The sequence below is a fragment of the Frondihabitans sp. 4ASC-45 genome, assembly GCF_049472575.1.
In the GTDB taxonomy this organism is placed as follows: domain Bacteria; phylum Actinomycetota; class Actinomycetes; order Actinomycetales; family Microbacteriaceae; genus Frondihabitans.
On the sequence record NZ_JBCEBN010000010.1, the window covers coordinates 57,115 to 114,785 of the forward strand.

41 protein-coding genes (2 of these 41 only partly in view) are annotated in these 57,671 nt (G+C 67.2%); 15 read left to right on the plus strand and 26 right to left on the minus strand.

What is annotated here, in order from left to right:
- The 3 genes from VH571_RS14705 to VH571_RS14715 form a co-directional block, all read right to left on the minus strand.
- Positions 1-520, minus strand: partial view of a glycosyltransferase family 4 protein gene (locus VH571_RS14705; protein ID WP_423265161.1) — the 5' portion only. The gene continues 626 nt to the left of window position 1, outside the view; only the first 520 of its 1,146 coding nucleotides appear in the window; its start codon is at positions 518-520; its stop codon lies beyond the left edge, outside the window.
- 115 nt (positions 521-635) lie between these two features.
- Complete coding sequence (locus VH571_RS14710) at positions 636-2,096, minus strand: glycosyltransferase family 2 protein (RefSeq protein WP_423265162.1); 1,461 nt, start codon at positions 2,094-2,096, stop codon at positions 636-638.
- The gene (locus VH571_RS14715; RefSeq protein WP_423265163.1) at positions 2,093-3,463 is read right to left on the minus strand and encodes a glycosyltransferase; all 1,371 of its coding nucleotides are present in this window, start codon (positions 3,461-3,463) and stop codon (positions 2,093-2,095) included. The genes VH571_RS14710 and VH571_RS14715 overlap by 4 nt, the downstream gene beginning before the upstream one ends.
- Before the next feature lie 191 nt (positions 3,464-3,654).
- On the opposite strand from VH571_RS14715, the gene VH571_RS14720 reads away from it, so the two are divergent.
- Genes VH571_RS14720 through VH571_RS14730 form a run of 3 tightly spaced genes read left to right on the plus strand, consistent with a single transcriptional unit; the run spans position 3,655 to position 7,890 of the window.
- A complete protein-coding gene (locus VH571_RS14720; RefSeq protein ID WP_123942066.1) occupies positions 3,655-4,476 on the plus strand; it encodes an ABC transporter permease in 822 nt (273 codons plus the stop codon).
- Positions 4,473-5,201: an ABC transporter ATP-binding protein gene (locus VH571_RS14725; protein ID WP_194603219.1), complete on the plus strand. Its 729-nt coding sequence runs from the start codon at positions 4,473-4,475 to the stop codon at positions 5,199-5,201. The genes VH571_RS14720 and VH571_RS14725 overlap by 4 nt, the downstream gene beginning before the upstream one ends.
- A gap of 46 nt (positions 5,202-5,247) precedes the next feature.
- Positions 5,248-7,890 (plus strand): CDP-glycerol glycerophosphotransferase family protein, encoded by a 2,643-nt coding sequence (locus VH571_RS14730; protein ID WP_423265164.1) that lies wholly within the window; start codon positions 5,248-5,250, stop codon positions 7,888-7,890.
- A gap of 79 nt (positions 7,891-7,969) precedes the next feature.
- Here the strand turns inward: VH571_RS14730 and VH571_RS14735 are convergent, their stop codons facing one another.
- The 5 genes from VH571_RS14735 to VH571_RS14755 form a co-directional block, all read right to left on the minus strand.
- Positions 7,970-8,821: a DUF6270 domain-containing protein gene (locus tag VH571_RS14735; RefSeq protein ID WP_423265165.1), complete on the minus strand. Its 852-nt coding sequence runs from the start codon at positions 8,819-8,821 to the stop codon at positions 7,970-7,972.
- A gap of 28 nt (positions 8,822-8,849) precedes the next feature.
- Positions 8,850-9,563: an acyltransferase gene (locus tag VH571_RS14740; protein WP_055959434.1), complete on the minus strand. Its 714-nt coding sequence runs from the start codon at positions 9,561-9,563 to the stop codon at positions 8,850-8,852.
- A 51-nt stretch (positions 9,564-9,614) separates the two neighbouring features.
- Entirely contained in the window at positions 9,615-12,218 is a 2,604-nt protein-coding gene (locus tag VH571_RS14745) for a bifunctional glycosyltransferase/CDP-glycerol:glycerophosphate glycerophosphotransferase (protein WP_423265166.1), read from the minus strand.
- A 50-nt stretch (positions 12,219-12,268) separates the two neighbouring features.
- On the minus strand, positions 12,269-13,936 hold the full coding sequence (locus tag VH571_RS14750) for a glycosyltransferase family 61 protein (RefSeq protein ID WP_423265167.1): 1,668 nt from the start codon (positions 13,934-13,936) through the stop codon (positions 12,269-12,271).
- 101 nt (positions 13,937-14,037) lie between these two features.
- Complete coding sequence (locus tag VH571_RS14755) at positions 14,038-15,636, minus strand: endonuclease/exonuclease/phosphatase family protein (RefSeq protein WP_423265168.1); 1,599 nt, start codon at positions 15,634-15,636, stop codon at positions 14,038-14,040.
- Positions 15,637-15,763: 127 nt separating this feature from the next.
- On the opposite strand from VH571_RS14755, the gene VH571_RS14760 reads away from it, so the two are divergent.
- On the plus strand, positions 15,764-17,533 hold the full coding sequence (locus VH571_RS14760; protein WP_423265169.1) for a glycosyltransferase: 1,770 nt from the start codon (positions 15,764-15,766) through the stop codon (positions 17,531-17,533).
- Positions 17,534-17,560: 27 nt separating this feature from the next.
- Here the strand turns inward: VH571_RS14760 and VH571_RS14765 are convergent, their stop codons facing one another.
- From VH571_RS14765 to rfbB, 6 genes are all read right to left on the minus strand, one after another.
- Positions 17,561-18,637 carry a glycosyltransferase gene (locus tag VH571_RS14765; RefSeq protein ID WP_423265170.1) on the minus strand — a complete coding sequence of 359 codons (1,077 nt, stop codon included), beginning with the start codon at positions 18,635-18,637 and terminating at the stop codon, positions 17,561-17,563.
- Between the two features lie 13 nt (positions 18,638-18,650).
- Positions 18,651-21,359: a glycosyltransferase gene (locus tag VH571_RS14770; protein ID WP_423265171.1), complete on the minus strand. Its 2,709-nt coding sequence runs from the start codon at positions 21,357-21,359 to the stop codon at positions 18,651-18,653.
- Entirely contained in the window at positions 21,356-22,870 is a 1,515-nt protein-coding gene (locus VH571_RS14775; protein ID WP_423265172.1) for a glycosyltransferase family 2 protein, read from the minus strand. The genes VH571_RS14770 and VH571_RS14775 overlap by 4 nt, the downstream gene beginning before the upstream one ends.
- Complete coding sequence (locus tag VH571_RS14780) at positions 22,867-24,225, minus strand: hypothetical protein (protein ID WP_423265173.1); 1,359 nt, start codon at positions 24,223-24,225, stop codon at positions 22,867-22,869. The genes VH571_RS14775 and VH571_RS14780 overlap by 4 nt, the downstream gene beginning before the upstream one ends.
- Positions 24,226-24,588: 363 nt before the next feature.
- Positions 24,589-25,452: a dTDP-4-dehydrorhamnose reductase gene (rfbD, locus tag VH571_RS14785; RefSeq protein ID WP_423265174.1), complete on the minus strand. Its 864-nt coding sequence runs from the start codon at positions 25,450-25,452 to the stop codon at positions 24,589-24,591.
- On the minus strand, positions 25,449-26,435 hold the full coding sequence (gene rfbB / locus VH571_RS14790; protein ID WP_055959418.1) for a dTDP-glucose 4,6-dehydratase: 987 nt from the start codon (positions 26,433-26,435) through the stop codon (positions 25,449-25,451). Before rfbB ends, rfbD begins: the two co-directional genes overlap by 4 nt.
- A 100-nt stretch (positions 26,436-26,535) precedes the next feature.
- Between rfbB and VH571_RS14795 the strand changes: the two genes are divergently transcribed.
- From VH571_RS14795 to rfbA, 3 genes are read left to right on the plus strand one after another with little or no spacing between them, the layout of a single operon-like run.
- A complete protein-coding gene (locus VH571_RS14795; RefSeq protein ID WP_423265175.1) occupies positions 26,536-27,465 on the plus strand; it encodes an aldo/keto reductase in 930 nt (309 codons plus the stop codon).
- 58 nt (positions 27,466-27,523) lie between these two features.
- A complete protein-coding gene (locus VH571_RS14800; RefSeq protein ID WP_423265176.1) occupies positions 27,524-28,147 on the plus strand; it encodes a dTDP-4-dehydrorhamnose 3,5-epimerase family protein in 624 nt (207 codons plus the stop codon).
- Between the two features lie 3 nt (positions 28,148-28,150).
- Positions 28,151-29,014 carry a glucose-1-phosphate thymidylyltransferase RfbA gene (gene rfbA, locus VH571_RS14805; protein ID WP_055959413.1) on the plus strand — a complete coding sequence of 288 codons (864 nt, stop codon included), beginning with the start codon at positions 28,151-28,153 and terminating at the stop codon, positions 29,012-29,014.
- Positions 29,015-29,024: 10 nt separating this feature from the next.
- Here the strand turns inward: rfbA and VH571_RS14810 are convergent, their stop codons facing one another.
- Positions 29,025-29,990 carry a hypothetical protein gene (locus VH571_RS14810; RefSeq protein ID WP_423265177.1) on the minus strand — a complete coding sequence of 322 codons (966 nt, stop codon included), beginning with the start codon at positions 29,988-29,990 and terminating at the stop codon, positions 29,025-29,027.
- 115 nt (positions 29,991-30,105) lie between these two features.
- Here VH571_RS14810 and VH571_RS14815 point away from each other — a divergent pair, with 115 nt between their 5' ends.
- The 4 genes from VH571_RS14815 to VH571_RS14830 are packed head-to-tail and all read left to right on the plus strand — an operon-like array spanning position 30,106 to position 35,178.
- Positions 30,106-31,194: a nitroreductase family protein gene (locus VH571_RS14815; RefSeq protein WP_123942095.1), complete on the plus strand. Its 1,089-nt coding sequence runs from the start codon at positions 30,106-30,108 to the stop codon at positions 31,192-31,194.
- Entirely contained in the window at positions 31,191-32,207 is a 1,017-nt protein-coding gene (locus VH571_RS14820; protein ID WP_423265178.1) for a lysylphosphatidylglycerol synthase domain-containing protein, read from the plus strand. The genes VH571_RS14815 and VH571_RS14820 overlap by 4 nt, the downstream gene beginning before the upstream one ends.
- Entirely contained in the window at positions 32,204-33,436 is a 1,233-nt protein-coding gene (locus tag VH571_RS14825) for a polysaccharide pyruvyl transferase family protein (protein ID WP_055959406.1), read from the plus strand. Before VH571_RS14820 ends, VH571_RS14825 begins: the two co-directional genes overlap by 4 nt.
- A 59-nt stretch (positions 33,437-33,495) precedes the next feature.
- Complete coding sequence (locus VH571_RS14830) at positions 33,496-35,178, plus strand: hypothetical protein (RefSeq protein ID WP_423265179.1); 1,683 nt, start codon at positions 33,496-33,498, stop codon at positions 35,176-35,178.
- A 257-nt stretch (positions 35,179-35,435) separates the two neighbouring features.
- On the opposite strand, the gene VH571_RS14835 is transcribed toward VH571_RS14830, so the two are convergent.
- The 9 genes from VH571_RS14835 to VH571_RS14875 all read right to left on the minus strand — a co-directional run bounded on the left by VH571_RS14835 (position 35,436) and on the right by VH571_RS14875 (position 48,221).
- Complete coding sequence (locus tag VH571_RS14835) at positions 35,436-37,454, minus strand: acyltransferase family protein (RefSeq protein WP_423265180.1); 2,019 nt, start codon at positions 37,452-37,454, stop codon at positions 35,436-35,438.
- Positions 37,451-39,040, minus strand: a complete 1,590-nt coding sequence (locus VH571_RS14840) for a DUF2142 domain-containing protein (protein WP_423265181.1) — start codon at positions 39,038-39,040, stop codon at positions 37,451-37,453. Before VH571_RS14840 ends, VH571_RS14835 begins: the two co-directional genes overlap by 4 nt.
- The gene (locus tag VH571_RS14845; protein WP_055959399.1) at positions 39,030-39,971 is read right to left on the minus strand and encodes a glycosyltransferase family 2 protein; all 942 of its coding nucleotides are present in this window, start codon (positions 39,969-39,971) and stop codon (positions 39,030-39,032) included. The genes VH571_RS14840 and VH571_RS14845 overlap by 11 nt, the downstream gene beginning before the upstream one ends.
- 117 nt (positions 39,972-40,088) lie before the next feature.
- The gene (locus tag VH571_RS14850) at positions 40,089-41,213 is read right to left on the minus strand and encodes a glycosyltransferase family 2 protein (RefSeq protein ID WP_423265182.1); all 1,125 of its coding nucleotides are present in this window, start codon (positions 41,211-41,213) and stop codon (positions 40,089-40,091) included.
- 51 nt (positions 41,214-41,264) lie between these two features.
- A complete protein-coding gene (locus tag VH571_RS14855; RefSeq protein ID WP_423265183.1) occupies positions 41,265-42,146 on the minus strand; it encodes a glycosyltransferase family 2 protein in 882 nt (293 codons plus the stop codon).
- Positions 42,143-43,312, minus strand: a complete 1,170-nt coding sequence (locus tag VH571_RS14860) for a glycosyltransferase family 4 protein (protein ID WP_423265184.1) — start codon at positions 43,310-43,312, stop codon at positions 42,143-42,145. The genes VH571_RS14855 and VH571_RS14860 overlap by 4 nt, the downstream gene beginning before the upstream one ends.
- A gap of 4 nt (positions 43,313-43,316) precedes the next feature.
- Positions 43,317-44,564 (minus strand): ABC transporter ATP-binding protein, encoded by a 1,248-nt coding sequence (locus tag VH571_RS14865; RefSeq protein WP_423265185.1) that lies wholly within the window; start codon positions 44,562-44,564, stop codon positions 43,317-43,319.
- Positions 44,565-44,579: 15 nt separating this feature from the next.
- The gene (locus tag VH571_RS14870; RefSeq protein WP_228514183.1) at positions 44,580-45,536 is read right to left on the minus strand and encodes an ABC transporter permease; all 957 of its coding nucleotides are present in this window, start codon (positions 45,534-45,536) and stop codon (positions 44,580-44,582) included.
- Between the two features lie 114 nt (positions 45,537-45,650).
- Positions 45,651-48,221: a glycosyltransferase gene (locus VH571_RS14875; RefSeq protein ID WP_423265186.1), complete on the minus strand. Its 2,571-nt coding sequence runs from the start codon at positions 48,219-48,221 to the stop codon at positions 45,651-45,653.
- 152 nt (positions 48,222-48,373) lie between these two features.
- On the opposite strand from VH571_RS14875, the gene VH571_RS14880 reads away from it, so the two are divergent.
- The 3 genes from VH571_RS14880 to VH571_RS14890 all read left to right on the plus strand — a co-directional run bounded on the left by VH571_RS14880 (position 48,374) and on the right by VH571_RS14890 (position 53,851).
- The gene (locus VH571_RS14880) at positions 48,374-49,396 is read left to right on the plus strand and encodes a glycosyltransferase family 2 protein (protein WP_423265187.1); all 1,023 of its coding nucleotides are present in this window, start codon (positions 48,374-48,376) and stop codon (positions 49,394-49,396) included.
- A gap of 265 nt (positions 49,397-49,661) precedes the next feature.
- Positions 49,662-51,743, plus strand: a complete 2,082-nt coding sequence (locus VH571_RS14885; RefSeq protein ID WP_423265188.1) for a GH25 family lysozyme — start codon at positions 49,662-49,664, stop codon at positions 51,741-51,743.
- A complete protein-coding gene (locus VH571_RS14890; protein WP_423265189.1) occupies positions 51,740-53,851 on the plus strand; it encodes a hypothetical protein in 2,112 nt (703 codons plus the stop codon). The genes VH571_RS14885 and VH571_RS14890 overlap by 4 nt, the downstream gene beginning before the upstream one ends.
- A gap of 173 nt (positions 53,852-54,024) precedes the next feature.
- On the opposite strand, the gene VH571_RS14895 is transcribed toward VH571_RS14890, so the two are convergent.
- Entirely contained in the window at positions 54,025-55,341 is a 1,317-nt protein-coding gene (locus VH571_RS14895) for a hypothetical protein (protein ID WP_055959382.1), read from the minus strand.
- A gap of 146 nt (positions 55,342-55,487) precedes the next feature.
- Positions 55,488-56,864: an O-antigen ligase family protein gene (locus VH571_RS14900; RefSeq protein WP_423265191.1), complete on the minus strand. Its 1,377-nt coding sequence runs from the start codon at positions 56,862-56,864 to the stop codon at positions 55,488-55,490.
- Between the two features lie 135 nt (positions 56,865-56,999).
- On the opposite strand from VH571_RS14900, the gene manA reads away from it, so the two are divergent.
- On the plus strand, positions 57,000-57,671 hold the 5' portion of the coding sequence (manA, locus tag VH571_RS14905) for a mannose-6-phosphate isomerase, class I (protein ID WP_423265192.1). The gene runs 540 nt beyond the window's last position; only the first 672 of its 1,212 coding nucleotides appear in the window; the start codon lies at positions 57,000-57,002; its stop codon lies beyond the right edge, outside the window.

Here is a 57,671-nt window from a genome sequence, read left to right on the forward strand (position 1 = left end):
GGATCCGGTCGCCGAAGGGGAAGATCTCGTTGAGCTCGGCGGCGACGGCGTGCGTCGGCACGACGACCGCGTCGGCGAACCGGTAGGCGCGCTTGGTCATCGCTCGATGCCAGCGGACGCCCTGGGCGGTGAGGGTCGACGGGTGGGTCCACGGCACGGTGTCGTGGATCGTTACGGCGGTCTGGGTCGCCGCGTCGAGCGAGCGGTCGTGCTTGTAGAGCGGGGTCATCAGGCTGGTGCCGTGCACCATGCCGCGGCCCGGAAGGCCGATCACGCCGGTCTGCCAGGCGACCGAGAGCTCGCGGCGGCCGAGCACCGAACGGTAGAGGCCGGCCAGCCCGGGAAGCTTGTCTTCGAGGCGGTCGTACGCCTCCTGCGGGTGAGCGGCGACGACGCCCTCGACGTCGCAGCCCCGCGGGGCGACCTGGATCAGCTGGCGCGTGAGCTCTTCGGTGTAGCGGCCGATGCCACCGGGAACCGGGGCGAGGATCTGATCGACCACGACGCGAAGTGTCAGCATGCTTCGATCACTCCTCCGCAGGTACGCGCAGTCGAAGCGCAGTCGGTCGGGAAGACAGTATCAGTGTCCGGGGTCACCGCCTGAGAGACCGCCCGGACGGCGAGGCAGCGGGCCGTCACCGGTTGAGAACGCCCCTCAGGAACCGCGACGCTCGCGGCGACTTGGCGCCGATCCACAGCGCGAGACGTCGTCCGCGCGAGGGCCGGAGCGGGTAGCCGAGGATCCCGGAGGCGAGCCCCGCATCGACGAGCCACGTCCAGCGCAGCCGGAGGTGCGCGGGGTCGATCTCGCGCTCCGCCACCTCGATCACGGCTCGAGCGGCCGCCTCGTTGTCGTCGATCACGATCCACCGGTCGGCGAATCGTTGCGCGATGCGCTCGACCGCTTCGATGCGGTGGTAGTCGACCCGCTGCGACCAGGTGCTGTTCCGGGCCGGGCCGTCATCGATCAGGATCCAGCGGGGCGCGAGTTCATTGAGCCGTACGAGGCGCGCCAGATCGTAGATCGGGCCGAGCGCCAGGGCGACGTCGTACAGCGAGTCGACGCGGCTCTGCGCGGTGATGAGGGCGGATGGCACGAGCTCCCGCGCCTGCGCCAGCACCTCTTTCGGCGTGATGAGCGTCACGACGACCCCGCGCCCGAGGCGGTGTACGAAGTCTTCGATGTCGCGGAGAACGGCGTCGGTGCTCTCTTGCACGAGGTCGATGGCCAACCGGATCACGTCGTCACCGCGGTCGAACGCGTCGGCGAAGGTGTCGACGGGGTCGCGTCCGCGCTGATAGAAGTAGCCGAGCGCGCCGACGTAGAAGGGGTAGCGCTCGATGAGCAGCTTCTCGTGCCCGAACCGCAGGCGCGGTCCGCGGTCGCCCGAAAAGCTCGTCGATCCCGTGTGGAACACGAGGGCACGATTGGCGAGAACCGAGGCGTAACCGCGCTGGTTCACGCGGAGGCAGAAGTCGTTCTCCTCGCCGTAGCCGGGCGCGAAGGCTTCGTCGAAGAGACCGTACCGGTCGATCAGATCGCGGCGGATGAGGAAGCAGAAGCCCATCGCGACCGGAGCGATCGTATAGCGGGGGAGCAGGTCGACGACCGCGGCGTGCACCCGAGCCGAGTGGTCGATCGTGCGGGGCTGGCGCGGCAGCCGTCGTCGGTCGGGGATCGATGCCAGCGTGGCGTTGTTGCTCCGGGCGGTGATCACACCGTTTGAGGGCGAGAGGGCGAGCACCTCGGCCATCTCGTCGAGGAATCCCGCCGTGACGATCGTGTCGCTGTTGAGCAGCAACACGTCGTTTCCGGTGGTGTCGTACTCGAGCACGACGCGGTTGCAGTTGCCGACGAAGCCGAGATTCACCTCGTTGCTGAGGTAGGTCACTTCGGGGTGGCTCTTGATGAGCCGGAGCACCAGCGCTTCGACCTCGTCGTGCCGCGGGCCGCGGTCGTTGCTCAGGATGATGCGGTCGAAATCGAGATCGACGTGATGGAGCACCGACTCGACGCACTGCTGGATCCCCTTGAGGTCGTCGTACAGCGGCACGACGACGGTGACCGGCCTGCGTGTTCCCCCCACGGCGCTCATCGCCCGGTGATCCTTCGAGCGACGACCCGCGGACTCCGAAGGACCCGCCCGATCAGGCCGCTCCGCGTGACCAGACGGTGCTTGACGAGGCCGGCGAAAGCACGGGCCGACGTGCCGCCGATCGACGAGTAGGCGGCGGGGAGCTCGAACCAGTAGCGGGCGATAGCGGGGAGCCGGTAGGCGGGTGCCCCGACGAGCGATTCAAGGCGGTCGATGGCGGCGTCGAGGCCGGTGTCGCCGGATCCTACGTGCTCGATGCTCTGACGCGCCGCCTCACCGTGCGCTCGGATCGACTCCGGCGTCGTGGCGTAGCTCTCGAGGGCGTCGGCGAGACCCGTGGTCGACTCGAGGTCGAACAGCTGGCCGTTGACGCCCGGCTGGATCAGTTCGGCGCTGCCGCCGGTGTTCGAGGCGACGACGGGCTTGCCGAGGGTCAGGTATTCGAGGGTGGTGCGGCCGAACGCCTCGATAGTGGAGGCGGTGAGGCACACGTCCGCCCGGGCCACGAAGGCGAACGGGTTGTCCTGTTCGCCGGCGAAGACGATGCGGTCATCGACACCGAGCGCACGGGCGCGGTCGCGGAGCTCGAGGTCGTAGCCGGGGTGCTTCCACGACCCGACCAAGCAGAGCGACGCCGACACGCCGCGTCGCGCCAGCTCACCGAGAGCGTCGATGGCCCGGAACTGACCCTTGCTCTCTTCGACGCGACCGACGAGAACGAGGCGGAGACCCGGATCCTTCTGGGGGAACGGCTCCACCGCCGGCGTCTCGCCCGCGAGAGCGGCGAGCTTCTCGGCGTCGACGCTCGGATAGACGACGGAGAGAAGCGCAGGATCCATGTGGCCGGCCAGGTGCGCCTCGACGGCTCGCGAGTTCGTGAACACCGCCTCCGACAGCAGCCCGATGTCGCTGAGAGTGGCGTCGCGCCCCTCCTGAAACTGCAGACCGTGGTCGAGATCGCCGTACTCGCGCACGAACCAGGCGTGGGGGATGCCGAGGGTCTTCGCCGCGAAGGCGGCCCAGGGCGCGACGATCGTGTTCGTGACGACGAGGTCGGGCTTGGCCTTCTCCATCTCGCGGATCATCGCGGTGACGGCTGCGTAGTCGGCGGTCGCGAACGATGCGACCTCGGCAGCGGGCGCCGGCTGATCGCTCGGCAGAGCCCAGCCGCGGAACCGGTAGGCGGTGAAGGGGAGGTTCTTGGCTCGCAGAGCCTTGATGAACTGGCCCTCGGGCGCCTTCGTCAGAAAGTGCGGTTCGAGATCGGGGCGACGTGACTGCCAGTGCTCGACGAGGTGGAGGAGCGAGCGTTCGGCCCCGCCCAGGTTCACAGGCGCAGTGCTGTGATTGCTGAAGAAGACTCGCACTGCGTCAGGCTACTCGGTGTCTGTGCTTTATCATGAATCGGTAAGGACACAATGGCCCCCAGGTGAACTCGAAACCGCCAGGGGGTGAGATCCAAGGCTCGGCCGGATGTCGCGACGTCAAAGTCGCTACGGGGGGCAGTCTTGACAAGCTTCGACCTCAACGGGGTCGGCATCCGGAGCCACTAAGACCTATGACCTATTTGAACGACCTCATCTCGTCGCGCGAACTTCTCGTCAACCTGACGGCGCGTGAGGTAAAGGGTAAATATCGGCGCACTGTCTTCGGGCAGCTGTGGTCGTTGATCAACCCCCTGGCGACGATGGTGATCTACACGATCGTCTACTCCTTCATCTTCAAAGCCCGAATCGAAGTCGGTAACCCGAGCGGCCTCAACGTCTACCCGTTGTGGCTCATGTGCGGTCTCCTGCCCTGGATGTTCTTCCGCCACGTTCTCAACGCGGGGATGACGTCGATCGTCTCGAACGGCTCGCTGATCAAGAAGGTCTACTTCCCCCGGATGAACCTGCCGCTCGCCGCGGTCGGCTCGTTCGGCTTCACGTTCCTCATCGAGATGGGCGTGCTCCTCATCGCGCTCGCGGCGTTCGGTTCGTTCATCTGGCCCTGGTTGCCGCTCGTGGCCGTCTCGATCGTGCTTCTCGCGATGTTCGCCACCGGTCTCGGCCTCATGCTGGCTATCGTCAACGTTCACTTCCGCGACATGCAGCACCTCGTCAGCATCGCGCTGCAGATGTGGATGTATCTGACGCCCATCATCTATCCGCTGACCCTGGTCGAAGAGGCCGCCCAGAAGGTCAACAAGCCGTGGATTCTCGACCTCTACAAGGTCAACCCCATGGAGCGGTTCACCACGGTGTTCCGCAACTTCCTGTACGACAACACCTGGCCTGACTGGACAGACATGCTCTATATCGTTGTGGCCGCGTTCGCGTCGCTCGCTCTTGGTTACTTCATCTTCTCGCGCAACGAGAAGCGTCTGGCGGAACTGCTGTGAGCGACGCTGCTGTCACCGTCGAGCATGTGTCGAAGAAGTTCCGGATGTACCAGGAGCGCAACGACTCGCTGAAGAGCGCGGTGATGAACCGGAAGAAGTCGGTGCACGAAGACTTCTGGGCGCTCAAAGACGTCTCGTTCGAGGTGCCCCACGGTCAGACCTTCGGCCTCATCGGCAAGAACGGGTCGGGCAAGTCGACCCTCCTCAAGTGCCTCGCCAAGATCCTCTGGCCCGAGTCGGGCGAGATCACCGCCCGCGGCAAGCAGGCGTCGCTGCTCGAAGTCGGCTCGGGATTCCACCCCGAGCTCACGGGCCGCGAGAACGTCTTCTTGAACGGCTCAATCCTCGGCATGTCGCGCAAAGAGGTCACGCGCAAGTTCGACGACATCGTCTCGTTCTCGGGCGTCGGGCACTTCATCGACCAGCCCGTCAAGAACTATTCGTCGGGCATGTATGTGCGCCTGGGCTTCTCCGTCGCCATCGCCGTGACACCCGACATCCTCGTCGTCGACGAGGTCCTGTCGGTCGGAGACGCGACGTTCCAGAAGCGCTGCCGAGACAAGTTCGCCGAGATGAAGGCCGATGGCCGCACGGTCATCCTCGTGTCGCACTCGATGGGCACCGTTCGCGACATGTGCGATCAGGTGGCGTGGCTCGACCGCGGAGAACTCCAGGTCGTAGGGCCCGCCAAGCGCGTCATCGACGCCTACACCTCGACCGTTTGACCCGGGGAGGGCTTCGTGCTCGCTCCCGGACGCTAAGGAGATTCGTGTGACCGAGTCGAAGAATTCCGGAGAGCCGACGCTCGCCCTGGTCGTTGCTTTCGGGGGACCGGACGAAGACGTCTCTGCGTTCCTGGCCTCTCTCGTCGACTCGGATGTGGCGGCCGGCGAGACCGAGCTCGTCTTCGTCGGAACCACGTCGGCCGACTCCACCTGGCCGATCGTCGAGGAGTGGGCTCGCACGCGACGCACACCGGTCGGGCTCTATCGCGTCGACTCCGAGTCGGCCAGCGAGGCTCGCAACCTCGGCCTGGAGCGAACGACGGCAACGTGGGTCTCGTTCCCGTCTCCCCGCGACGTGCTGGGCGAGGGCTACCTGGCTGCCGTCCACAAATTCGTCACCGTTCACGACGACCCATCGCTCGGCTTGGTCACGGCGCACGTGCTGGAGAACGTCGACGGCACGGTCGTCGACAGCCACCCGTCCCGCGCTCGCTACGAGCGAGGCTCGCGAGTAGCCGACCTGCGGTGGGAGCCGGTGGTGAACATGTCGGTCACGGCCGCGTTCTTCCGCCGAGCCGCGCTGGTCAGTGGCGGCAACGCGTTCGACACGCGCGTGGGCGACTCGTTCGTCGAAGCCGAGTTCGCCGCCCGGTTCCTGGCAACCCACGGCTTCCGTCGAGTCGGGCTCATGGCCTCGGCCAAGTACATCGCCCGGCAGTTCACCGACGCGTCACCGCTGATCCAGAATCGCTATGCCGAGCCCAGGGCGTACACGGACACGCTGCGGTACGGGCATCTGGCACTCCTCACCGATTTCGACGACGTGACCGAGCGGTGGCTCGAAAACGTCGTGCTTCACGATCTCGCGGGCTACTTTCGGCGAGAGCGCTTCATCCGGTCGCCCACGGCGCAGGCGTCGCCCGCCGATTTCGACGAGTTCCATGCACTCGCCGGGGAGATCCTGCATCGCCTCGGCGACGACGCCATCCGCTCCTACTCGCTGGAGCGCCTCGACGTCAGCGTTCGCCAGGCTCTCCGTAGCGGGTATGCCGACGAACCGCTGAAGCCAGACGTGGCTGTCCTGGGCCGTGTCGACGAGATCCTCCAGCTGGTCGAGCTCTCGTGGTGGTTCACGGGTGAGATGCCGGCCGAGGCGTTCCTCGTGGATGGCGAGCAGGCACAACCGGTCTTCGAGACGATTCAAGACTTCGAGTTCTTCGGCCGCACGCTCGTCCGATCTCGACGCGTCTGGCTTCCGCGAGGCCAAGCCACTCGCGTGTTCCTCGATGGCAGGCCCGTCCCCGTCGGACGCAGTCGAAACCTCGTGCCGGGTGAGATCCTCACCAGCGCCAGCATCGAGCCCCAGATCCTCGCTCAGCGGCGTCGCCTGGTCGACCCTCTCGCCATCTCGGAACGCGCGGCGCCCCACCTTAAGCGGGTCGTCAAAGAGCGAGTCAGCGGCGCACGGGACTGGGTCACCTCGCGTCAGCCGAAGGCCGCGGCCGTCTCGCTCGCGATCCGCTCCCGACGTTCTCGAGAGCGATTCGCGCACGCCTGGGTTTTCATGGACCGAGACACGGATGCGAACGACAACGGCGAACACATGTACCGCCACGTGTGGAAGAACCACCCCGAGGTCAACTCGTGGTTCGTCCTCAGGCGTGACTCCAAAGACTGGGCACGGCTCGAGGCCGAGGGATTCCGGCTGGTGGACTACGGATCGTTCGAGTGGCGTCTGCTCATCCTGCAGGCCGACCATCTCGCGTCCTCGCACATCGCCGACTACGTCGTAAAGCCGTTACCGCAGTCGGTCTTCGGTGCCCCCCGCTTCTACTTCACCTTTCTCCAGCACGGCGTCATCAACTACGACCTCTCTCGCTGGCTGAACTCCAAGAGGCCCGACCTGTTCGTGGTGTCGACCCCGCAGGAGAAGGCGGCCATCGGGGGCCATGGCCCGTACTTCTTCACCCAGAAAGAGGTGGTCCTCACCGGACTGCCTCGCTTCGACTCGCTTCTGCGGAAGCGCGCCTCGCTGTCGGACGACGAGAGGGATCTCATCGTCATCATGCCGACGTGGCGGCAGTATCTCGTCGGCCCGCCCATCCCCGGTTCAGGCCGCTGGGCGCGCAACCCCGACTTTGCCGCGAGCACCTTCGCGAAGAAGTACACCGAGCTGCTGACGTCGAAAAGGATCCGCGACCTCGCCGCTCGCACCGGCAAGAAGATCGCTTTCATGCCGCATCCGCTCCTCGGCGAATATCTCGACGAGTTCGTGCTTCCGAGCGACGTCGTCGTGCTCGACTTCGCCGTCGACGGAGTTCAGGATGTTCTCGCGCGGGCGGCGGCGTTCGTCACCGACTACTCATCCCTCGGCTTCGAGGCGGGTCTTCTCGACATCCCCCTGGTCTACTTCCACTTCGACTTCTCGCAGTTCTTCAGCGGGTCGCACAGTGGGCGCCAGGGCTACTTCAACTACGAGCGAGACGGCTTCGGCGCCGTCGTCGAGACGGTCGATGGCATGTATTCGGCGCTCTCTGGCATCGCCGACCGGCAGTACCGATCGGAAGACACCTACGTCGCGCGCACTGCTGCGACCTTCCCCGTGCGCGACGGGCAGTCCGCGGAGCGCGTCCTCGGAGCGATGAAGGCTCTCGAGGGAAGCCCGCGCATCGTCGAGCCCACTGTGTGAGAAGACGATCTGGCCGGCGCCGGTCGAGCGACGTGACTCCGTCGCATCGACCGGCAGCCGGCGGATGATTCGAGCCTGACTACTGGGCCAGGGTCGCCGAGGGCTTGTGCTCGGGCTCGGCGGCGCCTGTCTTGTCTTCGAGCACGATCCGGTCGAGATCGGCCATGAAGTCGGTGAAGAACGGCCGTCCGAAGTGCCACGGAGTTCGGCCGTAGGGGTGCTCCGCGTCGCCGTAGTACGACTTATCTCTGTTGTCGATCGTCAGAGGCGCGAATTTCTCCTGGATGTAGCTGTAAAGCTCGTCGTACTTGCCGTTCTCCTGGAGTAGGCGGCGGTACACGTTGTCACGAGACGTGTCACCGTGCGACTTGATGAAGTTGAGGTCGACGCCGCCCTCGCGGTAGTACGAGGTGTAGTGGAACGCATGCATGACAATACGCGTGTGCGGAAGATGCTCCTTCGTCCAGGCGAAGAAGGCGTCGAGTGCATCCTTCATGATCTGCATGTACGCCTCGGTGTCACCCATCATGTGCAGGGTCGTGAAACCCTTACCGGCCGTGTAGTAATCCGTCTTGCGGAAGCCGTTCGAATTGTTGGTGATGTACGAGTCGAGAAGCTGCGCGATTCCGTAGCGAACGTCGGCGTAGAGATCGAAGACGAGGTAGTCGGGCTTCAGAGCCTCGATTTCAGCCCGGTCCGTCTTTTCGAGGTCACGAGTCATCGTGCTCGTGTTGTTCTCGTTCATTCTCGCGCTCGGCACAATAGCCCGTGCCATTGCGGGGACGACGGGAGCGGACATGAAGCTGACGAGACTGGTCTGCCACGAGAGGGCTCCCACCTCGTAGGAGTCCTTGTATTCCGGGTTGTTGCGGGTGATGAAAGCTTCGCGCGTTACGCACGAGCCGATTATTGCGAGTGTGGTCTTGGTCACTTCGGGCCTTTCGTCTTTACAGCTCTGTTCAATCCTGCTCGGAAGAGTCGTCTTCCGGATCCTCTGTCATGTGCCAGTAGCTCGACTTTTCGACGGTCGAGGCGTCCGGCTTGTAGAACGGTTTCGAGAGCGAAAGGTGAGCTCGCTCCCACGCCACGTTGCGGCGGATCACTTTTGCCGGCGTTCCCACGGCAACACAGTTGTTGGGGAGCGCGCGAGTCACTAGCGAGCCGTATCCGATGACGGTGCCGTCACCGATGGAGGCACCTCCGAGCACCGCGGCTCCCATCCCCAGCCAGACGTGGTTACCGATGGAGATCGATCGAGACACGTTGACACGATCACCGGTCTCGACGTCGAAGATCGCGTGGCCGTCGTCGGCTCGAATTTGATTCTGGCTGGCGAGCATGACGTCGTTGCCGATCGTCACGCTCGTGCCCTCGGTCGCACTGATCACGCAGGTGTTGGTCGATGAGACGTTGTCGCCGATGGTGACCGTCGAATCCTGGCCGATACGGATCGTTGCATTGAGAGGAGGCGCACCCTGGCCCGCTCCGATGGTGAGCGACCCGTTGTCGCAGTCCATATCGACGACGAAGCGGCCCAGTCGGGCCGTCGAGTCGATCGCGATTCGGTTGTTCTCTCCGCGAATCGTGATTTTGACTTCGCGCGCGTGCTCGCCGGTGTACTCGATCCGATTGCCGCGGTCGTCTTCGAACGCTTTGAGTTCCCGAATGATCACGGTTCGAGCCTACCTATCTCTCCGCACATTGCGGCATCGCCACCGACGGTGTCACCGAGGGTCGCGCTGATCGAGCTCGAGCATCCGGTCGACGACACGACCCGCGTTATTGCCGTCTCGGAAGACCAGCTGGGTGGTCATCCGAGTCTCGTACAGGGGCGAAGGGTCACCCGATCCGCTGTCGACCGAGGTCGCGGCATCCACGACCTGGTCGACCGTCGTCGCCACCGGCCCGAAGCCGTCGTCGAGATACGAGAAGTACCCGCGACGGGCATGGCTGCCGTCGAAGAAGGCGTCAGCGTCGAAGTGGAAGTAGATCATCGGAATGGAGAGGAGGGCTGCGTCGAAAGCGAGAGACGAGTAGTCGGTCACGAAGACGGCTGTCCGAGCCAGGACGTCTTGGATGTCGCTCGTCGCATAGTCGAGGACTGTCACGTCAGGGCCGAGGCCGAACGACTCGAGATACGGCCGGATGTTGGGATGAGGCATGAACGCGAGCTCGAGCCCCCGGCTTCGGAGCTCGCTCTTGAGGCGGGGGTCGCCGAGGAGCTCGGCATAGTGGGTGGCGTAGCTGCTCGATGAGAAGTCCTCCAATCGAGAGCGCTCGTTCGAGCCCGCGCGCTGCTCACCGAGGAGGTCTTTACGCCATGTCGGGGCGACGAGAAAGAGACGTCGGTCGTTCGGCGGGACGGCACTTCGCTTGGCCAGAAGAGTGTCGTGTCGAGGCAACCCCGTCAGACGCACCTCGCGCGAGGAGAACCGGTACGGGCCGTGGCCGGCGATCGCGGCATGCTCGGCGGGAGTGGTCACCACGAAGAGATCGGGTTTCTTCGTGTTCAGCCAGCGCGACATGTCGTAGTTGATCACGCCGTGCTGGAGGAACGTGAAGCGGTAGTGCGGACGCCCGTACCGTCGTTCGTCGAGGGGATCGACGACATAGCTGTCGATGTGGGACGACGCGAGGTGATCAGCCCGCAGCAGCAGGATCCGCCAGTCGTCGGACTGGTACTCCACGAGGCGGAAGCCCTCGGCGGCCAGTCGAGACCAATCCCGTGAATCGCGCCTCAAGACGAACCAGGCGTTGATCTCGGGGTGCTCTTGGCGAACGTACCGGTACAGATGCTCCGCATTGTCACCCGCGTCGGTATCCCTGTCCATGAAGACCCACGCGTGGTCGTACAGGGCTCGTCGTTTGGACGAGCGAGCCTCGAGGGCCAACCGGCGGTCCTGGATCGACGCTCGAGAGAGCGTCTGTCGAACCGATCGCGCGACCCCACGCACCGTCGACGACAGGTGCCTCGAGATCGTGGTCTCCAGGTCGACAAATGGTTCCACACCGACGGGTCGCTGCCGGAGGATGGCGGGTCGGAGCCGGGCTTCGGTGAGGACGGATTCGGGGGCGAGATCGTCGTCGGCCTGGAAGTCGAGAAAGCGTCCGGCGACGGCGAGCCGGAGCCCGCCGCCCCGGGCGACCCAGAGCACCCGCTTGCGTAGCAGCACGCGGCCGTAGAACGTGAAGTCCTGCACCGTCTCGTGCTCGGCGACTATCTCTGCTCCGTCGGCCGAGATCCGCTCGTGCGGGAGCTCTCCGACGAACCAGTAGCTGAGACAGATCAGTTGCTTCGTCTCGTCGACGGGGCCGAAGACGACGTGGTGGGGGTGCTCGAGCCAGTCCGTGTAGCCGGCCAGGAGCGCCCGCCGATAGAGGTCGTCGACGCCCATGACGGCGAAGGAGGCAATGGACTCCGCGCTGAGGCGCTGCACGATCTCCCGCATCAGCCCGTGGAATTCGTCGAACACCTCCGGGGGAGCGGCGGCGCTCCGGGAAGCGGTGTCTTGCTCGTTACGGAGATACCAGAAGAGGTCGTAGAGAACCATGTTCTCCAGCCACCGGGGAATCGGACCCTGCTCCGCCGCCTCGGTCAGGAGTTCCAGGTGACCGTGCCGCAGGACGCTCGTGTACTTCTCCGGCTTGTCGAAGTGCGTCTGCATGAGCGAAGTGCCGTCGTTGCGGGTGCGGTAGTGGTATTTCGCCGATGCCGCGAGGCCCACCTTGGGCGACGTCGACGCCAGGAGGTACCTCGCGACGAAGTGCGCGTCCTCGAAGACCGGTTTGATGCGGAGATCGAATGCGATCCCGTTCTCGTCGAGAACGTGTCGGAGAAAGAAGGCGGAGTTGACGCTCATCTGGACGAGGGGTTCGCGCCGGATGTCGACCACTCGCGAGCCACGGCTGAATTTCAAGCGGAGGCTGTGGCTGTCGGTGAGCCGGCCGGAATCGTCCATTCGCAGCTGGTGGGCGATGACCAGAGCGAGGTCACCGTCATCGTGCGCGGCGAGCATCTTCGCTATCTCGGCGAGATAGCTGTCGCCCAATTCGTCGTCCGCGTCGACGAAGGTGACCCAGCGACCGGTCGCGACCGCGAGGCCCGCATTACGGGCGGCCGACACCCATGCGTTCTCCTGCTCGACCACGATGCGAGATCCGCCTGGCCTCTCGGCCCACCGCGTCACGATCGCCAGGCTGTCGTCGGTCGAGCCGTCGTCGACGAAGACGACCTGCACGGAGGCGATGTCCACGGTCTGCCGTGAGAGCGACGAGAGCAGACGAGGAAGGTATCTCGCGACGTTGTAGACCGGCACGATGATGGTCATGCCCGAGGGAGGTGCGGTGTCTGATCCGAATCGGCGGGTGTGGGGCTGCGTCACTGGGCGTCTCGATCGATTTGCTGGAGAAGGTCGGTGAGGCACGTCTCGTGGAGGGCGAGGTCGAACTCCCAGGGTGAGTGGAAGGCTTCCTCCGAGAACCTCGTGCCGTGGGCGATGTCCGCTTTCGACCAGAAGTAGTCGACCCGATCGGCCAGAGCAGTCGCGTAGAGGAATTCGTTGCGCGCGGTGTAGGAGTCCTGCGAGAGCACGAGAACGTTCGTGAGATGCTCCGCGTAGAGCAGGCTGAACATGCCCGACCCGGCGAACCCGGCGACCACGTCGGCGTTTCCGAAGAGGCTTGCCTGCTCGCTGACGGAGAGGGTCTCCGGGTTCACGACCACGAAGCCGTTGCGTTCGAAGAGGGCTTCGACCTCGGCCGCGTTCCGACAGGATCTGTTGGTGCTCGAGAGGGTCCGTGAGACAAAGATTCTCTGCGGGGCGTTCTCATCCGTGACCACGAGCTCCCGTCTCAGGCGGTTCCAGGTCTCGCGAATCGCCGGGTGGAAGTGGTGGGTGGCGAAGTTCTGCCAGAGGAGCGAGCCGGAGACGAACGAGTCGACGACCACATCGGAGTCGACCCACTCGATGTCTGCCTCGTCGATGCCGAATGCGGTGAACAGGGTGCGTTCGACGACCGGGTCGTGGTCGGCGGCGGGTACTCGGCAGATCGCCCGGAGACGAGGATCCCTCTTCCGGGCTTCGTCCCATCCCCAGAGCTTGGCAACGGACTCCGTCATGATGTGCCCGAAGTGCCCCGGTACGGAAGGGCTCAGACCGTAGAAAGCACCCGGGAGAGACACGGCGTCGGGAGCCGGTGACTGCCGAGTCGCGAACTCTTTGGTGACGTTGACGAGCGCGCCGTTGACGTCACTGCCCGACCAGGGAAACCGGAACGACGAGGGGAGGACTGTGTTGTCGATGGTCGCCAGCATGGTGTCGCCGAGGCTGACCTCGGTGTCGTACCGGCGGAGGGTCCGATTCGAGTACGCGAACGTCGTGTCGGGCATCGTCTGCCCGGTGCCGTGCTGGACGACGATCGTTGACGACGTGTGCTCGCCGTGGGGGAGCTTCGTGATGATCGTGGGGGCTTTAGAGCCGAGGCGGAGGGGGAGAAGTGCGTTCGCTCGAGCCTCGCGGACTTTGAAGAGATGCTCGCCTTTTTTGATCAGGACGACGTAGCCCGATCGAATCGTCCTGCTCCCGAGCGCGTCGCCGAGCAGACGCAATTCGCGAACGGGGCGATGCCGTCCGACGAGAGCATCGAGGGACGCCACCCAGTCGGGCTCGCCGACCTCGACGGGGGAGATGTACGAGCCCCCTTCGATCACGTGCAGGAAAGCCCATTCCCAGAGCAGGATTCGCTCGAGTGACGTCGCGACTCGCAGATCGAGAATGCACTGCACGGCACCGATTTCGGCGAGGCGCTGCGACAGCTCTTCAGCCACGGAGGCGGGCTCGTCGAGGGGCTTGGCGCCGTCCTCGACCTGCAAGAGCGAAAGGCGATCTCCGAGCAGCGACTTGAGCGCGGACAGCAACTCCGGTGCGGTGTCTGCAGTTGCGACCGCGACGACGGCGCCCTCTCCCGACAGTTCCGGAAAGTCGACGAGCTCCCTTGATGAGCCCCCTGAGGCGATATCAGGAGATCGCCGACGATCGAAGATCATGTGGACATCATATGGCCGCAACGATGCCGACCATTTGTATCTCTCACTAGTGCACCATGTTTCATATAAGCAATGTGAGGAGCGCCGCAGCCTTTCCTTTGCTATCTACGTGGAACGCGAAGCACAGCGGTGATGAGATTGTGATCCGACGGAACCAGCGACAGCGATTTACCGGCCGCGGTCTTCGGGTTCCAGACGTTCGTGAAGGACTGACTGCCCCGCATTCCCTGCGTGAGGATGTAATCGATTCGTTGGCCGTCGCCGTTACGGTCTGAGATCTGCTTCGAAGGTGACTGCGAGTTGTTGTACGTCGACTTGTAGGTGCCGTAACGATGGAGCGACGCTGACGAGTCGTAGAAGCCGCCGCGGATCAGGGTGGGCTGAGCGCCGTCGATACGGCCCTCCGGGTACCTGTTGTCGTTGAAGTCGCCACCGAGGATCACGGGGAGATGGGTCGTGTTCTTGGCATTGAGCGCCTTGAGCAACTGTGCGGAGTTCTTGCCGAGAAGCGTCTTGCGTTCGTTCTTGCTCGACGTCGTGGGAATGCTGAAGTGGGCCGCGACGACGAAGAACTGCGTTTTCGGATCGGATTTCGATTGCAGCTTCGCCCACGGGGTGTTCGTGGAGTGCGTGTCAGCCTTGCTGTAGTCGCGGATACCCGAGAGCCAGCCCTTCGACACGAGTGTGAATTTCGAGGGGTTGTAGTAGAGCCGGTTGCCCTGGTTCGAAGTACTCGGGGCCGGGTCGCTGTCGGTGAGCTTCAGGGCGGAGAGGCGCGAATCGAGATCGAGGTAGACCTGGCGCTGCGGGTTCGAGGGGTTGCCGTCGGAGTCTCCACTGGCCTCGACCGCTGCCAACACGTCGGGAGCCTGCGCACTGATGTTCTGCGCGATGACTCGCCCACGAGTCGGCCACTTCGCCGTGCCCGATTTCTCGCAGCCCGAGCACTCCACGTTGTAACTGGCGAATTTCACGCCGAGCCCGGAGGAGTCCGGCTTGGTCGGAGCGGGCCAGGCCACGACCTGAGCCGAGTCGCGCAGGTGGGCCGACGGCTTGATGGTGCTGCGTGCCTGGACCTGGGCGTAGATCGGATTGCCATAGGGCGTCGAGGTGAGCTGACTCGCCTTGCCGGTGATCTTCCGGGCCTTGGTGACGGGATTGAACGCCGAGAACCAGGCTGTGGTGCTCGGTACCCAGTAGTCGGGCCTCCGGCTCCTGTCCGGCCCGGCCGACGACGTGACGCGATAGTCGGTGGCGTAGGGCGCGGCTCCCCACTTGATGGTGATGCCGCCCGTCGCGGCCTTGGCCGAGACGGAGGAGAACAGGCCGGTGTAGCCGGGCTTGAGGGTCAGAGTGACCCGAGCCGAGTAGGCCCCCGATTTGCCCGCCTTGATCGCTCGAACGACCGCGTAGTAGGTCTTGCCGGGGCTGAGCGGCCCCACCGAGACCTTGGCGGCGGTCGACTTTTTCGACTTTGCCGACGAGAAGGAGGTCGATGTCGACCACTTCGTCGAGTAGGTCGCCCCGGGGACGGCCTTCCAGTACAGCGCGACCGTCCGATTCGCCCAGGACTGGCTGTTCACGTGGGCGCCCGTGACACGAGCCGGCGCTGAAGCCGCCTGCGCGGGTGCGACGGCCGAGACGACGAGTGCCGCGGCAAGGGCTACCGCGACTGAGCCGCGACGAAGAGCGAGAGACATCTATGAACCCGATTTCAGTAGATGAGAAGAATGATCGCGGTCAGCTTAGGCACCCGCGCGGGGGTACACCAGAACCTCGAAAGGGGTACACCGAAGCCGAACGGGGTGCTATGCAGCACAATCGAGAGTGAACCGTGATTCTGAACCCCAGGAGATCCTCATTCCCCCCGCACCTCTGCTCTCCGTCGTCATCCCCGCCCGCGATGTCGCGCCGTGGATCGACGAATTGCTCGACAGCGTGCTCGGAGCAGGAGTCGACTCGCTCGAGGTGATTGTGGTCGACGACCGGTCGACCGACGAGACGGGCGACCGGATCGCGGCCGCCGCCGAGCGCGACGGGCGCGTTCGACACCACCGTGCTTCCGGTATCGGGGCCGCGGCGGCTCGCAACGAGGGCGCGCTCCTCGCGTCGGGTCGGTACCTGGTCTTCGCCGACGCCGACGACCTCATTCCGCAGGGCGCCTACTCGGCCCTGGTCGACAGCCTGGAGAGCAGCGGCTCCGACTTCGCGATCGGCGACCACCTCAAGTTCTCACCCGGCTCGACCTGGAGCCCCACTGCTCGATGGCATCCGTTCGACACCGACCTGCAGGGCGTCACCCCGTCGACAGTGCCCGCTCTCGTGAGCGGCCGCGCCGCCTGGAACCGGGTCTTCCGCCGCTCGTTCTGGGAGGGCAACGCGCTCGCGTTCCCCGAGATACCGCGGAACGACGACATGGTGCCGATGACGAGGTCGTTCGTTCTGGCCACATCGATGGATGTCGTCGCGTCGTGCGTCTACCTGTACCGTGACCGGCCCGGAACGACGTCGATGACGGCCGGAACCCCCGCCGACGTCGCCGCGCGTCTCTACTTCGAACAGGAAGCGATCTGCGCCGAGATCGTCGCCGACTTCTCTGACCCGTCCGTGACCGCCTCGTATTCGCGCCTCGTCTTCGACGCCGACGGCTGGGTCCACCTCTCGACCTACCTCCGTCAGCTCGAGGAGGGGGCGGGTCTGAGCCCCGAGGTCGCCGAGGCGTTGACCGCGATGCTCGCTGTGGTTCCGCGCGACGCGTTCGAGAGCGCGACGGCCGATCGGCGTGCCCTTTTCGCCCTGGTCGAGGCGGGGGAGATCGGGCGTGCGCGATCCTTCGCCCGCTCTTCGGCCCGTGCGCGTGACGAGCGTTTTCACGATTCCGCGGCTCTAGAGGAGTGGAGCCGCACGCTCGTGGCGCTGGAGCACGAGCCGGCCGCGTCAATCGACCTGGAACGCCTCGCAGTTGACGGGCCCCTCACCGCTCTCGCGAATGACGCGGCGCTGGCGGCCGTGGAAGACCTCGTGCCAGTTGTCAGCGTGCTGGCAGGCACGACAGCGATTTCAACGCTCGATCCGGGCGGCGTCGAGTCGGAGATCCTCCGCTGGATGCTCGAGGCCGTCCGGGCCGGCGACGCCGATGCCGTGCGGCGGGTGTCGCTCGTGCGTCGAGCGGCGCCTCTCGTCGTGGAGCGTGTTGAGGTGCAGCCGGACCGGCTGCTGCTCGCAGGGCCCGCCCCGTGGCCCGAAGCGCTCCTGGGCGCCGTGCTCGTGCTGCGGCCCGACGCCGGTGACGATATCCCTCTCACCCTCGCGCTGGAGGAGGGCCGCTGGTCGGCCGAGGTCCGTGCCCAGGAGCTGCCGACGCCCGGGCGCTATCGGGTGCTCGTGCGGTTCACCGCCGGCGATTCGGGGAGCGCGCAGGAGCACGCGGTGGTCACGGCTCGCATGCCGTTGCCGCCGGTTCCCGAGGGGTCGGCCCTGCAGCCGCTGAGCGACCGCAAGAACGGCTGGGTGTTTCTGCTGGACTACCGAGACGCATCGCGCGGCGGGGTGCTGTCGGGTCTCCGAGCGAAGGCACGGGCTCGGCTCCGCCGCTGAGCAGCGCATGAGCAGCGCGGCCGTCGCTCAGGCGGAGTCGGTCGCGCGCAGCCGGTCGAGCAGATCCGCGTAGCGGGTCGAGATCGTGAAGGGCGAGAGCCGGTGGGAGAAGTCGCGGGTCGCCGCACTGTCGACGGCGTACGTCGCCTCGTCGTCGAGCAGACCCGCGATCGAGGTGACCGGGTCTTCGGTATCGAACCATCGGATCCACGTCTCGCCGCCGAAGGCCGCCCGAAGGTGGGGCTCGTCGGGCAGCACGACGGGCAGATCGAACGTCGCGGCCAGGTGCAGAGTGCCCGAGTTCAGGATCCGACGGTACGGCAGCACCAGCACGTCGGCTGCTCGAAGCCACTTCTCGACGTCGGCATCGGCCACGTGCCCCGGGTGCCAGACGACTCGCACACCGGCGGGCAGAATCGCCTCCAGCGTGAGCCGATCGGCGTCCGTCACGCTGCCGGCGAGCAGCAGCACCGGCCGGACGGCCGTCGCCTTGAGGCGCCCGAGAGCCGCGAACAGGGTGTCGAGGCCCTTGTAGGGCCGCATCTGCCCGAAGAACAGCACTCCTCGCTCGTCGGCATCCAGCCCGATGCTCGCCCGGGCGTCGTGCCGAGACAGCTGTGACGGGTACACGCCCTGGTAGCTCGGATGCGGAATCACCACCACCTTGGCGGGATCGAGCGTGTACAAGGGGGCGGCGGCCTCGACGGCGTCGGCCGTCATGACGTGGACGACGTCGGCGCGGTCGGCCAAGTACCGGCACAGCGCGAGCTCGAGTTCGTCGTGGCGGACGTCATGGGGCACGACGTTATGGAGCGTCCAGACGATCCTGGCACCGCGAGCGGCCGCCGCATCGACGGCGGTTCGGAAGCGATCCAGACGCTCAGACGCCTCCTCGACCGTCTCGGCCCGCTGCACGACCGGTGTGGTCCAGTGCAGGTGCACCACGTCGCCAGAGGTGAGGCTCGCGGCCGTCCGCTCGAGCTCTTCGAGTCGGGTCTCGTCGATCAGGGCGTACCCGCGACCTCTCGCCGCGAGCCCGAGCAGGTTGATGTACGGGTTGTCACGGTAGGCGGGAAAGACGAGAACGCGAGCAACGGTCTTCATCGGACGGCGGCCTTCATCGATCGAGCCCGTCGCCCGCCCCGAGGGCCTCGAAGATCAGCCGCTCTCGGTCGTCCAGTGCTTGCGCCGACACCGGTGCCCCGGCGCCGATCTGCAGGCGGAACGCCGGCGCGACGAGCGGGTTGGACGCGAGGGCCGGGTCGACGAGCACGTTGACCGCCCCCGGCTGCGGCACGAACCGGCCGTCGCGGAGCAGAGCCACCGCCACGTCGTCGAGCGAGGCGGACGAGCGATACCAGGCGTCCGGGGCGTCGAGCACGACCTCCTGGCCGAGGTCGCGGAGTCGGGACGCGAGGGCGTCAGCCTCGGCGAACGTCGAGGCCTCGTGCTTCAGTGACCAACGGAGCGAAGGGCGACCGGCCCAGGATCCTTCGCTCACGTCCCGTGGCGGCCGCACGATCAGCGGGCGCGACGACCGAACCAACACGTCGTGCCCCTTCGGCTCGCCCGCCTCGATACCGGCCAGCACCAGCCCCGCGGCGGCGTAGCGCGACGCCTCGATGCGCGGGTACCGGCCCTGCCAGCGCTCGTCGAAGTGTCGGCGGTTCGCGATCTGCGCGTCGGAACGCCCGGGCGCGACGCTCTCGTGGTGCACGACGACCGAGTCGGGCACAACCGAGAACCGACCGCCCGGCCGCTCGTCGAGGGCGCGCAGGCACAGGTCGACGTCTTCGAGTCCGTTGGCGAAGATCGGGTCGAAGCCCCGCCAGCGAATCAGGTCGCCGGCGCGGAAGATCGCCGCCGCCGCCGTGATCGCCGAGAACGAGCGCTGGTCGGCCCGCGCGGCATCGCTGCGGGGGTGCGCGGCCAGGAAGTGCCACGGCAGCACCTTGTCGCCGCCGAAGACGGTGCCGGCGGCCTGCACAGTGCCGTTCGGGTAGAGCAACAGGGGCTGCGCCCCGAGAACCGCAGGATCCGACAGCTCGTCGACCAGAGGCGCGAGCCACCCCGGCTGCACCTCTGTGTCGTTGTTGAGCATGACCACGTGGGCACCAGTCGACTCGGCGAGGCCGAGGTCACTGCCGAGCGCGAAGTTCCGGTTGCGATCCTGGCGGAGGATGCGCACGCGGGGCTCGGCGGCGAACCAGCCGGCGAGGGTCGCGGAGACGCTCCGCTGGGAGGCGTTGTCGATCACGACGACCTCGACCCGGAGCGGGGCACGGTGGTCGGACGCGCTGTCGCTGTCGGAGGCGCCTTCTCGGTCGGAGGCACCGCCGCGGTCGGCGTCGGCGAGGACCGCGTCGATCGCCCGACGCGTCATCCGCCACTCCCGGTAGACGGGGATCACGATCGACACCAGGTCGGCCGGGCGGTCGGGCGCCGCATCGGCGAGGGCCGCCCAGTCGATCACGTTCGGTGCGAGCGCGACCTCCTGCCACGACGCGCCCTCGCGCGACGAGAGACGAGACGGATCGAAGGTGTTGTCGTAGTCGACGCTGAGGTGATCGACGTAGCGAGGCACCCCGAAGTCGCGGGAGAGGCGGAGCACGTAGTCGTAGTCGATCCAGCGCTTCAGGGTCGTGTCGAAGCCGCCGAGCGATCGCGCGGCCGACGCCTCGACGACGAGCGCGTTCAGATCGATGAAGTTGCCCGCGACCAGGTCGTTCCAGTCGCCCTCCTCGCCACGGAAGGTCTCTTTCGACTCGTCGGCCGCATCGCCCGTGTTGTTGAGACCGATCATGCGGAGGCCGGTGTGGACGGCGCTCGCACCCTCCTGGAGCAGGGCCGCCAGCGCCAGCTCGAGGTGCGTGGAACGCCAGGCGTTGTCGGAGTCGAGAAACGCGATGTGCGTGCCCGTCGCGGCGGCGAGCCCGGTGTTTCGGGCGGCCGACGCTCCCGCGGGCGCCTGCGCCACGGGGGTCATGCGGGGATCGCGGGCCGACAGCCGCTCGACGACGGCGGGGGTCTCGTCGGTCGAGCCGTCGTCGACGACGATGAGCTGCCAGTTGTCGTACGTCTGATCGGACACCGACAGCATCGCGCGCTCGAGCTGCGCCGCCCGGTTGTGGGTCGGGAGCACGATCGAGACGAGTGGCCGCTCGGCCTGCAGGCGAGCGAGCCCCGCCGCGTAGCGCGTGCGCGCCTCGGCCGTGTCGGCGCCGCCCCACTCGGGACGGTAGCGCCGCCGCGTGCGGTGCTGCGAATCGGCGAACGCACGGGCGACGGCGAGGGAGCGGGCGCGCTCCTGGCCCCAGGTGGGGCGCTCGCCGCGGCGACCGGGCGACACCGGCATCAGCGTGGTCGAGTCGGCGTTCCGCACGAAGTGCCGGAGAGCGCCGAGGGTCGTTGTGACGGCGGCGCGGTCGGTCTCGTCGAGCTCCGCCACATAGCGGGCCGCATCGAACACCGGCGAAGTCGCGACGAGATCGGTCGACTCCTGGTGCAGGAAGTCGTACCAGCTGAAGCGCGAATCGGGCTGCTGGTCGTTCAGCCACTCCGGTTCGATCAGCGGCGACAGTGATAGACCTCGACTGCCGTCGTTGAGCATGTAGAACTCGATCGCGGCGATATCGGACTCGAATCGACGCCCGACCATCGTCTCGAAGTACTCGCGGTCGAGGATTCCGAACTCGACGATTCGCCGTGCCCAGCGCAGCTGGCGATCTTCGACGGTCAGGGGCGGTGGGGCAGGCCTGAGCCGTCGAGCCATCTGCCGCAGAACGACAGCGCCCGATCGACGCGGTCGACTCTCGGGGCCACTCATCGCTTGCGCCCGGGGAGCTTCGGCACCAGACGCGCTACTGCCTCCCCGGTACGGAACGTGCGGCTGGACCGCAGATCGCGCAGCTCGGCGCGCAGACGCTCGACCTCGGCACCCGACTCGGGGCCGCCGTCGTCGATCGCGGCGTCGACGAGAGCGAGATCCCGCCAGCGAGCGTCGAGGGCCGCGACCCGGTCGGCGAGAGGCGACTCGAGCGCCGAGCGGAGAGTCGAAGCCGCAGCGGCCCAATCGCCGTCAACGACGGTGGCCGCTGCATGCTGTCGCAGCACAGGCGTCGCGTCGCGCGAGCGCGAGACGAACGCGGCGTCGGTCCACGGTGACGGGGTGACGGCCGTCGGATCCTGACCTCGATCGTCCGGGAGCGAAGGATCCGGCACACCGTCGCCCGACACGGCCACGAGGTGCAGTGAGCGCCGATGCGCGCGCACGAGCGATCGGGGCGTCACCCGCTCGGCAAGCAGCACCGTCGCCGCCACGAGGTCGTCGTCGTGCGCGTCGGCCGCGACCCTGACTTCGGCGGTCACCGCTGCACCCGACGAGACCGCGGCGACGTCGTCGACGAGGATCTCGCGCGCCCAGTGGGAGGCGGGAAAGGCCGTGAGGAACGCGTCGATCGCCGCGGGCACGGCGACCCCGGCGCGCAGGTCGAGCACGATCCGCTGCGGGCCCACCGGCACGACCAGGTCGGCAAAACGATCTGCGGGGGCGACCGAATGGCGCAGGAACGACTGCACGGCTGACCCGTAATACGGATAGCGGCGGTCGAGCTCGCGCTGGTGCGCCGTGCGCAGGGTGTTGCGGCGTGCACCGACGAAGCTCTTCGACCCCTCGTGGAAGACCAGGGCCCGGTTCGCCATCGTCGACATGAAACCGGCCTCGCCGAGGCGCAGGCAGTAGTCGTTCTCCTCGCCGTAGCCCGGCGAGAAGACCTCGTCGAAGAGGCCGAAACGCACGATCAGGTCACGCCGGGTGAGGAAGCAGAAACCCATCGCGACGGGCGGCTCGTACCAGCGCGGCAGATACGGCAGCAGCGCTTCGTGCACTTCGCGGGTGCGGTCGAACGTGCGCTCCCGCTTCGGGTCGGTGAGCCGGAACGGCAGGCTCGCGATCGTCGCGTTGTTGCTCCGGGCCGTGACCACGCCGTGCCGCGGATCGGCGTACAGCACAGCGAGCATCTCGTCGAGGAACCCGGGTGTCGGCACCGCGTCGCTGTTCATCAGCAATACGTCGGCATCGGTGTCGTCGAGCTCGGTGACAGCGCGGTTGCAGGTGCCGACGAATCCGAGGTTCTCGGGGTTCCGCTCGTACCGCACGCCGGCCACGCCGTCGATGCGCTCGAGCAGAGCCTTCTCGATGGCGTCGACATCGGGGCCGCAGTCGTTGACGATCAGGATCCGATGCGTCGCCAGATCGACGGTCGTCACCAGCGCATCGAGACACTCCAGCACCGACGGCAGGTCGCCGTACACCGGCACCACGATCAGAACGCTCATCGGGCGCCTCCCAGCAGGGTCGAGAGGCGGGCCACGACCTGGTCGAGGGTGCCGCCCAGGGCACCCGGTTCGAGGTCGCGGAAGCCGGCGGGGCCATCGGCGGCAGCCCGCCGGATGGCACGAGCCACCGCCTGGCCGAGCGCCTCGGGGTCGGCCGCGACGGCGTCGATTCCCGGGTGGACGCCGGCGCGGGTACCGGCGAACTCGTTCGTCACGACGTGTGCACCCGAGATCGCCCCGTCGAACGGCGGGTGGCTCGGATGCGGGCTGAGCTGCAACGACAGCACCACGTTGCGGCTCGCGATGAAGCGGAAGTAGTCGTCCCACGGGAGGGTTCCGACGCTCTCGAGCTTGGCGTCACCGCCGAGCTCGACGTCGCGGTGCAGCTCTCCGGCGCTGGCGAACTCGACGGTGATGCCGGATCCTTCGAGTTCTCGAACGGCGATGCGGAGCGCGGCGATGCCGACCCGGAACAGGTTGCGGTGCTTGTTCGGCCGGCCGTAGAAGAGCACGCGCACGACGTCGTCATGGGAACGCTCGGCGGCCACGCGGCGGAGCAGATCAAGGTCGAGGTGCGGGGCGAAGACGAGGTCGTCGGGAATCTCGAGACCCTCTTCTTGCCGCAGATACGTCTGCAAGGGGGAAGAATTGACGACCATGCGGAACCCCGCGTGATACGTGGCGCGGGCCAGAGCGAACTCGGTCGACCACGGGCTAAAGCCGGGCTCGTAATCCTGCACCAGGTAGACGACGCGCTGCGGGTCGATGCGACCGGCCGTGACCGCCACCGAGATGGCGTGCGCAGTCTTCCAGTGGGTGGCGAGCCAGAGGTCGGAGTCGCTGAAGTCGGCCTTCGAGATCCCTTCGCGGGCGACGACGGTGATGTGCTTGCCGGGGAAGCGCTCGCGGAGCACTTCTGTTGCGGCCGCGGACGAGTTGCCGGGGGTGGTCCAGCCGACCATCACGACGCGCACCGGCAGCCCGAGCGCCTCGGCGAGGGCGACGCCGAACGAGACGGCCGTCTGAATGCCGGCGAAGGTGGCGCCGTCGCGGACCTCGCCGATCACGATGTTGAGGGCGGGGCTCGTGCTCGCGCTCTTGCTGCTGCTGCTGCTTGCGTTGCCGTTGCCGGTGCTGTGGATGCCGGCTAGGGCGAGGCTCGTCTCCGAGAGACCGTGGAAGGGACGCGCCTCCGGGGGAGCGGCGGCGATCTCACGTCGCTCGACGGCGCGATTCGGGCTGGAGGTGGGGGCGAGGCGCTCGCGGGCGACATTCCGGTAGTCGGAGTCGGCCAGGTAGGAGCGGTTGACGCGTGCCAGGTCAGAGACGAGTCGCCCGATTTTCGTGAGATTCATACGGTTTCGAGCCTAGGGCTTTCTCGGCGTGGTGCCCCGGTCGCTCGCCGCTGCGGCCTGGCAAAAGTGCCGAAATCGGCTTCTGTTCGTTCGCCGGGCGGCGATTTGGCCCCTCTCGGCGGCTCGCGCGGGTGTTGCCAGTGGGCGCGGGGCCCCGAGTGCCGCGTAATGCTGGCCCGGCCGGGGCTCTGCCGGCTTTAGGCGGCACTCGGTGGCGGGCACAGAATCGCTGCCGGGGCTCCGAGCGAGCGCGGGGCCGCGAGTGCCGCGTAATGCATTCCCGGCCGGAGCGTGGCCGGCTTTAGGCGGCACTCGGCACTCGGCACTCGGCACTCGGCACTCGGCGTGCGGAGCGAAAGCCAGCTACGCGAAGACCCCTTCGGCCGAGGCCTGGGCGAGAGCCTCCTGCCAGGGCCGCATGGGCGCGAGGCCGGCAGCAGCCCACGCGTCGTGCCCGAGCACGCTGAAAGCGGGGCGCGGGGCCGGGCGCACGAATGCAGCACTGTCGGTCGGAAGAACGCGCTCAGGATCCAACCCGGCCTCGCTGAACACGGCGCGCGCGAAGTCGAACCACGACGCCCGGCCCGAGTTCGTGCCGTGGTAGATGCCGGCAGGGGCGTCGGCGTCGACGAGTGCGACGAGCTGCGCTGCGAGATCGGACGTCCAGGTGGGCTGACCGATCTGGTCGTTCACCACGGTGACCGTGTCGTGCGACGCAGCGAGCCGAAGCATGGTCGCGGCGAAGTTCGGACCGTGCTGGCCGTACAGCCAGGCGGTACGGACGACGTAGGCACCGGCGGGGTTGACCGCGAGCGCAGCGATCTCGCCAGCGGCTTTGGTGCGGCCGTAGGCGTTCAGCGGGTCGAGCGGGGTCGTCTCGGCGTAGGGCTCGGTGGCCTGGCCATCGAAGACGTAGTCGGTCGACACCGTCACGAGTTTCGCGCCGTGCGTCGCGGTCGCCTCGGCGAGGAGCTCGACGGCCGTGCCGTTGACGAGGAGCGCCTCGTCTTCGTGCGTCTCGGCGTCGTCGACCTTCGTGTAGGCGGCGGCGTTGAAGACCACGTCGTGGCCCTCGACGGCGTCGAGCACCGCGGCGCGGTCGGTCACGTCGAGGTCAGCGCGGCCGAGCACGGTGACGTCGCGGCCGAAGAGCGCCTCGACGAGGTCGGTACCGAGCATGCCCCGGGCGCCCGTCACGAGGTAGCGGAGGTTCTGGGTCGAGCTCACGCGAGGGCCGCGCGCTCTTTCAGCGGCTCCCACCAGGTGCGGTTGTCGCGGTACCACTGCACCACGTCGTTGAGCCCCTGCTCGAACGGCACCTGCGGCTCGTAGCCGAGCTCGCGCTGGATCTTCGAGATGTCGACCGAGTAGCGCAGGTCGTGGCCCAGGCGGTCTTGCACGCGATCGACGTACGACCAGTCTTTGCCGGTCGCGTCGAGCAGTAGCTGCGTGAGCTCTTTGTTGGTGAGCTCGGTGCCGCCGCCGATGTTGTAGATCTCGCCGGCCTCGCCCTTGACGAGCACGAGGGCGATGCCCCGGCAGTGGTCGTCGACGTGAAGCCAGTCGCGGATGTTGTTGCCCTCGCCGTAGAGCGGCACGTGTTTGTCGTCGATGAGGTTCGTGACGAACAGCGGGATGACCTTCTCAGGGAAGTGGTACGGCCCGTAGTTGTTCGAGCAGCGTGTGATCGAGACGTTGAGGCCGTGCGTGCGGTGGTAGCTGCGCGCGAGGAGGTCGGAGCCGGCCTTCGACGCCGAGTACGGCGAGTTCGGCTCGAGCGGGCGGTCTTCGGCCCACGAGCCCTCGGCGATCGAGCCGTAGACCTCGTCGGTCGACACGTGCACGAAGCGCTTGAGGTCGTTGCGGAGGGCCGCGTCGAGCAGCTGCTGGGTGCCGAGCACGTTGGTCTCGACGAAGATCGAGGCGTCGCGCACCGAGCGGTCGACGTGCGACTCGGCCGCGAAGTGGACGACCGCGTCGACGTCAGGGAAGAGCGTGTCGAGCAGCGCGCCGTCGCGGATGTCGCCTTCGACGAAGCGGTAGCGGGGCGAGTCGGCGACGGGAGCCAGGTTCTCGAGGTTGCCCGAGTAGGTCAGGGCGTCGAGGACGACGACCTCGGCGCCCTCCAGGCCCGGATAGGCGTCTTGCAGGGTGCGCCGGACGAAGTTGGAGCCGATGAAGCCGGCTCCGCCGGTGACGAGGATGCGCATAAGGATGTCTTTCGGTCGCGAGCGTCGATCGAATCCATAGTAGGGGGCAGGATCCGGCCCCACCCTGACCGAACTCCGCCGGTCCGGGCAAGATGGAGCCATGCGAACAACGACGTTTCCCGACCTGACCGCCCCCGCCTCCAATGTGATCCTCGGACTCATGCGGATCGACCCGCTCTCCGACACCGAGATCCAGACCCTCGTCGGCACGGCACGCGATGCCGGCATCACCTTCTTCGACCACGCCGACGTCTACGGCGGCACCCCGCACTTCTGCGAGAAGCGCTTCGGCGACGCCATCAGGTTCTCACCGAGCGAGCGGGAGAACGTGATCCTCCAGTCGAAGGTCGGCATCCGCGACGGCTTCTGGGATTTCTCGCACGACCACATCGTCGAGTCGGTCAACGAGTCGCTCGAGGCCCTCCGGGTCGACCACCTCGACATCCTGCTGCTGCACCGCCCCGACGCCCTCGTCGAGCCCGACGAGGTCGCCCGCGCTTTCGACGAGCTAAAGGCGGCCGGCAAGGTGACGAGCTTCGGCATCTCGAACCACACGCCGCTGCAGGTCGACCTGCTCAAGAAGTCGGTCACCCAGCCGCTCATCGTCAACCAGGTACAGCTCAGCATCACGCACGCCAACCTCATCACCGCGGGCGTCAGCGCCAACATGAAAGGCCTCGACCAGTCGATCGACCGCGACAACGGGATCCTCGACTACTCGCGGATCAACGACATCACCCTGCAGGCGTGGTCGCCGTTCCAGAAGGGGTTCTTCGACGGGGTGTTCCTCGGCGACCGTGAGACCTACGCCGACCTGAACGACGTCATCGACGAGCTGGCGGCAAAGTACTCGGTCGCACCCGAGGCCATCGCGGTCGCGTGGATCACTCGTCACCCGGCCCACATGCAGGTGGTGCTCGGCACGACGAACCCCCAGCGCGTCAAGGATTCCGCTGCCGGAAGCGAGCTGCCGCTGACCCGCGAGGAGTGGTACCGGCTGTTCACCGCGGCGGGGCACCTGCTGCCGTAGACGGAGGACCGCCGCAGGGCACCTGCTGCCGTAAGACGTCACCGGCTAGGCTTCCCGGGTGCAGATCCGTGAATTGAGTATTCCAGACAGCTACGAGATCACCCCGAAGCAGTTCGGCGACGACCGGGGCGTGTTCCTCGAGTGGTACCGCTTCGACAAGCTCGCCGAGGTCATCGGCCACCCGGTCGACCTCCGGCAGGCGAATACCTCGGTGTCGAAGCGGGGCGTCGTGCGCGGCATCCACTTCGCCGACGTTCCGCTGGGCCAGGCGAAGTATGTGACGGCGACGCACGGTGCCGTGCTCGACTACGTCATCGACATCCGGGTCGGCTCGCCGACGTTCGGCCAGTGGGACAGCGTGCTGCTCGACGACAAGGACCGCCGCGCCATCTACATCTCGGAGGGGCTCGGGCACTGCTTCGTCGCCCTCACCGACGACGCCACCGTCAGCTACCTGGTGACCGACACGTTCAACGCCGAGCGCGAGCACGGAATCAACCCGCTCGACTCCGACATCGCGCTGGTGTTTCCGGACGAGGCCGGCGAGGCTCTCCTCTCGCCCAAAGACACCGACGCGCCGTCACTCGCCGAGGCCGCCGCCGCGGGCACCCTGCCGACCTGGGCCGACATGCGCGCCTATTACTCGTCGCTCAGCGCGGCGTTCACCGCGAAGAAGGGCTGACCCGTGAAGGGAATCATCCTCGCCGGAGGCTCCGGCACCCGTCTCTGGCCGATTACCAAGGGCATCTCGAAGCAGCTGATGCCGATCTACGACAAGCCGATGGTCTACTACCCCCTGTCGACCCTGATGATGGCCGGCATTCGCGAAGTGCTCATCATCACCACCCCGGAATACAACGACCAGTTCCGCGCTCTCGTGGGCGACGGATCCTCGTTGGGCATGGAGATCTCGTACGCCGTCCAGCCGTCGCCCGACGGCTTGGCGCAGGCGTTCATCATCGGTGAGGAGTTCATCGGCGACGACAGCGTCGCGCTGGTGCTCGGCGACAACATCTTCCACGGCGTCGGCCTCGGCACGAACCTCAAGAAGAACACCGAGGTCTCGGGGGCGACGATCTTCGCGTACCACGTCTCCGACCCCAAGGCCTATGGCGTCGTCGAGTTCGACGACGACTTCAAGGCCGTCTCGATCGAAGAGAAGCCGACCGCTCCGAAGAGCAACTACGCCGTACCCGGCCTCTACTTCTACGACAACAAGATCGTCGAGATTGCGAAGACGATCGAGCCGAGCGCCCGAGGCGAGCTCGAGATCTCGACAGTCAACGAGCGCTACCTCGAGGCCGGCGAACTGCAGGTGCAGGTGCTCGACCGCGGTACGGCGTGGCTCGACACCGGCACGTTCGAGTCGATGATGCAGGCGTCCGAGTACGTCCGCGTGATCGAAGACCGCCAGGGCCACAAGATCGGCTGCATCGAAGAGATCGCCTGGCGCAACGGATGGATCGACGACGGAGCTCTCGCCAGCCTGGCGGCCCCCCTCGCCAAGAGTGGCTACGGCGTCTACCTGCAGAAGCTGCTGAACGGCTAGTCGCCAGCGGCTAACCCGAGACGGGCCCGCTGAGGCGACCCCGCGACAGCTCCGGCCGGTCGAGGGGATCGCCCAGCAGGGCATCTCCGCGGTCGTTCTGCTCGTGGTAGAAATCGTCTTTCAGCGGGCGCAGCCCGTGGTACTGGTTGAGCTCTTCTGAGACGAGCTCGATGACGGTGTCGCCCTTGACGACGCGCCAGCCGGCCCGATGTGCCACGAACGACATCCACTGATCTTCCAAGAAGGCGAACTTGCGCGGCAACCGCAAGAAGAACCGGTCATCGGCCACGAGGTCGACGTCATAGACGGTGCCGCCCGTGCCCGCGTGGTCGGCGTGCGACCCCGGCTCGATCTCGGCTCGCCGCCAGTACGAGCCGTGCTGGCTGAACCCCCACCACGCGACGACCGACTGCGGCCGATAGTCGCGCAGCAGGTCGGCGACGAACGTGTCTCGGATGTTCTGGTCGTCGTCGAGCATGATGACGGGCCCGCGATAGCCGCCGTTTCGCAGTAGACGGGCGACGACGAATCGGGCGAGGCCGCCGATGTTGCGCTCGCTGTTGACGAGCTCGACGCTCGACAGGGCACCGCGCGGGGTTCCGTTGAGGCAGGCGAGGTAGTGCGCGGCGTCGTCGGCGTTGTTGTTCCACAGAATCAAGCGGATCGACTGCGGCGACTCCTGGCGAGCGAGCAGGTCGAGCACCACCGGCAGACGATCGGGACGGTTCCACAGGCACATGACGAGCGGAACGGCTTCAGGATCCGACCCGGGTCGCCCGGTCACCCGTGCCGCCCGCACCCCGGAGGCCAGAAGTCGCATCAGCCCGACGTGCCACTCCCGGTCGCGGCCCCGCTCGCGCTGGGCGCGAGCGCGCCGGATCACTCCGTCGTAGTGGCGCTCGGCGCGGAGAGCCCGGACGACGCGCCGCAGCCGCTCGCGAAGGGTGGGCGCGGGGGAGTCGTCGGGGTGGTTCACCGCCCCAGTGTAAGAGGCAGTCGACTGGGAATGCCGTTGCGGGTTAGTGGCCCCGCACGCTCGTCGCCTAAACTCGGACGGTCGTCCGGAGAATCGCCTACCCGCGGGAGAACGTGTGCTGAACAAGCTGAAGAAGATCGCCAAAGACCTCCTGGCGATTCGATCGATCCGCCGTGTGTACGAGAACACGAACCGCGCGTTCCTCGAGACGTTCGGGTCGAGCCGGATCCTGTCGCACTTCTTCTTCCTGGTGTCGTTCATCACCTTCAACCGCGAGCAGGCGGCGACACTGCAGGGTCGACGCGACTACTACCGCAACAAGAAGCGCGACCGTCTCACCCGCGTCGAGCTGCGTCGCAACGTGCACCGCATCGAGAAGGGCCTGATCATGCGGCCCCGCCGCGACGTCTTCGCCCGCGACTACGTCGGCGAGACCATCGAGTTCTATGCCGCCGCGGCCAGCCAGTGCAAGCGGTCGCCCGGCACGAGCGAGATCGCCGAGATGGACTGGGCGCACAACGTGCTCGAAGAGTACTTCCGCGTCAGTGCCACGGGCAAAGACAAGGTCGTCGACGAGGCTCGCCGCACCTTCGAGTCGATCGACTACGTGCCCTCGACGACCGGCAACGTGCCCCGCGCCAAGCAGCTGACCTCGAACGTCTCGTACGACGAGCTCGTCGACCTCGCCAATCAGCGCCGCTCGGTGCGCTTCTTCGACGACAAGCCGGTACCGCGCGATCTCGTCGACAAGGCCCTGATGGTCGCTCGCCAGGCACCGACCGCCTGCAACCGACTGCCCTACGAGTTCCGCGTCTTCGACGACCCGGCGATGGTCAAGAAGGTCTCGAACATCCCGTTCGGCACGGCCGGTTACGCCGACAACATCCAGACCGTGATCGTGGTCGTCGGCAAGCTCGAGAGCTACTTCAGCCCGCGAGACCGCCACGCCATCTACGTCGACGCCTCGCTCGCGAGCATGTCGTTCATGTTCGGCCTCGAGACACTCGGCCTCTCGTCGAGCGTCATCAACTGGCCCGACTTCGAGCCCCTCGAGCGCAAGATGCAGAAGACGCTCGGTCTCTCCGGCTCCGACCGCGTGATCATGCTGATCGCCGTCGGCTACGCCCACCCCGACGGCCTCGTGCCGTTCTCGCAGAAGAAAGAACTCGACACCTTCCGCAGCTACAACAACCTCGCCCGGTGAGCGGAGACGCTCCCCTCGAGACCGAGGTGGCTGCGGCGACGACGAAGCCGACCAAGAAGCAGCGGCGACGGAAGCTGCTGAGCCGCATCGTCACGATCGTGGTCGTGGCGATCGTCGCCGTCCTCTTTGCTCGATCGCTGTCGAAGAACTGGACCGCCGTCCAGGAGGCCAACCTCCACCCGTCGTGGTTGCATCTCCTGGCGATTCTCTGCTTCGCCTTCGCGGTGCCGGTCTCGGGCCTCCTCTGGGGCATGATCCTCAACCGTCTGTCCGACGAGGGGTCGCACGTGGGCGCCCGGCAGGCGATGGCGGTTCACTCGCTCTCGTGGCTGCTGAAGTACGTTCCCGGCCAGATCGGCTCGGTGCTGAGCAAGGTCGTCTGGGGGCAGAAGAACGGGTTTCCCCGCACCCTGATCCTGATCACGTTCATCTACGAGAACGTCTTCCTGCAGATCGCGTCGATCGTGCCGAGCGCCATCATCCTGGTCCTCGTGGTCGGGCCGACCCTCGTCGAGGGCAACGTGCTCACGGTCGTCGCCGTCGTCGTCGTGATGGTCCCGCTCGTCGCGATCCTCGTACCCCAGGTCTTCCACCGCATCATGTCGATCGCGAGCAAGCGCTTTCTCAAGGCGCCGCTGCCGGAGCAGTACTTCCTGCACCCGGTCGCCAGCCTCGGCTTCTCGGCCGCCTACGTCACGCCGCGCGTTATCAACGGCGTCGGGTTCATTCTGTGCGCTGCGACGGTCACGACCGTGACGCCCGGCATGTGGGTGCCCCTCGCCGCGGCGTATGCCCTGGCAGGCGCCATCGGGATCCTTGTGATCTTCGTTCCGTCGGGTATCGGCGTGCGCGAGGCCGTTCTCTTCGTCTGCCTCGTCGGCATCGGGATCGCCCCCGGCCAGGCGGTTGTCATCTCTGTTCTCTCGCGTCTGCTCTCCACCGTGGGCGACGCCGTCATCGCCCTCCAGTACGGCGCCCTGCGTCTGTCGCTCCCGAAAGGTTCTCCCGCATGAGCTCGACCCCGCACGTGACCATCATCGGCTCCGCTCTGTCGGGCAACAAAGGCGCCGCCGCCATGCTGGAGTCGTCGATCGCGACGCTCGAAGAGCGCCTGCCCGGCGTGCACTTCACCCTGCTGAGCATGTATCCGCGCGAAGACCGCGAGCAGAACAGCTACCCGAACCTCGAGATCATCGATGCCCGGCCGCGCACGCTCGGCGTCAACATCAACTCGGCCGCTCTCGCCTACCGCCTGCTGCCGCCGCTCCGTGGCCTGCTGAAGTCGCGCTCGAAGGCCGTCGCCGCCCTCGCCGACTCGCAGGTGCTGCTCGACCAGGGCGGCATCACGTTCACCGACGGCCGCGAGAAGTTCTTGATCTACAACGTCGCGTCGATCCTGCCCGCTCTCAACATCGGCACCCCGGTGTTCAAGTGCGCCCAGGCCGTGGGGCCGTTCCGCAACCGGATCAACCGCCTCGTCGCCCGCACCTTCCTGCCGAAGGCCGCGACCGTCGTCACCCGCGGCCGCATCACCCAGAGCTATGCCGACAAGCTGCGTCTCACCAACACCTTCGCCGGCGCCGACTATGCGTTCTCACTCGAACTGAGCGGTACCGAAGAGGCTGCGGCCGGCAAGGCCGTCGACCTCTCGATCTTCGACGACGAGGTCGTCGGCCTGAGCCCGAGCGTCGTGTTGCAGAAGAAGGTCGATGCGCGCGAGGGTGACTACATCGGCCAGATGGTCACCTTCATCGACCAGGTCACGGCGTCGGGCAAGAAGCTTCTGCTCGTGCCCCACAGTGTCCGCACCGGTACCGATGCCACGCACAACAACGACCTGCCCCTGTGCCGCGAGATCTACTCGCGCGTCGCCGACAAGGCCGCCGTGACTTTCATCGACCGCGAGCTCTCGTCGCAAGAGCTCCGCTATCTGATCGGGCGCTGCTCGTTCTTCGTCGCCAGCCGCTTCCACGCGATGGTGTCGTCTCTCGCGATGGCCGTGCCCACGCTCGTGATCGGCTGGGGCCACAAGTACGAAGAGGTGCTCGAGATGTTCGAGCTGCAGGAGTGGGCGTTCGGGCACGACAAGCTGACGCCGTCGCACCTGTGGAGCCGCTACGAGGCGTTGCTCGCCGCGCAGTCGGAGGTCAAGGCCAAGCTCGACGAGCACCTGCCCGAGGTGAAGAAGCGGTCGCTGAAGCAGGCCGACCTGATCGCCGAGCTGGTGAAGAAGGGGCTGTAGCCCCTCACTCCGCTTCACTCCACCCGCTTTCCCGTTCCCGATACGAGACTCGGTTTTCGATGCCCGACACACGCACTCTCGATCGCTCGTCGCCTGAGACGAGAGATCGTCGGGCACCCCGGGGTCTCCGCGGGCTGCCGCTCGCGGTCTGGGCCGCAGTGGCCTTCTTCGCCGCGACGATGACCTTCTGGTCGATCGCCGACCCGACCTACCGCTCGGCCGACGAGCCGGATCACGTGTCGGCAGCGATCTACTGGGAGACCTACCACTCGTGGCCGGGCTTCAAAGAGATGCCGCGCATGGCCTCGGTCGATGCCTCCGTGAAGATCAGCGGTGTGCGCTCGACGACGAAGCCGGTCGAGCAGCGTCCGGCCCTCTCGGCGACCGAAGCGACACCCCGGCCGGATCGCCAGTCGTTCAGCGAGCTGGGCTCGGGTACCGACACCCTGGTCAACAAGGCCGGCCAGCACCCGCCGGGGTACTCGGCGCTCCTCGGCACCGTCGCCGACGTGCTCCCGGCCACCATCCCGTGGGATCTCGAAGTGTGGATCTTCCGCATGATCTCGGTGCTGCTGCTGACGCCGCTTCCACTGGCCGCAGCGTTGATCGCGCGACGTCTCGGCGCGAACCGCGTCGTGATCTCGGCGGCAGCCCTCTCGGTGCTCGCCATTCCGCAGCTCGCCGTCGTCGGCGGAGCGGTCAACAACGACAACCTGCTGAACGCGGCGGGGGCGTGGATCGCGCTGGGCACGGTGCACGTGCTGACCGGAGACCTGCGAAGGCGAACGGCACTCTGGGTCGGACTCGTCTCGGCCGTGGCGCTGCTGACCAAGGCATGGTCGCTTCCGCTCGTCGCCGTCGTCGTGCTCGCCTATTTCGTCGCCGCCGTGCGCGAACGGTCGCTGCGCCGCGTCATCACTCCGGCGCTGATCTTCGTCGTGGCGGCCATGGCCGGCGGCTGGTGGTGGATCCACAACGTCGTCGTCTACGGCAAAGTGCAGCCCGCCGGTCACTTCGACCCCCTGAAGACCGGGCCCCTGGCCATGGCCGACACCCTGCACCTTATGAAGGACCAGTTCGAGAGCGTCTTCCCGACGAGGTTCTGGGCGCTCCTGTCGATCAAGAGCGGCGCGCTGGCCTACCCCACCTGGATCCCCGCCGTGCTCTCGGTCGTCCTCGTCGCGATCCTGCTCGCCGGCCTCGCGCTGTCGTCCCGTCTCGGAGTGAAGCGCGCCACGGTCGTGGTCATGGTCCTGCCCACGCTGCTCACCCTGGCGATCCTGCTCGAGTCGGTCTACTCGCTCACCCGCAAGACCGGGGTCGCGGCGGGAGTGCAGGGTCGCTACCTGTATTCGTCGATCGTTCCGCTGCTGGTCGTCGCGGTCATCGGGCTCGCCGCGCTGCTCGGTCTCGTCTCTCGGGGCCGTGCCCGTGACGATGACCAGGCGGGGGCGGCGCGATTCACTGCTGCGCGCCTGGTTGCGCTTCTCGTCGGCGTGTTCGGCGTCGTCTACACGGTCGTCAGCATGGGGCGGGCGATCTCGTGGCACTTCGGCGAGGAGCACTGGTCGAACCCGCTCGACTCACTCGGCGATCTCGCCGCGTGGTCGCCGCTCCCGTACGCGCTGTCTGTCGTGGTGATGATCGCGTTCGTGGTGGCGGCGCTCTTCGCGCTCGTGGCCGCTGCTGCGTCGGTGCGGGCGACGCCGGCTCGAGCCACGCCGGTGCCTGTCGACGCCTGAGCGAGGGAACGCGCGCCGGTGACGCAGGAGTTCGGGCGCGGGGCGCCGGTAATGCAGGCTCGGGGAGCGCCAAGCCCCCTGAGTTCAGGATCCGGCGGCGCCGGATCCTGAACTACGTTCCTGGCCGCCCTGCGCGCTCTTGCCCCGCCTCCAACCCCGACCTGCCCCCGGCGAGACTCCAGTAGTTGCGGGTCGTGGAGGCCACAACCCGCAACTACTGGAGTCTCGACGCCGCGAAGCGGGGGAGCGCAACAGCCTCAGGCAGAGGCCTTCGCGCGCCGCACCGTCTCTTGCAGGAACTCGGTCAGCGAGGGGATCAGCGACGCCGTGTAGGCCGCCGACAGGTGGTTGTAGTCGCGGTACACGCGCACGCCGTCGATCTCGACCTGGCACGTCGTCTGGTCGCAGAGCCGGTCGGTGGTCGTGAACACGGGATCGACCCCGTTCGCGACCTGAGCCTCGATCGAGAGGTTCTGCAGCGTGTCGATCATGTCGAGCGCTTTCGATCGCGGTGAGGCGCAGGAGGCTGCCGTTCCGCCCGGGGCGGCGAGGCACTCGTTGGGGTTGTAGTGCAGGCGGGGGTTGTCGCGGATCACGGCGATGCGGTCGGTGAGCTTCTTCGTCTGGGTCAGCCAGGTGTCGTAGCCAGCGAGCCACTCGGCCTCCTGCGCCGACTGCGAGAGCTCGCTGCCGTCGGGAGCGACGATCCGGCCGAGGTACCCCTCGGCCTGCGACACGATCACGGCGGTGGGGTGGATCTCGGTGAGGAGCTTCGTCGTCTCGGTCCGCCAGGTGGCACAGCCGGCTTTGACGTGACCGCTCGTCATGATGGTCTGCACCGGGATCGTCGGGCAGGCGGAATCCCAGCGGACGATGAGCCGGACGTCGGCCTCCTTCGCAGCAGCCCCGAGAGCGGCCTCCCAGTGACGGGTGTGCGAGTCACCGACGACGACGATCGTGTTCGCGCTGTCGACGGCGCCGTGCACGCACTCCGAGATGCCCGACGGCGACTTCTGGGTCGCGTCGCAGGCGAGGGGCGGAAGGGCCGGGCCCTGCGCGGTGGAGCGCTCGGCCGCGATGCTCGCCGTTCGCCCCTGCCAATAGGTGCCGCTCGCGATCAGGCCGACGACCAGCGTCATGACACCGGCGGCGAGAATGGACCGCTTGACCGAGCTCGTCAGGGAGGGGGCGAATCGGATCGGGTTCTCGAACGCGAAGTAGGCGACGGCGGCGATGACCAGCGCGATGGCGCCCGCGAAGATCGGCACCCACGGCGACTCCGACTTGAACGCCTTGGGCAGGAGCACGATGAGCGGCCAGTGCCAGAGATACCAGGAGTACGAGACCGTGCCGATCCACACCAGGGGGCGGAGCTCGAGGATCCGGGTGGGCAGCGTCCGGGGGCTGTCTGCCGGGCCCATGCCGCCGAGGATCACGGCCAGCGTTGCGGCCACCGGCAGCAGTGCGGCCGAGCCGGGCCAGGGCGTCGACGATGGCAGGAGGACCACGATCGCGACGATGCCGACGATGCCGGCCGCGGTGAGGGCGGTCCGGGCCGCGGCGGAGCGGATCAGGTCACGGGGAAGCAGGGCGAGGAGCGCCGCGACCGCGAACTCCCACGCGCGCGTCGGCAGCAGGTAGAAGGCGTTCTGCGGGTCGGTCTTCGTGAGAACGATCGACACGGTGACCGATGCGACGGCGATCACGCCGAAGATGATCGCGAGCACGACTCGGGGGCGGGCTTTCGCCTTGAGGGCGAGCCAGACGACGAGGGCGATCAGCACGGGCCAGACGACGTAGAACTGCTCCTCGACGCCGAGCGACCAGGTGTGGAGGTAGGGCTGGGGCAGGTTGAGGTCTTGCGCGAAGTAGCCGTCGGGCTGGCGCGCGAAGAAGAAGTTCGACACGAAGAGGAGGGCTGCGACCGCCTGCTTGCCGATCTTCGACCAGTCTTCCGGAGAGAGGACGAGGAGCACGATCGGCAGGGTCAGCAGGATCATGAGCGTCGAGGCCGGGACCAGCCGACGCAGACGCTTGGCCCAGAATTGGCCGAAGTGGATGCGGCCGGTGGCCTCGCGGTCGCGGATGAGCTGCCCGGTGATCAAGAAGCCCGAGATGACGAAGAAGATGTCGACGCCGACGAAGCCACCCGAGAAGCCGGTGACACCCGCGTGGTAGGCCACGACCGGCACGATCGCGAGGGCGCGGAGCCCGGTGATGTCGAGGCGGTGGCCCTTCGTCGGCGGTGCTACGGCACTCCGTCGTCCCGGTGTCACGGACGGGTCCCCGCGTTCGTCGGTGCGGCCTCGCGGACCAGCCTCGACTCTCCCGGCAAGACACGTTGACTCACGGCACGGAAGCACCAGACAATCGCGACGAGGCCGACGACGGCGCTGGCGCCGACGATGAGGGCGATCCAATGCGGGCCGACGGCGGACGAGTAGGCCCAGGTGTACGCGCCGTCCGGGTCGAAGGCGAGGTGCAGCTTCTCGTAGGCGCCCCGGTATTCGAGCGAGAGGCCGTAGACGGTGACGGCGGGAGCACCGATCACGACCGCACGGGCGGCCAGGAGCTTGGTCTTGGGTTCGACGACGGCATGCGACCAGGCGATCGCGCTGATCACGATCAGCGCGACGATCGCGATGTAGAAGTACCGGCCCTGCACACCGTAGACGAGAGCCGTCCGACCGTAGACGCGCCAGGTGTTCGCGATCAGGAGCAGCAGAGTCACGACGGGGAAGGAGGCGATCAAGAGCGCATCGCGGCGGAAAGCGCCGCGCCGGAACGCGAAGGCGGCGACGACGAGCAGCGACACCGCGGTCAGCAGATCGGTGAGGTACGGCGTCATCGGGTACTGCAGCCCGCCGAAACGGCCCCAGAACGATCCCGTGACGGTGTCCCAGAAGGCCTGCATGTAGTTGCCGAGGTCGCGGCCCTCACCCTCCGGCCAGGTGATGGTCGGGCGCTGGCCGGCGAGGCCAGACGGCTGGATGTCGTGGTAGAGCACGATGTTGCGGACGAACCACCAACCGCCGATGACACCGGCCACGGCGCCGCCGAGGAGGGTGTCGAGGATCCTGCGCCCCCACCCGACCGGCACCACGCGACGGGCGAACAGTAGCCCGAGTGCCACGAACGGCACGGCCGGCACCGCGGTGCCCTTGGTCAGGAGGAAGAGCCCGAGGGCGATCGAGACGAACACGACGTCGCGGACCCTCTGGGCGCCGGTCAGGAACCGAATCATCAGCCACGCCGTCACCGCGCCGAGGAGGACGGCCAGGGAGTCGTTGCTGACCGCCGAGACGATCTGCTGCAGCTGGGGCACGAAGAAGAGCGAGACGGCCCCGAGGAGGGCGATCTTCGGCGACTTCAGCACGCGCTTCACCGACGCGAACACGAGCCACGGCAGGGGGAGCACGAGCAGGATGTCGAAGTAGCGCAGGATCATCACGACGATGTCCCAGCGGAGGTCCATGAAGTGGACGAGCTTCAACACCACGGCGGCCATGAGGTAGAACAGCGGCGGATGCTGGGTCATCTGGTCGATGCCGGGCGAGATGCCGGGGCGATCGGCGAAGATCTCGGCGAAGGTCGAACGCTGGTCGTTGCGGAGCTGGAGCTCGCCGAACTTCGTGTAGGTAACGCCCGAGAGGTAGTGCGCCTCGCCCGGAGCGGGCCAGGTGTGCACCTGTGCGACCCTGATCGCGCTGTCGACGTGAGCGATCTCGTCGGGTGCCCCGTAGAGCGGCGTCAAGACGGCCCAGAAGACCAGCACGAGGCCGAAGGCCGCGGTGACGAGCCACATCGTGCTCGCGCGGTCGGCTAACGGCCGCTTGGCGGGCCGAGCGACCTCACTCGCCATAGCGCTGGAGCTTCTGGAAGTCGAGGGTCTCTTCGGCCAGGGTCCGGTTGATGCGAGTCAGGTCGGCCACCACGCCTATGACCAGAGATAAGAGCGCGCTGATTATCAGCAGCAGGCCGAGCAGGAGCGACTGGATGTTCGCGCCGGCGTCGTGCGTGGCGAGAAGGATCAGATATCGCACGAAGGGGATGAGGCCGCCGACCGCCAGAACCGCGCTGATCCAGAGGAAGAGGGCGACCGGTCGGTACATGAGGTAGGCGCGGACGATGGCCGAGCCCGATTGGAACATGTGCTGGAAGATGTTCGAGAACAGCCGCGACTCGCGCGTCTTCGCGTTCGTGGTGATCGGGATGCTCGTGATGGCGAGGCGCTTGTAGCCGGCCTGGACGATCGTCTCCATGCAGTAGCTGAACTGCGTGACGATGTTCAGACGGATGAGGGAGTACTTCGAGTAGGCGCGGAAACCACTCGCGGCGTCGGGCAGATCGAGCCCGGCGGCCTGGCTCACGACCCAGCTGCCGAGGCGCTGCATGGTCTTCTTGAATGCCGAGAAGTGCTCGATGGTCTTCGTCTGCCGGTCGCCGACGACGATCTCGGCCTCGCCGCGGATGATCGGCTGCACGAGCTCCGGGATCATCGACTGCGGGTACTGGTTGTCGCCGTCGGTGTTGACGACGATGTCGGCGCCGTTCAGCAGCGCGTAGTCGACACCGTCGCGGAACGACCGAGCCAGACCCATGTTGGTCGTGTGCCGGACGAAGTGCGTCACGCCGTACGACTTGGCCACCTCGACGGTGCGGTCGGTGCTGCCGTCGTCGATGATGAGGATCTCGATCTCGTCGATCCCGTCGATCTCGGTCGGCATCGATTCGAGGACGGACGGAAGCGTCGTCTCCTCGTTGAGGCAGGGGATCTGGATGAACAGTTTCACGCGGGTGGGAGTCCTGATTCAGTGCGAGCCGACGGTGCGGCTTCGAGTGGTGCCGGGACGAGGCTGGCGGGGCGAGCCTCATGGGGCGATGTAAACCCCGAGGAGTTTACATGCGGCTTACGAACGGAAACGCCGAGCCCGATCGCCCAGGGAATCAGCGAGTTTCACCACGCGACGCGCCTTCGTTCGAGCGAGTTCGTCGCGGATCCTGATGAGTTCTCTTTCGAGGCCGAGGGCATGGCCCTCAAGTGCGGAGACGCGGGCGGCCGCTGCTGCGCCGATGGCCTCCACCTCGACGCGCAGCGCCTCGGCGTCACGATCACGCGTGGTGAGGAGCCCCCCGACCTCCGCGGCACGACGAGTCTCGTCGTCGGAGGCTCCGACGTCGGCCGGGTAGTCGCCCGTCAGCCCGTGCGAGGCGAAGAACTCGAACAGGCTGCGGTCGAGGGTGAACGGGCCGGTCTCGGCCTCGCCCTCGGTGACCATCCGCAGCGCGTAGTAATAGTAGAGAGAACCTTCTTGATAGCGGCGGTAGTCGAGCATGCCGTGGTGGTTCGGGCTCGGCTGGAGGGTGGGGTTGGCTTCGTAGGCCCGACCGGAGATCTCGACCTTGTTGCGCAGCTGCTCCCAGGACCGCCACGGCAGGTGCAGCACCTCGAGGGCCAACTCGGGCGGCGGAGAGCCCTGAGAAGCGATGCTAACGAAGTGATTGCCCTGGGCGACGTTGACGTCGGCACTGCCGACATGAAGCGCGTTGTGCGTCGGCTGCGCCAGGACGCCGCGCAGCTGGAGTTGCTCGTTGGTGCGTCCGTCTCGCCAGACGAGGCGGTCGAGACCGGCGCCCGAGGCGGCGACCGAGCCGACCAGGTTCACCGTAGGGGCCGTGAAGGATCCGAGACCCGGATCGATCTCGGAGAAGACGCTGTGCAGACGGCGGCTTCGATCGACGGGCATCAGGAACTCGTCGGCGTCGGCGTTGATCACCCAGTCGGCGCCGTAGCGCGTGAACGCCTCGCGGGCCATCGCCGTCACGACGGTGCCCTGCTGCTTGCGCTGAACCGGATCGTGACGCAGGTCGACGAGGCCACGCTCGGCGTAGCCCTCGAGGACTTCGCTGGTGCCATCCACCGAGCCGTTGTCGGTGACGATGATCGCATCGGCGCCCTGGGCGACGTGATAGTCGACCCACTGCCGGATGATGTCGATCTCGTCACGGACCATCGCTGTGACGACGAGTTTCATCGGTACTCCTTGAATCCTGCCCACCGGGGTGCTCCGCCAGGCTCGATTCGCCTACGGAGTCGGGCGCCCGTGAATCCTCGCACGGATGCCGAGGCCCACCCGGAGGGCCCACCGGAGAGGCGCGAGATACCAGGCGCGATACTTCGAGGCGAGGAACCGGTAGGCGCTGCGGTGGTGCGCCCGACGCATGAGATCGGACGACTCCCTCGTCGAGTGCGCCCCGACGTGCGTGACGCGGGCTCGCGGCTCGTAGACATTCGAGAATCCGGCCTTGCCGATGCGGTAGCCGAGATCGACGTCTTCGAAGTACATGAAGTAGCCCTCGTCGAACCCGCCGAGCGAGTCGAAGAGCGAGCGCCGCACGAGCAGGCACGCCCCCGACAGCCAGCCGGCCTCGCGGCGGTTCTCGTGGTCGCCATCGCTCCGGTACGACCGGCTCCAGGGGTTCGACTTCCAGACGTTGGCGAAGAGCGCGTGGCCGAGACCGGTGCGGAGCGAGGGGACCCGGCGGGCCGAGGGGTAGAACTGCCCATCGAGCTCGAGGATCCCGGGGCCTACGGCTCCGACGCGGTCGCCGCTCAGGGCGACCTCGAGAAGCGTGTCGACCGCCCCCTCCCCGAGGATCACATCGGGGTTCGAGATGAGGATCCAGTCGACCTCGCGGGGGAGCGTCTCGACGGCGCGGTTGATAGCTGAGCCGTAGCCGTCGTTCGAGCCGAGTTCGAGGAAGACGCCGCCGACGGCCTCAGTGGAGCGACGGGCGGCGTCGGGATCACGGGAGTCGTTGTCGGCGACGACGATGATCGGCGCGGACACAGAGTCGGCCGGAGTGGCCGCGGCAGGGCTCGAGGCTCGAGCGGCCGACGCCAGGAACTCGTCGAGGTACTTGCCGGAGTTGAAGCTGACCGTGACGATCGCCACGGTCGAACTCACAGTGTCGCTCCCTTGGCCTTGTCGGGCCTCTCGTAGGCCCGGAGATGCTCGTCGGCGCAGGCCTTCCATGTGAACAGTCTGGCACGGTCGCTACCGAGACCCGACAGTTCGCGGCGCCGTGCGGGATCCTGAACGAGTCGGAGGATGCCCTGCTCGATCCCGTCGACGGTCGGTTCGGCGTAGTCGACGGCGTCGCCCCCGACCTCGGGGATCGCGAGCCGCGGAGCGGTGAGGACTGCGCCGCCCGTCGACATCGCCTCCAGCACGGGCAGGCCGAACCCCTCGGCGCTCGATGGGTAGACGACGAAGCTGGCACCGCCGAGGAAGGCGGCGAGGTCGTCGAGATCGAGGTAGCCGAGGTAGCGCACGGGGGCTCCCGGGGTGTTTCCGGCCGCCGTGAGGAGCGCGGCAGCCTCGTCGTCCCAGCCGAGGCCTCCCGCGACCAGGAGCGGCGGAACGGCGGGGTCGATGCTTCGGGCTCTCTCATGCGCCCGGATCAGTGCGGCCACGTTCTTGCGCGGTTCGACCGTGCCCAGGAAGGCGATCCAGCCGTCCGCGGTTGACGCGTCAAGCCGCCGGGCGAAGCGCGTCACCTCATCGTGCGACGGGAGGTGGAAGACGTCGGGGTCGACGCCGTGCAGGGCTACCCGGGTGGCCCGGGCGCGCCCGGCGAAGCGCTCCATCTCGTCGGCCGTGGCCCGGCTCGGGGTCACGATCACGTCGGCGAGGCGACGGGCCAGGCGCATCCACGACGTGAAGAAGGAGCGCTTGAGCGGGGAGTGGTCGGCGGGTCGACTGAAGAATGTGGCGTCGTGGACGGTCACCACGCGTCGGCCGGTGAAGGCCAGCGGAAACGTGTAGTGCGGCGAGTGCAGGGTCGTGGCGCCCAGTCGTCGCGCGAGCAGCGGGAGCCCGAGTTGCTCCCAGAGGAGTCGGAGCGGCCGACTGGAGGCGATGCCGGGTGCCGTCACGTACTCGTGGTCGGGGGCCTGGGGCGACAGCCACGACAGGTCTTCGGCCTTGACGACCACGTGGATACGGGCGCCGGCATCGGTCAGCCCCGAGAGCAGACCCGCGAGGTAGCGGGCCACCCCACCCTTGTTGGGCGGGATCGACGTGGCGTCGAGGAGGACCGGGAGGACGGCGGACTCGGTGCGGTCGCTCACCGGCTCAACCGGCGATCTGCCGCATCGACGCCGCGACGCGAACGGTGCCCTCGCCGGTGGGATCGTCGGCCATCACGAAGCGCGCGGCCTCTCGCTTGATCGCGATGTGGAGACCGTTCGGCTCGGCAAAGTAGGCGTGCAGGAAGAAAGCGCCGCCACCGAACTGGATGTCGTCGAGCCGGTACTCGACGGTCGCCGTGCCGTGGAGGGGAGCGTGCGTGATGCCGAGGTGCTTGCTGTGGGTGCCGAAGACCGGCTGGCCCAGGTTGTTCTCGATCTTAAAGCCCGAGATCCAGCGCTCGAGTGGGGTCTCGTGGCTGAAGGTCATCGTGATCACCAGGTTGTCGCCCGGCTGGAAGTCCTCGCCGGGGGCGCGGCCCTCAGCCCGGATCGTGCCGGACAGCACCTTGCCCGGGGTGATGGCAGCATCAGCTTCGCCGAGTGCGGTGGCCTCGGCCACACGGCGGTCTTCGAGGATGTCGCGGAAGTTCTTGACGGCCTCGCGAGCGGTGCCCTCGAACTGCACCTCGCCCTTGGCGAGCACGACTGCCCGGTCGCAGAGTTCTTGGACCTGGCCGAGAGAGTGGCTGACCAGGATGATGGTGCGACCCTGCTCTTGGAACTCGTGGATCTTGTCCATGCACTTGCGCTGGAACGCCTCGTCGCCGACCGCCAGCACCTCGTCGACGAGGAGCACGTCGGGGTCGGTGTGGATGGCGACCGCGAAGGCGAGACGCACGTACATACCCGATGAGTAGAACTTCACCTGCGTGTCGATGAAGTCGCCAATGCCGGCGAAGTTCAAGATGTCGTCGAACTTCTCCTCGGTCTCTTCGCGCGACATGCCGAGGATGGCCGAGTTGAGGAAGACGTTTTCGCGACCGGTCAGATCGGGGTGGAACCCGGCGCCCAGCTCGAGGAGCGCGGCGAGGCGACCTCGGCGTTTGATGGTGCCGGTCGTCGGCTCGAGGATCCCGCCGATCGCCTTGAGCAGGGTCGACTTACCCGAGCCGTTCGGGCCGAGCAGGCCGATCGTGGAGCCCGCGGGGATCGTCAGGCTGACGTTCTTCAGCGCCCAGAACTCTTCGGAGTTGCGGCGCCCGGTACGCCCGAGAGTGACGATGCGCTCTTTGAGGCTGTTGTCTTTGCGGATCACGAACTTCTTGGAGACGTTCTCGATCGTGACGACGGTGGGAACTGCCGCTTCGCCGCGAGTGCTGCGAACCGTGGCCCGGGAGGTGTCGATGGTCATGCCTGGTCCGTTCGGTTACAGCTCTTGCGCGAAGTTGCCCTGCAACTTCGAGAAGACCCGGTGGAAGACGTAGACGAGCACGAGGCCGATGAGGCCCGCGACGCCCATCTTGATCAGCATGTCGGAGGGGTAGTCGCTCTCGGAGCCGCCGAGCCAGAAGGCGCGGTGGAAGCCGAGGACTGCCAGCGTGATCGGGTTGTCGGTGTAGATGTGCAGCAACCACTCCTTCGAACCAGTCGCGCGGGTGGCGACCGCCGACCAGGCGTAGACGATGGGGGAGCCCCACATGAGCAGCATGAGCAGAACCTCGACGAGGTAGCCCATGTCGCGCAGGTACACGTTGGCGGCGGAGAGGAGAAGCCCCAGAGCGGTGCCGTAGATCAGAATCAGAATGGTCGACGGGAAGAAGTAGAGCAGCTCAGCATGGGCGGGGAACTTGCCGAACACGACGGTGGCGACCAGGAGGACGACGAGCTGGATGCCGAAGTTGAACAGCGCCGAGCCGATGCTGGCCAGCGGGTAGATCTCGCGGGGGACGTAGACCTTCTTGATCAGACCGGCATTGGCAACGATCGACCCCGTCGAACCGGCCACGATCTCGCTGAACAGGTTGTAGATCGTCAGACCACAGAAGACGTAGACGGCGAAGTTCGGGATACCCTTCGCCGCCCCGAGGATCTGACCCAGGATCACGAAGTAGATGACGAGCTGCGTGATGGGGCGGATCAGGGTCCAGACGAAGCCGAGAGCCGAGTCTTTGTACCGAGACTTCAGGTCGCGTCGGATCAGCAGGTCGAGCAGGCTGCCGTGCGCGATCACATCGCGGATGGTGCCGAAGAAACCGGTGAAGGCTCCGATCGGCTGGCCGGCGATCTGCATCGGCTCGTCTTTGAGTCGCTCGAAGCGCGCTGCCGCCTGCGTCGCTGCCGCCTGCGTGACGGAATTCACCGTCGGGGGCGTCGTGGTGGTCATGGCTCGTACCTCATCCTTGGAAAACCTGGAAACTATACCCCGGCCTCCTGGATCGGGCGGGGCATGGCAAACGCCTTGAGGGCGCGTGGGGCCGCTGGTCGTCTTTTCTGGAGACTACTTGCCGTACTTGCTCGCACGGCTCGTCGCGAGACGAGTCTGCACCTTGGTGCGGAGGCCGCCGATGCCACCGTCGGTGAGGTAAAAGCGGGCGAGAGCGATATCGCGGCCGACACCGTGCCGGCGGTTCGCGATCGCGTGGAACTTCTCTTCGCTGGTCTGGGGCGAGCGACCGCGCGGGCTCCGGACGACGCTGCCGCGGGAGGCCCCGAGCGGCTCGCCGACCAGAGCAGCCCGGTCGGGAGCGACGTGGGGGTCGCGGCAGAACTCGACCAGCGGTGCAAGCGCGCGCTCCCAGGTGAACTCCTCGCGGATCCTGGAGACGTTCTTTCGGGCTTCGGCGATCGCCTCGTCGTCGTAGAGCATCGACTCGAGGGCGTTCGCGAGGGCGTCGACGTCGCGCTCGGGCACGGAGACGCCCATGCCCTCGGCGCCGACGAGGTCGCCGAAACTATCGCCGCGCGTGGTGACGATGGGGAGGTTCGCCCACATGTAGTCGAGGATGCGGGTGCGGAACGAGAACGTCGTCTCGATGTGGTCGTAGTGCGTCGAGACGCCGGCATCGGCCTCGAGCAGGTAGTTCTGGCGGTCGTCGAGCGCCACCCACTGCTCGTTGAAGAAGACGTTCTTGCCGCTGACGCCGAGCTGGGAGGCAAGCTCGCGGGTCTTCGACACGATCGCCATCTCGGGAACGTCGGGGTTCGGGTGCGCGACCCCCAGGAAGAAGAGCCGCACGTCGGGGCGGCGCTCGGCCAGCTGGGCGATGGCCCGCACCAGGGTTTGGGTGTCGAACCAGTTGTAGATTCCGCCGCCCCAGATGACGACCTTGTCGGTCTCGGATATCCCGGGAACGACGCCGCGGATCGCCTTGCGGGTCTTTTGCGGCGGCGTGCTGTCCATGCCGAAGGGGGCGATCGCGATGAGGTTCTCGAGGTTTTCGTCGGCCGCGTAGTTTTCGGGGTTGATCCGGCCGAGACCCGCGAGCTGGCCGAGCCAGAAGAGGCGCTGGCGCTCGGAGGCGCAGAGGAAGAAGTCGCCGCGCAGCAGCTGCTCGTTGAGCACGTTGGTCGACGACTGCACCTGGTTCTTCCACTGGGCGAGACCCCACTCGCGGCCCTGCTCGAGCTGCTCGAGGTGCATCGGGTCGTAGAGGTCGGCGACCATGATCTTGTTGGAGTGCTTGAGCGTCGTGAAGTGGTGCAGGGCGTGACCCTGGAAGAAGATCACGTCGGCCCACTCCTCGTGGACCTTCATCTCGCGCTCGTTCTGGAGGCGAACGCGCTCGACCTCGAACTTGTCGGACTGGCGGTTGGCCACGTTCCAGGTCAGGAGGCGGACGTCGCTGTGCTCGGAGAGGGCCTCCGAGATCTTCCAGGCGCGCATGGCCGGGCCAGCCATCTTCTCGCCGATCGCGTCGCCCGTGATCACCAGGATGTGCCGACGCTGGGTGTGCTCGACGATTCCGAAGGCATCGACGATCGAGTGCAGCCCGTCGAGGAAGTACGAGTCGGAGAAGAGCGGCTTGAAGATGTCGCCGAACAGGCGGAACAGGTCGCCGTCGGTGCGCTGACGCTGCGACTGCAGCTCGTCGCGGGTCTGCTGGAGCGACGGGAGCTCTTGCACGAACTGGTCGAGGGCGAAGAGGCCGGCAACCGTGTCTTTGTTGACGGGGGTGTCGCGTTCGAACTCGTCGGCAGCACCCGTAAAGCGCCGGATGTCGAACATCTCGGAGTCGAGGCCGCTCTTGGCGACCGCGCGGCGAGCGAGCAGGGCGAGGGCCCCCGGCAGGAACTTGGCGAGGCTGTTGTCGTCGAGGTTCTTGAAGAGCAGGATCAGGGCGTTCCGCTCGAGGAGGTACATCTCGCGGTACTCGCCAAAGCTCTTCATCGAGCCGTGGTGCTTGTGGTAGACGACTGACTCGGGGGCGAAGCGCACCCGGTAGCCGAGCAGGTTGAGACGCCAGCCGAGGTCGACGTCGTCGTAGAACATGAAGAGGCGCTCGTCGAAGCCGCCGACCTCGTGGAAGATCGCCTTGCGCACGAAGAGCGCGCTGCCGGTGCCGAAGAGGATGTCGCGCGGGGTGTCGAACTCGCCGGTGTCGATCTCGGTGACGCGGTCTTTGTAGCCCATGCCGAACCAGGTGAGGCTGCCCTGGACGAAGTCGATCGCCTTGCCCTCCCAGTCGAGCACCTTCGAGCCGACGGCCGCGACCTTGGGGCTCACGGCGAACTGACCGAGCGCGGCGCGGATCCAGTCGACCGACGGCTTGGCGTCGTTGTTGAGGAACGCGACGAACTCGCCGCGAGCCTTCTTCGCACCCAGGTTCGAGCCGCCAGTGAACCCGAGGTTGTCGGGGGAGACGATCAGGGTGACGTTCTTCTGGTCGCCGAGGGCGGCGCGGAGACGGGTCTCGCTGTCGTCGCCGGAGCCGTTCTCGACGATCACGATCTCGAGCTGGTCGGTCGGCCAATCGACATCGTTGAGGCGGGCGACGCACTCGAGGGTGTCGTCGGTGCCTCGGAAATTGACGATGACGACGGAGACGACACTCGACGTGGATACTGACAAGGAGATGCTCCAACACGTTGGCGATAGGTGGTTCGGCCCCGGGAGGCGGTCTCACTATAGCCATGCGATCTTTCGAGTCGGTGGCGACCTCCCCAGGCTTGTGGAATACCTCACAGTCGTGTGAAAGATTCGATGTCGGGCAGACTTGGCGCATGCGCGCATCCGTCATCGTGGTCAACTGGCGGCAACCCGATCTGACACTCCGGGCGCTCGACGCCCTGGCTCGGCAGGTTCCCTCGAACGGCTTCGAGGTCGTGCTCGTCGAGAACGAGGCGACGCCGGGCGGCACCGATGTCATCCGGCGGGCCCACCCCGAGGTGATCGTGGTCGAAGAGCCCACGAACTCGGGCTTTGCCGGGGGAGTGGCGCGGGGCATCGCGGCAGCGACCGGCGACGTGATCGTGCTCGTCAACAACGACGCCGTGCCGGATCCTGGATTCATCGCCGCGGGGCTCGCCGCCCTCGACGCCGCGGGGCCCACCTACGCGGCCGTGAGCGCGGCCGTGGTGCTCGAGGGGCTGTTTGCCTCGACAGGTACGCCGGGCCCGCACACGCTCGTCGGTCTCGACGGCGCCCTCTGGGCGAGAACCGAGGATCCGACGCGCGGCACCGCCGTGATGAACGGCACCGGAATCGAGATGACGCGTGACGGCAACGGCTACGACCGTGAGTGGCTCGCGCCGGCCGACGACGTCTCGTCGCGCTCCGACCCCTTCGGGTTCTCGGGCGGAGCGGCCTTTCTCCGTCGCGACGCGCTCGAAGCAGTCGGCGGATTCGACGACGACCTCTTCATGTATTACGAAGACCTGGATGTCTCGTGGCGATTTCGACTGGCCGGGCTCCAGATCGGCTTCGCTCCCGAGGCGCGGATCGTGCACCGGCATGCGGGTAGTTCGTCGAGCGGCTCGGAGCTCATTCGGCGCCAGAGCATCCGCAATCGGCTCGCCGTCGTGCTGCGGAACGGGAGTGCGACGTTCATCACTCGAGTCGTGTTTCGAACACTCGCACGACTGGTACGAGACACGCTTACTCCCGGTCAGGCCTATCTTTCGCGGGACGCGTGGCGCGGGGTGCTGCGCGAGCTGCCCGGGCTGGTGGCAGGGGCTCGACGCAAGCGGCGGGCGGACCGGATCCTTGGTCCACGCCGTCGTGAGGTAGAGGATTTGCTCGGCTGACCCTTGGTGCATCCTGAGTGTGACCTTGATGCGAGCCGAAGAATCGTCCCCCATCGCGCCCCTATCGGGGGACATTCCGGCCCTGGTGCATGTGACTCGTGTGACTTACGGTGGAGAAGTCGAGTGCTCGTGAGCACCCTCCACGCGGACGTTCGGGCGTCCACGATCAGCGTGGAACCGCCGATGGCGGCGGGTTCAGCGGGGTTCGATCCATAGCCAGATGCCACTCGGGAGGCACCCCTTTGCTTACGTACCCCACCGTCGCGTGCGCGACATCCGCGCGCGCCACGGCGCCGACGTCCGGCCGCCGACGATGACGGCCCCGCGCCGCGCCACCCTTCGGGCCGTAGTCGGGGTGACCGCCGCTGTCGCCATCGCCGCCTCGGGCGCGCTGCTCGGCACCGCTGCCGTCGCCGCGACCCCCACGCCGGCGCCGACTGTCGCCGCCACGGCCCCTGCCGCCGCGAGCGGCAGCACCACCGCCGACGCTGCCGCGACCGCCGAGCCGACCCCGGCTTCGACCACCGAGCCGACCGCAGACCCCGCCACGCCGTCCTCGGGCGGCGCCACCTCCGACGCCGAAGCCAACGCGGCCGACGTGGCCGACGGCTCCGCCGCCGACACCGACCCGTCGCTCGCCGTTCAAGATGCCTCCGGCAACCACACGATGGGCGCGTCGCTCGCCGAGACCGAGGTCGCGCCGACCCAGCAGTTCCGGGTGCAGTCGAAGGCCGCGACGACGAAGTCCGTCTCGGGCGCCTCGTCGTCGAACATCAAGGGCATGGACGTCAGCGGCTGGCAGACCAGTGTCAACTGGGCCTCCAGCTACAAGCAGGGTGCCCGCTTCGCCTACGTCAAGGCCACCGAGAACACCAGCTACAAGAGCTCTCTCTTCAGCTCGCAGTACAACGGCGCGCGCAAGGCGGGCATGTACACGGGGGCGTATCACTTCGCGCACCCGGGCGAGACCTCGGGAGCCGCGCAGGCCGCCTACTTCGTGAACAACGGTGGTGGCTGGTCGGCCGATGGCAAGACCCTGCCGCCGCTCCTCGACCTCGAGGCGGGCTGTTGGGGCCTCAGCCAGGGTCAGATGATCTCGTGGATCAAGGCCTTCTCCGACAAGGTCAAGAGCATGACGGGCATCACCCCGGCCATCTACACCGGCTACTACTGGTGGCAAGACTGCACCGGCGGAAGCAAGGCGTTCAGCGCCAACAAGCTCATGATCGCGAACTACGGCCGCGAGCTATCGCAGGGGCCGTTCGCCGTGCCGGCCAACTGGAGCGACTGGACCATCTGGCAGTACTCCTCCACCGGTCCGTTCGCCGGCGACTCGAGCGTCTTCAACGGCTCGGCCGCGGCGCTCAAGGGCTTCGTGCTCCCGTCGTCGCTCGTGGCGGCCGCTCATTCGCCGAAGGGCAACGTCGACCAGATCAGCACCGTGCCCGGTGGCATCCGGGTGCGGGGATGGACCCTCGACCCCGACAGCAAGGGTTCCATCACCACTCACATCTACGTCGGCTCCAAGGTCGTCTCCGTCAAGGCGAACAAGACCCGGAACGACGTGGCGGCCCAGTATCCGTCTTGGGGCGCCGCGCACGGCTACGACACCGTCATTCCGGTGGCGAAGGCCAGCTACAAGGTGTGCGCCTACGGGATCAACGTCGGCACGGGCGGCAACACCCTGCTCGAGCCCTGCGTGACCAAGAAGTCGATGGGACTCAACCCGGTCGGCGTCATCGACTCCGTCAGCACCACGCCGACAACCGTGCGGGTCAAGGGCTGGTCGTTCGACGGTGGCACCGCGTCGTCGATCAAGGTCAAGGTCGCTGCCAACTCCGTCTCGAAGACCGTGACCGCCTCCGTCGCGCGCTCCGGGGTGGCCTCGGCCTACCCCGCCTACGGCGGCAAGCACGGTTTCGACGTCACGCTCACCGTTCCGCAGGGCACGCCCAAGGTCTGCGTCACCGGCGTGAACGTGGGCAGCGGGAAGAACGCGACCGTCGGATCCTGCGTCCGCGCCACAGTGAACAACCTGCCCCGGGGCAGCGTCGACAAAATCGTCGGCGGCAAGGGCACCGTGACCGTGTCGGGCTGGATGGTCGACACCGACACCCCCAAGACCGCGATCCGCGGCGCGCTGCACGTCGGCAAGATCCACTCCTACTTCGCTGCCGGGAACACCCGCAACGACGTCGGGCGCAAGTACCCGGCCTACGGGGCGAAGCACGGATTCTCGTCGACCGTGAAGATTCCGAAGGGCAAGAAGCACGTCTGCGTGTACGGGATGGACTCCAGCAAGGGCAAGAACCCCGTGCTGAAGTGCGCCTACGTCACCGTGAAATGACCACCGTCGCACGACGCCTCGTCGCACTCGCCGTCGCCGCGAGTGCGGCGGCGGCGTTGCTCACCGGCATCCAGGTCGTCTCGGCGCCGAGCCCCGCCGAGGCGCTCTCTGGGTCGCAGTTCGATGCCGGAAACATCGTGAGCAATGCGGTCTTCTTCGACTCGGATGCTCTGAGCGAGGCGCAGATCCAGACGTTCCTCGCCGGTAAGAGCGGCACCTGCTCGAACAGCCGGTGCCTCGACATCCTGACGACGACGACGACCAGCCGCGCTGCCGACGCCATGTGCGCCGCTTACACGGGGGCGAAGAACGAGACCACCGCGCGCATCATCGCGAAAGTCGGCCGCGCCTGCGGCATCAACCCCGAGGTGCTGCTCGTCTCCCTGCAGAAGGAGCAGGGGCTCGTCACCTCCACCGCGCCCTCGACCTACGCCATCGATCGCGCTATGGGATACGCCTGCCCCGACACGGGCAGCGGCTGCGACCCGGCCTACGCCGGCATCTACAACCAGGTCTACCGCGCCGCCTGGCAGTTCAAGCGCTACGCGAACCCGGCCGGCACCTCCAAGTCGTTCACGACCTACACGCCCGGCACGACCGTCGCCGTGCGCTACAGCCCGAGCTCCCCCTGCGGCACCAAGAAGGTAAAGATCGCGAACCAGGCGACCGCGAACCTCTACTACTACACGCCGTACACGCCGAACGCCGCGGCCCTCGCGAACCTCTCCGGCACCGGCGACAGCTGCTCCGCCTACGGCAACCGCAACTTCTGGGTCTACTTCTCGAACTGGTTCGGTTCGCCGACCGCGGGCACCCCCGCCAGCGGCACCCCCGCAGCCCCCGTGGCGACCACGACCGGGCACGTCGACAAGGCCGTCGGCGGTATCGGAACGGTCACGCTCAGCGGGTGGGCCCTCGACCGCACGAGCACCGCGTCCATCTCGGTGTCGGTGGCTTACGGGGCGTCGACGAAGACGCTCGTCGCCTCGGCCGTTCGGGCCGACGTCGGCAAGGTCTACCCGGATTCCGGCTCGAAACACGGTTTCTCGACGACCCTGGCGGCGAGCCCCGGCAGCTACGACGTCTGCGTCACCGCGATCGGCGTCAACAAGGCCGCGAAGCTCGTCTCCTGCACGCCGGTCACGGTCGCTGACCCCTCGCCCTTCGGCGCGGTCGACGTGGTGCGAGCGGCGCCGGGCGGGATCCTTGTCTCCGGATGGGTCGCCGACCCCGACACCACATCGTCGATCCGGGCGCGGATCGCCGTCGACGGTAAGACGGTGCGCACGCTCGCCGCGGCCAACTCGCGCCCCGACGTCGCCAAAGCCCACCCCGCGGTCGGAGCCCTCCACGGCTTCTCGACGGTCGTGCCCGCCACGGAGGGAGCGCGCCGGGTGTGCGTGACCGGCGTCAACACCGGACGAGGATCCGACACCCCCGTCGAGGACTGCACCACCGTCGCTGTCCTTTCGTCGTCGCCCCGCGGAACGATCGAGAAGGTCTCCACCACGCTCCGAACGATCACCGTCTCGGGCTGGGCCATCGACGCCGACACTGCGAAGTCGATCGCGGTGTCGATCGGGGTCGACGGTTCGCGTCTCGCTAAGGTCACCGCGTCGGCTGCGCGCCCGGGTGTCGCGACGTCGTACCCGGCCTACGGGGCCGGGCACGGCTTCTCGGCCACCGTCACGGTGAAGCCCGGCACGCACACGCTCTGCGTCGGCGGGATCAACCAGGCGGGCACGGCCGGCACGAGCGGACACATCGCCCCCTGCCGCACGGTGACGACCGACACCAAGCCGAAGGGTGCACTCGACTCGGTCACGGTGTCGAAAAAGGCCGTCACGGCGAAGGGCTGGGCGTTCGACCCCGACTCGGTCGCCACCTCGATCAAGGTCGACGTCTACATCGACGGCAAGGGCTACCGGGTGCCGACGTCGGTCGCACGGGCCGACGTGGCGCGCGTCTACAAGCTGCCCGGAGCGCTGCACGGGTACACGCTGACGAAGACCCTCGCGAAGGGCAAGCACACGATTTGCGCCTACGGAATCGGTGCCGACAAGGGCGCGAACACGAAACTCGGGTGCAAGGCGGTCGTCGTCAAGTAGTGCGGCCGGGCGCTCGATTGGCTCAGACCCGCATACTCGGCTCAGACCCGCATACTCGGCATAAACAGCACGCCTAGGAGGCGGGTTTTGGCCGGCTGTGCGGGTCTGTGCCCGTGTGGCCGGTCTGCCCGGACGCGATGGTGCAGCGCAACAGGCCCGGGTCGCGCCGGGGGTCAGCGGGTGCGGCTGGATCCTGTGTTCGCAGCGAGGTTCTGCCGCCACGAGCGCTTGCGGGCCGAGATCGTCGCGATGGCGACGAAGAGCATCAGTGTGCCCTCGAACAGCGGGTAGCTCTCGGCGATGGCGGTCACGGCGATCAGCAGCAGCACCAGCGCCGGCCAGGTGTACGCGACGATCGGGTGCGCCGACGCGGTCAACCAAGAGCGGGTGAAGGCCAGCGCCCCGGCGGCGAGGAGCATGACGAGACCGGCGAGCCCGAGCTGGAACCAGGTGTCGAAGAACGCACCGAGCCCGGTCTCGGAGACACGGCCGCTCACATTCGTCAGAGTCGAGAACGGGAAGACCTCGGTCGGCCACTGACCGGCGAAGCCCCAGCCGACGAGACTGTGCAGCGAGATCAGCTCGCGGATCTTTGCCCAGAGCTGCAGCCGCACGTCGAGGTCGGAGGTCGCGCCGATCGCCGAGATGAGCCGACGCCTCGCGAGGTAGGCGAGCACGAGACCGAGCACCACGAGGACCGCCAGGATCACCTGCAAGAGTGCGCGGCGCTCCGGCGGGCTCTGCCGGAGGCTCCGCAGCGCGATGGCAGCGATCACCAGTGCGAGGACGGCGATCGAGGTCACCGGCGAGCTGGCGAACGTCAGCGTCAGCAGGGCGAGCACCCCGGAGGCGACCCCGACGCCGAGCGTGATCGACCGGGTGAACCACTCGACCGCGAACGTCACGAGAGCGAGCGCCGCCAGGAACCCCAGGTAGTTGCGGGTGCCGGCCACGCCTTGGATGGGCCCGCCCTCGGCCAGGTTGCCCTGAATGCCGAGGATCGCGATCGGCTGATCGATCAGGATCCCGGAGAGCACTTCGAGAGACAAGGAGACAGTCAGCAGGATCCGCAGCGCATCGCCGGTTGCGCGGATCAGCTGAACCAGGTCGCGCCCGAGGGCCAGATACATGCCGAGCGCCCCGAAGGCGAGCGCGTAGATCACTCCGCCGATCGTGACCCAGGTGTACTGGCTCCAGAACGACGAGAGGAAGAAGTAGGCGAACAGCGCCATCAGCGACACCGGCAGGATGCCGTGCCATTCGATGTGGTGCCGAGCGCCGAAAAGCGACAACCCCGCCAGGAGGACCAGCGTGACCAGGATCGCGATCGAGCCGGGCCAACCGATCAGCGCCCGGACGGTGTGGATGCCGAGGGCGTACAGCAGGATCGCGACGGTGAGCACCTGGCTGAACGATCCGCCGGCGGAGAAGCCGATCCATGCCGACAGGTAGCGACGCAGGGGGTCGCGGGTCGAGCCGGGCATGGTCACGCCCTCATTGTCTCAGGTACGCCGTGCCTGCAAATTCGAAGGAGATTCTGCTCGCGGTGGGCCCGGATCCGCATGATCTCGTCGCGCGGGCGAGGTTTTTCCTTCAAATTCGGCAGCGGTCGCTGGGCTCGGCCACGACGAGGGGATCAGTCGGCGGCGCGGACGACCGTGGCATCGGCGGGGACGACTGCCTCGCCGGGGCGCGTCCACCAGCGGAAGTTGTCGACCCGGGTGGCATAGCTGACCAGCACGAGCAGCGCCCAACCCCACTCGACGTTGAGCCGCGACTCGCCGATCCCGTGCACGATCAAGATCGAGAGCAGCAGGAGCGGCAGCAGGTCGAGGGTGTTCCACGGGGCGGGCTTGCCGACACCGAGCATGCGTCGATCGGTCGCCCACCACCACGAGCGCGCCGCGGCCGTGACCAGCACGCCGACGAAAAGCGCTAGGCCGATCCAGCCGAGCTGGAAGAACATGTCGAGGTAGGCGTTGTGCGCCTGCAGGTAGACGACGCCCTTGATCTTGGCGAGGCCCTTGAACGGTTCGAGGTACGGCTGCCACCAGCCGGTCCAGCCCCAGCCCACGATCGGGTGCTCGACCGCCAACTCGTAGACCCTCGACCAGATGTAGCCGCGGCCCGTGAGGTCGCTGCTCTTGCCGAGCAGGCGGAGGAGGAGCCCCCAGCCGAGCGAGAGGGCGAGCGCCGCCACCCCGGCAAGCGCGAGAGCCAGGACGCCGACGAGCCAGCGTCGGCGGAGGGGGACCCTCCGGGCGAGAATGGCAAAGCCGAGCACCACGGCCACGACCGCGAGGCAGGCGAGCACGGTCGACGACCGGGTCAGGGCGAGGGCGAGGATCGACGAGGCCAGGCCGTACCAGGCCGTGCGCCGGTCGATGACGCGGCCGTGCGCCTGGACTGCGGTGACAACGAGGGCGTACAGCGCAAAGATCGCCAGGAGGTTGCTGTTGCCGGGTAGCCCCTGGATCTGGCCACCGGAGAAGAGGGCGTCGCGAGTCCAGAAGAACGCGGCGGGGTGCGGGGGAGTGCAGTCGACGTAGATCGGGCAGAACGGCTGTCGGATGAACACCGCGACGACGAGCTCGAACACCAGCGAGAGCACGACGACCGTGCGCAGGGCGCGACCGAGGGCCTTCACGATGCCCGTCCACGACGTGGTCGCGACGATTGCGACGGGCGCGATCGTCGTCGCCAACTGAGTGCCGACGCCGAGCAGCGAGCCCACCCGGTACTCCGACCAGACGAGCGAGACGACCATCCACAGCAGCAGGAGAGTCAGGAGAGCGGGCACGCGCGAGAGGCGGGGCGGGTGACGCACCAGGATCACGACCGCCCACGCCACGAGCGCCGCGCAGACGACACCCCAGCCGGCCCAGTTGATCGAATTACGAAGCGGATCGCCGCCGAACAGCACGAGGAAAGCGGCGGTCGCGAAGGCGGTCCGCTCGGTCGCCGGCTTGGCGAGACTCGAGTCGACGCGAGGAAGTGGGCTAGCGACGGCCATGGCGGTAAGGCTAGTCGTTCAGCGCCGCCCTCTGCGGCGTTGGTACCGTGGTCGAACCGCCCGGTGGGCACGCTCGCGTCTGTGAAGACGAGGAGCAAGCGGATGCACCGCCACGAGAGTCACAAGAGGAAAGCCATGTTTCTAGCCATCACCAACGTTCCGCGCGACTACGCGTGGGGTTCGACGACGGCGATCTCGACGCTGCTCGGCCGCAAGCCGTCCGGCCGCCCGGAGGCCGAACTGTGGCTCGGAGCCCACCCCGGTTCGCCGAGCGTCATCGTCAACCCGGCAGTCGTCGACGGAGCCGACACGCTGGCCGACTGGATCGCCGCGCAGCCCGATCGAACTCTAGGATCCGGGCGCCGCTCACTCCCCTTCTTGATGAAGGTGCTCGCCGCCGCCAAGCCCCTCTCGATCCAGGCGCACCCGACCCCGGAGCAGGCTCGTGACGGCTTCGAGCGCGAGAACCGCGCCGGCGTGCCGCTCCAGGCAAGCGAGCGTAACTACAAAGACCCGTTTCCGAAGCCCGAGATCATCTTCGCGCTGAGCGACACCTTCGACGCGCTGTGCGGCTTCCGAGCGCTCGCCGAGACACGCGCCGACGTCGACGTGCTGGCCGGGGCCGGCGCGTCTGCTGGCGGTGCTAGGTCTGACGCCTTCGAGGAGCTCCGCGCCCACCTCGCCGAGTCGCTCGAGGCGACCGTCGCCTGGCTCTTCGACGGTGAGGCCGCTGCCGGCACCGTCGCCGCGGTCGGTCATGCCGCAACCGCCGCCGTGGCCCACGAGTCGGAGTCGGGCGTGCCCGTG

Coding starts and splice junctions, on each gene's coding strand:
- VH571_RS14770 (WP_423265171.1), bottom strand. CDS start 21,359: ATGAGTGGCCCCGAGAGTCGACCGCGTCGATCGGGCGCTGTCGTTCTG.
- VH571_RS14710 (WP_423265162.1), bottom strand. CDS start 2,096: ATGAGCGCCGTGGGGGGAACACGCAGGCCGGTCACCGTCGTCGTGCCG.
- VH571_RS14900 (WP_423265191.1), bottom strand. CDS start 56,864: ATGGCCGTCGCTAGCCCACTTCCTCGCGTCGACTCGAGTCTCGCCAAG.
- VH571_RS14795 (WP_423265175.1), top strand. CDS start 26,536: ATGCGAACAACGACGTTTCCCGACCTGACCGCCCCCGCCTCCAATGTG.
- VH571_RS14780 (WP_423265173.1), bottom strand. CDS start 24,225: ATGAATCTCACGAAAATCGGGCGACTCGTCTCTGACCTGGCACGCGTC.
- VH571_RS14890 (WP_423265189.1), top strand. CDS start 51,740: ATGACCACCGTCGCACGACGCCTCGTCGCACTCGCCGTCGCCGCGAGT.
- VH571_RS14850 (WP_423265182.1), bottom strand. CDS start 41,213: ATGAAACTCGTCGTCACAGCGATGGTCCGTGACGAGATCGACATCATC.
- VH571_RS14830 (WP_423265179.1), top strand. CDS start 33,496: ATGCCCGACACACGCACTCTCGATCGCTCGTCGCCTGAGACGAGAGAT.
- VH571_RS14840 (WP_423265181.1), bottom strand. CDS start 39,040: ATGGCGAGTGAGGTCGCTCGGCCCGCCAAGCGGCCGTTAGCCGACCGC.
- VH571_RS14750 (WP_423265167.1), bottom strand. CDS start 13,936: ATGATCTTCGATCGTCGGCGATCTCCTGATATCGCCTCAGGGGGCTCA.
- VH571_RS14870 (WP_228514183.1), bottom strand. CDS start 45,536: ATGACCACCACGACGCCCCCGACGGTGAATTCCGTCACGCAGGCGGCA.
- VH571_RS14865 (WP_423265185.1), bottom strand. CDS start 44,564: ATGACCATCGACACCTCCCGGGCCACGGTTCGCAGCACTCGCGGCGAA.
- VH571_RS14745 (WP_423265166.1), bottom strand. CDS start 12,218: ATGACCATCATCGTGCCGGTCTACAACGTCGCGAGATACCTTCCTCGT.
- VH571_RS14825 (WP_055959406.1), top strand. CDS start 32,204: ATGAGCTCGACCCCGCACGTGACCATCATCGGCTCCGCTCTGTCGGGC.
- VH571_RS14880 (WP_423265187.1), top strand. CDS start 48,374: ATGCGCGCATCCGTCATCGTGGTCAACTGGCGGCAACCCGATCTGACA.
- VH571_RS14755 (WP_423265168.1), bottom strand. CDS start 15,636: ATGTCTCTCGCTCTTCGTCGCGGCTCAGTCGCGGTAGCCCTTGCCGCG.
- VH571_RS14775 (WP_423265172.1), bottom strand. CDS start 22,870: ATGAGCGTTCTGATCGTGGTGCCGGTGTACGGCGACCTGCCGTCGGTG.
- VH571_RS14720 (WP_123942066.1), top strand. CDS start 3,655: ATGACCTATTTGAACGACCTCATCTCGTCGCGCGAACTTCTCGTCAAC.
- VH571_RS14765 (WP_423265170.1), bottom strand. CDS start 18,637: ATGAAGACCGTTGCTCGCGTTCTCGTCTTTCCCGCCTACCGTGACAAC.
- rfbB (WP_055959418.1), bottom strand. CDS start 26,435: ATGCGCATCCTCGTCACCGGCGGAGCCGGCTTCATCGGCTCCAACTTC.